The sequence below is a fragment of the Enterococcus sp. JM9B genome, from assembly GCF_009933265.1.
Classification (GTDB): Bacteria; Bacillota; Bacilli; order Lactobacillales; family Enterococcaceae; genus Enterococcus_C; species Enterococcus_C songbeiensis.
The window spans coordinates 1-57,671 of sequence record NZ_MAEK01000013.1 but is presented as its reverse complement, the minus strand read 5'-3'; the positions used below and the strand labels follow the sequence as shown (position 1 = coordinate 57,671).

Sequence of the window (57,671 nt, the reverse complement as noted above, 5' to 3'; positions counted from 1 at the left end):
ACAACAGAAATATCTGAAGCGTCATCAAATGTGCAACTGATTGACCCTAGTGAGAAGGAAATTGAAGATGCGAAAGATTCTGCGAAAAAGGTATATGAAGAAACCGGGATTCCGCAAACCGTTACGGCAGTGGGGGCGGAGAATATATCTGGAAATGTGACAATAACAAAAGATGTGGTTCCAAACTATTTTACATTTAAAGGAAAGGCTGGTGACAAGGTTACATGGGAACCACTATATAATTCTGAGACTGGTTTAATCACATTAACCTCAGATGACACAAAGCAAATTGTTAATAGCGATGGCAATATTCCATGGTTGCAGGCCGGCTATATGCAATTAAATAACCGCATAGATATGGGGAACAATTTTGAATTAACAGGGAATATCACTTTATATGGTAGTAACGCAACTGGACAATCTGATGGAATCGGTTTTGCTTTTTACTCAGCGGATGAAACCGGACTAGGACAAACAGGTGGCGGGCTGGGAATTAGTGGGTTGAAAAATGGTTTTGGATTTAAGTTCGATACGTATAGAAATTCTGATTATGATGATCCAAATTTTAAACAATTTGGTGCTTTTGTACACAATGTAGAATCAAATAATTGGAAGGTTTCCACAGACGTAGATTCAGCAAAGGATTTAGGAGCGTTAACAAAAGGTGCGAGTATACCGTTCAGCATATCTTATAATGGGACTACACATATAATGAATGCCACTTATGGACCAGAAAGTTCTAAAAAAGAATGGTCAAAGGATTTAACTGCATGGATTGGTAACCAAGCAGCAATGAACTTCATGATTACTGCTTCAACCGGACAAAACAATAATACACAGTCGATTCAATTTGAAACGTTCAACTACGTTCAAGCATATTCAGCAAATATCAGCTATATCGATAGTAATAATTCCGAAACTGAGCTGAAGAATTTAACAGCAAATACGACAAATAAAATTAATTCAACAGAGGATTTAACAAAAAATGAAATAGTTATCCAAACATTGGCAGAGTACAATGCAAAAAACAACACTTCTTATAAAATAGCGCCAGCGAAGGTTTTAAGTAATGGAACTACACAACCAACTGAATTTAAATACACTGAAGATGGGTTGTCAGTTATCGTTTATGTAGCTAGAACACAGAAAATTAAAGTAGAACATCGAGACTATTTTAAAACAGAGATTCTATCTCTCTCTGAAGTAGAACTTACAGAAGGCGATGATACAGTTGATTTGACAGATGATCCGGTAAGTATTGATGGATACACTTTTAATTCTTTAGACAAAGCAAATGAGGCTGCCACAAAAGTTAGCTTTAATCCCGGCATATCTACTTATATCTTGTACTACAAAAAAAAAGTAAAGGTAACTGTTTCAGCAACCAAGGTCTATAACGGACTGGATAATGATGGCAAGAGTATTGCCGATGGTGACGATGCCGATGATGAGACAAAGGATTACGAACATTTAGTATTTAAAGATGAAAATGGTAATTCTCTTTCATTAAATGGCATTAAAGACGTATATTCGTCGAATAACTCATTTAATTATGTAAGCCCAAATGCTTTAGATGATGATGAAGTCTTAAATGGAGCAATCAAGGAATTGGACACAACTCAATTAGCTAATCTAACCAATTTAAATCCTGGTTACAGCTTTTCAACTGGTTCATTTTCGGCTGGAGATTATACAATCACCCCTGCATCAGTCACGGTTGAACTTTCTGGTGAAAGAACAAAACCACAGGACGGAAAACCAATCGATTCTGTACCCGAGGTAACCTTCGGAGGGGGGGCAGGGAATACAGCGGTACCCATTGTTACATGGAATTTTGAAGACTTTAAATATCTGACCTCAGATAATACCCCACTTTCTTACACAGAGGCAGTGGGGGTCGGCGAGTACAAAGTGACATTTAGCGATAGTGGACAAACAAAACTTGAAAGTTTGAAGAATTTTGTGATTACTGAATCGGTTTCCACAGCTATCTATACGATTACTCCACCGCCTGTCCCCCTTCCTTCAACTGGTGGAATCGGAATACTGCCGTTCATTCTTACCGGACTAACTTTTGTCGGAATTGGTGGCCTGTACCTCAGTTACCGAAACCGGGGAGGTGAGGCGTGATGAAGAATTTTTACAAAAGGATTATGTTGGGAGCGACACTGTTGCTACTACCCTCAGGTTTGCAAGCGTTCTCTCAATCAGCTTCCGCCAGTGAATCGCAAATCACCTTTACGCTACACAAATTATTGTTTGAAAATGGTGAATTACCAGATAAGCTACCAAATGATGGCACGAATAAACCGTCGATGTTGCAAGAAGCGCAGGGGTTAAATGATGTTACATTTGCCTTGTACGATGTATCCGAGGAGTTTTACGACTTGAGGGCATCTGGAAAGAGTATTGAAGAAGGGCAACAACAACTAGCGCAAACCGCTGATTCCGGCAAATTAATAGAAGAAAAAGTTACAGCTACGCAAAATGGCGAAGACGGGATTGCGGTATTTACAGCAGCGGCAAAAGAAGTACAAGGTCGGGATGCCGTTTATCGATTTGTTGAAACGAATGCACCTAGTAATGTGGATAAAAAATCTGATCCCTTGGTCGTCGTCTTGCCTGTTTATTCAACAGACAATCAGGTCTTGACGAACATTCATCTGTACCCCAAAAATGAACAGGTTGCTTACGAGTCACCACCATTGGAAAAAGAAATTGTTGGAAATCATACAAATTTTGAATATGGGGATTCGATTCCCTTTAACGTTTCAACTAAAATTCCAGCAAGTATCGCGAGTTTTGATAGCTATACTATCAAAGATACCGCGGACAGCCAGTTATGGTTGGATGCTAAAAGTTTAAAAGTAACTCTTGATGGAAAAGTTACTGACGTCTTTCAAGTGAAAACGACTGAACATGGGTTTCGTTTGACTTCATCTCCGAAAATATTAGCCAACTATAGCAATCAGAAAGTCGTCATCAGCTACCAAATGACGCTCAAAGGAAATTCAGACGAGCTATCCTTTGATAACACGGTGGAGCTAAATCTTGGCAAAAATTCGTCGATGAATGGGAGTGCGCAAATCAGCGCACAAACAGGTGGCAAACAATTTATCAAAGTTGATCGAAAACAAGGAACGACTTTAGCAAATGCACACTTTGTCATTCGAAATGAAGCTGGAAAGTATCTTGCACAAACGACTGGAGAGAATCATTGGGTAGACAAGAAAACCGAAGACGTAACTGTTTTGACTTCTGATAAAGAGGGCTTGTTTGCAATCAAGGGATTAGCATTCGGTGAGTATGAACTGATTGAAATCAAAGCACCCGATGGATACATTATAAACAAAGGACCGGTATCTTTTATGGTTGAAAAAAATAGTTTTGATTTAGAAAATCCGCTTCCTTTAGAAATAGTGAACGAGCAGGAAAATACCGGAAAAACACCAGACAGCTCGGACGGATCGGGCGTAACAACGAAACCAGTGACACCAGGAAAAACAGATAAACCGGGAATCACGAAATATTTCCCTAAAACAAGTGAAGAAGTGGTTCGCATCTTTTCAATTATCGGGTTTCTACTGGTCCTTCTAGCAGGGGCAGTTTGGATTTATAAAAAAAAACAACAGAAAAAGGACATATAGGAGGAAAATAAAATGAAAAATCTTAAGACAAAAATTTGGGCATTATTGGGTACGCTTGTAATGTTGTTGCCATTTGCTCTAGGATTAGGAGCAGCAAAAGTAGAGGCGGCTGTACCAGAAAGCGTAACAGTCAACTTGCATAAATTAAAATTTATGACGCTTCCGCCATCACAAACAAATACAGGGTTTAAAATGACTTATCCAGGTAGCCAACCATTGGAAGGTGCAGAATTTACTGTATATGATGTGTCAGTATTTTATTATGACAAAATAGAAAGTGGAGTAGCTGTCACAGATATTTTAGACACATTGGATGATTTTACGAATGAGAAAGTAGTTGAATTTGGTCTAACGCCAACAGTTGGATCAACAAATACAGGAGCAGACGGTATTGCGAAATTTACATTACCAAGTAAAACTACAGTGAAAGAAGGTTCAACTGAAAAAATAAAAGACGCAGTTTATCTTTTTGTTGAATCTGCAAAAGAAGGGTTTGAAGTTTCTCCAAGTATTGTTATGGGCTTACCATTCTATAGTACTGCTGATGGGAACGATCCGAATACAGCACTTTCAACGATCGAACTATATGCGAAAAATAAAATCACTGAAAGCACCATCAATATTCAAAAAACTGGTAACTTCTCAGATGCAACGGCTTTAGAAGGTGCCAAATTCCAAATTAAAAATTCAGACGGTCAGTTTGTTACCGAAACCGATGTGGATACAGGAGTAGCAATTTATGGTGAAGAAGAAGCAAGTGCTAAAATCTTCACAACGAATGATGCTGGTGCAATCAGTGTCAGTGGATTGTTAGATGACACATATACATTAGTTGAAACTGCGGCACCTACTGATTATCAATTGACAAATACTAAAACAGAATTTGTAGTTAAAAATGGTAAATTAGCAGAAACGACAGGAATTTTCAATGATGTTGATGAAACAGATCTTGGTAATCCTGCCGGTGTGTTAAATCACGAAAATAAACCTACCGTAAATACAGTGACAGTTGAAAACGTTCAAAACTATGGGGATTATCACTTTGTAAAACAAGATTTAAATACTGAAGCACCACTTTCTGGGGCAGAATTTAATATTGCTAAGGAAAAAGATAAGGATGATTATTTGTGGGTGAAAGAAAGTCCAGCAACTGGTGAATATCAATATGCGTGGAAATCTGAATTGACAGATACAACCGGTTGGGAAATCAAAAAATTGACTTCCGGAGATACCGGCGAGTTCGATATTACTAGATTGAAATATGGTACGTATTACTTGCATGAAACAGTAGCACCTTCTGGCTATGCATTACCAGGAAGTGACTTTGAATTTACAGTTGCGAAAGATACCGCAGCAGCAACCGATGATGTCATTGAAAACCAACCAAAAGGAATCCTTCCTTCAACTGGTGGTATGGGAATCATTGCCTTTGTCGTAGCTGGTATCGCGCTTATCGGCGGAGCTATGATTTACTTCAATAAACGTCGTCAAGAAACAGAAGCTTAATTGTTTATTATAGCAACAAATGTAAACATAAATCATAACTAATCTCATGAAGCTGGGTTGATTCCCAGCTTCGTACATACTAGAAAAACGGGTGGTTTCCATGAAAAAGCGCAAATTTAGAATACTTGATATCATTATGATTCTTATCTTAGTCGGTGGAATTGGAATTTTTGCGTATCCTTTTGTGGAAGATTCACTCAACGACTTTCTCGCCCAACAATTAATCACTCATTATCAAAAGGAAGCAAATGAAAAAAACAGTGCCGAGATCAAAGCTCGACAAAAGAAGATGGAAACAGAAAATAAAAAAATTGCAGAAAAACACGCACTTCCCGGATTGACTGCTTTTAATAATGCTGTGGATGCGGAGGCCTTGAAGGATCTCCCCAGCAATTCTTTTTACATGGAGCATATGCTTGGGGTGGTAGAGATTCCCAAAATCAATGTTAGTCTGCCCATTTTTGATCAAACAACAGATGTATTCTTACAAAAAGGAACCTCGCTTTTAGAAGGCAGCTCTTATCCTACTGGCGGCAAAAGTACCCACGCTGTTCTGTCAGGTCATCGAGGTTTGCCAGAAGCTAAATTATTTACTGATTTGCCAGAATTAAAGGTGAAGGATCAATTTTTCATTGAGATCAACGACCAGACCTTGGCTTATGAAATTGAAAAAATACAAGTGATTTTACCAACTGAAATCAAACCGTTACAAATCCAAGATGGACGAGATTTGGTCACACTGCTAACCTGTACGCCCTATATGGTCAATACCCATCGCTTGTTGGTAACAGGTCACCGCATTCCATATAGCGAAAATGAAGCGGTAAAGAGTATCAAAGCTATCGATAAATGGAAAAAATTGAAATTTATTTTGTGGCTGGTAGGAAGTTTTGCAGCATTACTAGCTTTGATAGGCTTGATTGCTCATTATCTCCGCTTATTGGCAATCGGCAAACGCAGATATCCAGTTTCTTTTTATATATTTGATGAAGAAAATCAACCGCTCTCAGGCATTGTTTTCTCCTTGAAAACAAAAAACGGCAAACGTCCGGTCTTTCGGAAAAAAGTATCGATTGAAATGATTTCTGACGAGAATGGGTTGGTTGTCTTTCCTGATTTAACGGGTGGAAAATATCGCCTACAAAGTAAGGGCATCGACCTGAAAATACGTGTGAAGAAAGTCAAAGCAAGTCGATTTTATATGAAATTAAAAAAAGGCAAATACATTCTAAAATGGGAACAAGACAGGTATCAGTTGAGGAAGGAAAAATAAAAAAAGGAGGAATTGGTGTGGCAATGAGATTGGAAAAGAGAAATTATGTCATTCATTTTCCGTATAAAGACCATGCAAAACCGGAATTAAGTCAGACAATCAAGCGGATTGCCGATGTCATTTTTTTAAGAGATTCGGCGTGGCTGTATATTTCTAATGAGCCAAGACAGGTGCAGTTGAAAGTCATTGTTCAAAAAGTAGGCGCTGCACGAAAATTGACCGATATTATTAAAGAGTACGGGCTATCTGCGGAACAAAAAAGTGAAGATATCGAAAAAATGATTGAAGAAGGAAATAGAAAAAAGGGGCATCAAGTAGTGGAACTTCGGCGAGGCATGACGGCTGATTATATTCATTATCTGCTGAATGCAAATTGCTTCTTTCCGGCAAAATAGAAAATGGGTTGTTTTATTTTGACACGAATAGAGCGTCAACTGCGAAGTTGCTACGGTCTATTTTTTTTGCTTTTAATCGAGTTAAGATGTTAGCAATTTTCAAATAAAAATAAAAAATCACTCCATTATTCATAATTATTTGTAGAGAAATGTGAAAACTGCTTTTGAGTAAAGCAATAAAGCGAGAATACTAGACAAGTACTAATTTTATATATAAAATAATATACGCAAGATGCGTATGGTTGGGAGAAAAAATGGGAGAACAAATAATTTTTCACTACTCAAATGCATTTATGAAAGAATGGAAAAAACTTGGTTTGACAGAGGTAGATCAGGAGTATATGGAGAAATTACTACAAAATTTTTTACTGAACGTGAAAACCACGTTGGTAAAAGTTTTCTGGGTGACCTCATTCAAGGAACCGGCGGAGCAATTAAATGGCGTTTTTCTCCTGAAAAAGTTCCTCATGGAAAGAGTGGCTCTGCAAGGATTATTTATCTAATTCTCGTAGAAAATCAGTATTTCTTTTTGGATGTTTTCAGTAAATCTAAACAGGAGAATTTGAGTGATTCTGAGAAAAAAGAAATAAAAAAATTGATACACCGACTAAAATATAATCAGAAAAAGGAATGAGAAAATGAGTGAGACATTGAAGAAATCTATTGAAGAATTTACTGCTTTTGCAAATGGTGATAGGACCAATATTGAAGTAAGAACCTATGATGTGACAAAAGCACCAAACTTTAATGGAGCTGAGATTAAAGCTGTACGAAAAAAATTGAATCTTTCACGAGCTGTTTTTGCAGATATTTTAGATGTTTCGCCTAGAACAGTAGAACGATGGGAGGTAGATGGAGCGAAGCCGAGTGGAAGCGCAAACCGACTCATTCAATTATTGGACAAGAAACCAGCCATCATTGTTCAAATCATTAAAGAAGTGAGTGCCAATGAAAATTAAATTTAGTTAGCAATGAAAAATCGCTATTCGGTATTTCTCCACGATAGTAAGGGCAAGACTTGTCAAAAGTTAGAGCGATTTATTTTTTTGCTCTTTTTTGAACTTCAACCAAGCTAAGATGGAGTCGCTGGCTTTCGCCGTTGCGGCCACAATACCCGCGACTACTCCAATAATAGCAATGATTTTATCCACAGAGAACAAAATCAGGCAGCACCTTTCTTTAGACTTTGAATCACAAGTGAAATTGCTCATAGGCACCACATCCTTCAAATGGAGTTGCTAGCCGCCATAAATTTTCTCCAAGAATCGTTTACCATACGTTAATTTCATTAGAAATGGGAACAGAGGACTTTCCAAGCTTTCGTGTCACATTATTTTTCGACCTATGGCATAATAAAAGGGTAATAACAGAGCATAATCGTAGGAGGAATCCATGAAAAAAATTGTTATTTTCGGAGGCATCATCATTTTATTATTGGTGGCTGGTTTTTTCTTGTTCCAGTCTTTTAGCCAAGAAAACAAAGAACAAGAAGAAGCATCCTCCACAAAAGTATCGGAAGCTACAACTACTGCAATATCAACCACAGAACCCGAAAAAATTCGAACAGAAAAATTGCTGGAATCCATGAGTCTGGAAGAAAAAGTTGGGCAACTGTTTTTTGTTCGGGTGCCAGAAAGCAATCAAGTGGAAGACATTCAATCCTATCATTTAGGTGGCTATGTTTTGTTTGGTCGGGATACCGAAAATGAAACGGCAGATAGTTTGAAGCAAAAAATCCAAAGTTATCAAGAAGCAAGTGAAATTCCGCTGTTGATTGGTGCAGACGAAGAGGGCGGCACTGTGACACGAATCAGCCGCAACAGCAATTTAGTGGCTTCGCCTTTTCTTTCTCCACAGGAATTGTATGCACAGGGTGGCTGGGATGCCATCACTCAAGATGTTCAGGATAAAGCGGCAATTTTTAAAAATTACGGTATCCAAACTGGGTTGTTTCCGGTAGCCGATGTTTCTACCGATCCGCAATCGTTCATCTATGATCGAACGATTGGCATGGATGCGGAAGGAACCAGTCACTATGTGGAAACAGCTGTAACAGCGATGAAAGCGGCGGGCATTGGTTCAACCATGAAGCATTTTCCTGGCTATGGCGACAATCGGGATTCCCATGTGGAAATTGTGACCGACCAACGACCATTAGAAGACTTGCGAAAAAATGATTTTCTGCCCTTTCAAGCGGGCATCAAAGCCGGAGCGGACAGCGTGCTGGTATCTCATAATATTATAGCCAGTATCGATCCGGATCACCCTGCTTCTATTTCAAAAGAGGTTCATAAGCTGTTGCGGCAGGAATTGAATTTTCAAGGAGTCGTCATGACAGATGACATGGATATGGCGGGCTTGGCGAATTTCATTTCTCAAGAAGAAGCCGGATTGGCAGCATTGCAGGCGGGAAATGATTTGGTGATGTCCTCCACATATGCGCAACAAATTCCGGTTATTATCCAAGCTGTAAAAGACGGAACCTATTCAGAAAGTGCATTGGATCAATCTGTGATGCGGGTTTTGAAGTGGAAGGAATCGCTAGGCTTACTTTCAGAATCCAGCAAATAAAAAAACGAACATCTTGTGAGAGCAATCTCCAGATGTTCGTTTTGCTTTTTAAGCTTCAAATTGAGCGTGATACAACTGGGCATAGTAGCCATTTTGTGCAAGCAGAGTTTCGTGGGTTCCTTGTTCGACAATTTGTCCGGCATCCATCACTAAAATATGGTCTGCGGCTTGGATTGTTGCCAAACGGTGAGCGATGACAAAGCTGGTTCGTCCTTCCATCATAGCCAGAAAAGCCTGCTGGATTTTACGTTCTGTCAAGGTATCAACAGAACTTGTTGCTTCATCAAGAATCAACATTGAGGGCTTACTAATCATGGTTCGGGCAATCGTCAATAATTGTCGTTGCCCATCAGAAATTTTGATGCCGGATGCTCCAATCAACGTATCCAACTGGTTAGGAAGGCGTTCCACAAATTCCAGCATATAGGTTTGCTTCAAGGCAGAAAAAATTTCCTCATCGGTAGCTTGTTCGTTACCGTAGCGTAGATTTTCCCGCAATGTACTATCAAATAACCAAGTATCTTGCAATACCATACCAAAACTTTTGCGGAGGGTATTGCGTTTGAGTTGGCGAATGTCGATGCCGTCAATCGTGATTTTTCCGCTATCTACCTCATAAAAACGCATCAGCAGATTGACCAGTGTTGATTTTCCAGCCCCGGTTTTTCCCACGATGGCAACTGTTTCGCCGGGATTTGCAGAAAAAGTAAAATTCTCAATCAACGGCGTCTGCGGATCATAGGCAAAGGAAACTTCTTGGAAAGCAACCGCCCCTTCGATTTTCGCTAAGGAAACTGCATCGGGAGCATCTGGTATCTCCGGCAATTGATCGATTAATTGAAAGGCTCGAGACAAGCCCGCCATTGCTGTTTGAATCTGGGTGGTGATGCCGGAAATCTCGATAAAAGGCTTGGTAAATTGGCTGGCATAAATCGTAAAGCTGGAAATAATTCCTACCGTAATTTGGGCATCTCCCGCCAAAAGCAGCCAACCGCCAACAAAACCAACTGCTAAATAGGCAAGGTGATCGACAAAACGGGAGATAGGATTCGTCAAAGAAGAGGAGAACTGAGCTTTTTGTCCACGAAGATTCAACTCTTGGTTGATTGCTTCAAATTGCGTCTGATTGACTGCTTCTCGTTGAAAAGCTTTGACAATTTTTTGGTTGCCAATCATTTCAGTAACAAAACTCGAAATATCACCAACGATTGCCTGTTGTTTGGCAAAGTTCGTTTGAGAACTGCGAGCCACCCAAAAGTTAACGAGAAAAATAATCGGTGTGGCTAGTAAAACTACCAATGTTAAGGAAAAACTCAACCGCAGCATGACGACAAAAGCTACCAACACGACCGTTAAACCGGAAAATAATTGGTTAAAAATCGCAGCCACCGCAATCGAAATCGCATCCATGTCATTGGTGAAGCGACTGATGATATCACCATGAGGCGTTTGGTCATAAAAACGCAGGGGCAATCGGTTCAACTGTGCAAAGGCATCTTTTCGCAATTCCGTCACAGAAAGATACGCCACTCGGTTGCCTAATCGTTGAATGAACCATTGACTGACCACTGTAAGAAGCACCACACTGGCGAATAAAAAGAGAATATGGGAAAACGCCGCAAAATCGACAGCATTTTTGCCAATCAAGACATCAACCGCCTGTCCGATTTGAAAAGTCATATAAACACTGGTTCCACCGGCAACGATTCCCAGCAGTACAGCAAGGAACAGCTCCAAGGGATAGCGCAGCAGATAGGGAAGAAACCGCCGCAAAACTGCCGTATTAAAGGTTTTATTCATTTTCTGATTCCTCCTGTGAGGCAACAATTTCTTGGTATTCCCGCGAACCTTTGAGTAATTCATGGTGGGTTCCTTTTGCCGCAAGAGTTCCTTGATCAAAAACGAGAATTTGATCTGCTGATTGAATGGAACGAATGCGTTGGGAAATAATAAACAGCGTGCTGGCAGTTTCTTCCTTCAAAGCTTGCCGCAAATTCCGATCTGTTTGATAATCCAAAGCACTCAAGGAGTCGTCCAAAATCAAAATCTCCGGTTTTGCAATCAAAGCACGGGCGATGGTCAAGCGTTGTTTTTGTCCGCCGGAAAAGTTTTTCCCGCCTTCGAAAATCTTGGTGTCTAACTGGCTAGGCAATGCTGCAACAAATTCTTTGCATTGCGCAATTCTCAGCGCCTCCCAACAGTCCTCGTCTGTGGCGTCTTTTTTCCCCCATTGCAAATTTTCACGAATCGTTCCGGTGAAAAGCACGGCAGTTTGAGGAACGAGAGCGATTTTTTTTCGCAATGCATCAAGCTGCCACTTGCGAACATCAAGTCCTCCCACTGTTACTGATCCAGCAGACACGTCATAAAATCGGGGAATCAACTGAGTGACAGCAGATTTTCCCCCGCCGGTTGGTCCGGTGATGCCGATGACCGAACCAGCAGGAGCAGTGAAGGAAACATTCTGCAACGCTAAACCAAAGGTAGGAGCAAACCGAAAATCAACGTGCTGAAAGATGATAGAGGCCGGTTCCTCACTGATTGTACCTGTTTGTGCATTGATTGTCGGTTCAACATCCAAAACTTCATTGATCCGTTGGGCCGAAGCTGCAGCACGGGTAAAAATAATCACCAGATTTGAGACAACGATCAGCGCCAACAACATTTGATTCATATAATTGACCAGAGCCAAAATTTCTCCTTGTGCCAAATGACCAAGATTGACTTTGATCCCCCCCAGATAAAACACCAGCAAAATGCCGAGATTCATAATCAAGGTGGTAGCAGGCGTCAACAAAGCGGACAAATTCGTTACCTTGACGGAAATGTCCGCCAATTCATCGGAGGCTTCTGCAAAACGAGTCGTTTCTTTTTTTGTTTGAACAAAGGCGCGAATCACACGGATCCCACTAAGATTTTGCGTAATCCATTCGTTTAGACGGTCTAATTTTTTTTGTACCTGCTGATATAAAGGCACGGTTTTGCGAATGATCCAAAACAAAACGAGACAAAATAAGGGCAGAACCAATAAAAAAATCAACCCGATTTGCCAATCAATGGTGAAGGCCATAATGACTGCCCCCACGCTTAGAAAAGGTGCTCGAACGACTAAACGAATCAGCATAGCCAACGCCAATTGCATTTGGTTGATATCGTTGGTCATTCGAGTGATCAGCGTGTCGGTGCCGAATTTGTTCAGCTCTGCATGGGAAAGAGTATTGATTTTCTTCATTAATTGATTTCGCAGTTCCGTCCCAAAGCCTTGAGAGGCAATCGAAGAATAATATTGACAAATCACCGCACAAATCAAGCCGACAAGGGACATCACAATCATCCAGCCGGTCATTGACCAAACTGCTCGTGGATCGTTTGCCCGAATCCCATGATCCACTAAACGGGCCATCAGTAGGGGCAAAATCAATTCAAAGACGGCCTCTAAGAATTTAAAAAAAGGACCAAGCACGATTTGCTTGCGATAATTTTTTGCGTAGGTAAGTAATTGAAGCATTTTTTCACCTTTACTTTCTCAAAAAGTTATCTTTATTTTAGCATGTAGAAAATAAAAAAAGGATTTTTCTCGAAAAAAAAGACAGAGGAACGGTTGTCCTTTTTTGATGTAGCAGGTTCCTCCGCTTCTATTCTACAATAGTCCAACCACATACGGTATAATAGAAGAAAACTCAGAAAGGAGAGCACAATGGAAGAATTTATTCGTGTAGTGCTTTTATTTTTTTGTTACTCATTTATTGGTTGGTTGTGGGAAACAGTCTACTGTTCGATCAAAGCAAAACGGTTCGTGTATCGTGGATTTTTGGTGGGACCCATCACACCAATCTACGGGTTTGGCATTTTAGCTGTTTTATACTTTTTACAACCGTTTCATGATAATTTGTTCCTATTATATATCTTTGCGACGGTACTGGTGACGGTATTAGAATATGTGACCAGCTTTGGATTGGAAAAATTGTTTCATGCTTCTTGGTGGGATTATCGCGATGTTCCTTTGAATCTCAACGGACGCGTGGCATTGCCGGTTTCACTGTTTTGGGGAATCGGGTGCGTGGTGATTGTCAAATTTGTTCATCCGCAAGTTGCGCAAATGGAAAGCTGGTTAGCCGCCCATTTTGGTTTTTATCTCCCGGTGATTTTGATTGCCATCATTATGTTTGATCTGGGCTATACGTTGGCGAACCTTGCTGCCTTCCAAGCGGCTACGAAGAAACTGAATGCGGCAGTCGAGCAGCGAAAGACTGAGTTGAGAGAAAGTTTCGACCAACAAAAGCAGGAAGTTCAACAGCGTTTTGAATGGCTGAATTACTTCAAGGACCATCCTGAATTAAAAGAAGCTTTGCCAAAATTGAATTTTAATCAACGAAGACTCTTAAAAAACTTTTCGCAGTTAAAAATCGAAAATGTGAAAAGTCTGGAAGATATTCGTCAATTAGTCGAAAATCTTCGAAAAAAATAGACCCAATATTACAAAATGATGACAAAGGCAAAGTGGAGAAAACAGGTTCATTCTCCACTTTTTTGCGTTTTTCTGAAAAAATTCACGAAATACTCCCCACTTTCAGGTGAAAATGTAACAAATTGTAAAAGAAATGAAACAATAATCGCCAACAAAATTTGTATAATAAGTAGCATTGAGGATAGAAACGAAAGGTGTTGGATTCAGTGAAAGCAAAGAAACTAATGACAGTCTTCACTGCTGTATTAGTAGCAAATTTTGTCGTCCCAGTATTTGCTAGTGCAGAATCTCTTGATTCGTTAAATGAAAAAGAAAGCGCGATTACACAGCAAAGTGATAAAATCAGCGCAGAAGTCCAATTGGCGTTAAATGATGTGAACGATAAATATGCGGAAGTCGAAGCGACGAAAACCAAAATCGCTAAAAACGAAGCAGCATTGACAGATGCCCAAGAGGAAATCAAGGTAACAGAACAAAACATTGAAAAGCGCAAAACTGCGGCTGCCCAACGATTGAAGGATATTCAAGTCAACGGGGGTGCCGAACGGGATTGGACCGCATTATTGGATTCGTCCAATCTACAAGAATTGATTAACCGTGCCTATGCAATGAGTGTTCTGCAAAATGCGGAAAAAGAGAAGATTACCAGTTTAACTTCTGAAAAAGAAAAACTTGAAACGTTAAAAGACAAGGTGGAAAACACCCAAGAAACGTTGAAAGAAAATGAGGCCAGTTTAGAAGCAGATGCAAAAGAATTAGATGATAAAATCGCAAATTTACAAGAACAATTGGCAGAAAATAAAAATATCCTGCAAGAAATCGCCAACAGCAAAGAAGCAGAAGAGTCTCGCTTAGCGGCTGAAAAAGCGGCTGCCGAAAAAGCAGCAGCAGAAAAGGCAGAGCAGGAGAAAGCGGCAGCTGAGAAAGCAGCGGCAGAAAAGACAGCACAGAAGGAAAGCAGCGCAAGTTCAACTAGTGAACCAAGCAGCAGCTCAACCAGTGCCAGCTCAGAAACAAGCACTAGTGAAACCGAAGAGAGTTCATCGAATAATAATTCAAGTAACAATACCGGAAGTACAACTGGTGGTAAGACTATGATGATGGAATCAACGGCCTATTCTTACGCAGAAGCTGGCGCCAGCTATTTTACTGCCAGCGGAACAGATTTGCGGAAAAATCCGCAAGCTGTCGCAGTCGATCCAAGTGTGATCCCGCTAGGAACCGTTGTGGAAGTTCAAGGATACGGAGTTGCCTTAGCGCTCGACACAGGTGGTGCCATCAAAGGAAATATTATTGACGTGCATTTTCCGACCGTTGACCAATGTACAAGCTGGGGACGTCGTCAAGTGAAGGTCACAATTCGCGGATAATCAAGTGAAATTAAGGAAAGCAGTCTATGCCTCGCACGGACTGCTTTTTTCGTGGGAAAACAAAAATGAGAAAAATCTTATTTAAATCTCATTAAAGCTATTTGAATTGGAGAAAACGACTACAAACGTACAATTTCATTAAAATTTTTATGGAAAGTGCAGGTTTTTACAGAAATGCTTGCTAAAACACATGGAAATTCTTTTGTAGCACTTTTTTTTCGCAGCATTCTTGCTTATAATATAAACTAGTGACTTTGCACACAGTAATTTAGGAAATAATAAAATTTAACGAATAGTGAAAATAATTATTTACAAGGAGTGTGTTAGATGAAAAAGCCATTACTGAAGACCGTTGCGGTCGCAGCTGTTGGAGCGAGTGCGCTAGCGGTTTGTTTTTTTGGGTACCGAGTAAACGCTGGCAAGCAATATGATCAAATGGTCACATATGCTCAAACAGCAGTGAAAAAAGAAAGCAGTAAGTTAACAGAAATTGATGGAGAAATCAAAGACTTATACAGCGACAAAAACTTAGTCTTTTTGCGCAATGGCCTAAAGGATACGGATGTCTCAGTAGTTGCAGCAAATCTGGACGCAGTAAAAGTTTCCGCAGACGAGTTTGGTATTGAAGAAAAGGATATGCCTACAGGGGCAAAAGCAATTGGCGAACAAAAAGAAAATTTAGAAACACAGCTTGACGATGCTGACATAAAATTTAATATCCAAGAAGAAGTCAATCTGCTCTTTACGAAAGGAGTCAGCAATTGGCAAACGGTAAAAAATGACGTCATTATAAAAGATACGCTAAAAGATACTGATGTTGGTGAGATTCGTGAACAATTAAAATTGGTAGAAGGTAACCAGTGGAATGAATTAGTGACGAAATATCTTGATTTTGCTTCTGCACAAATCACACGCAGCAAGAATATCAGAGAATCAATCGCTAAAATGGTGAAAGATGGGAATGTTACAGAGGCTGCCACTTATGATAGTTATCTAAATTTGGTGAATAGTATTGCGCAAGTCCGAAATGAAAAGCTAAAAGCTGACTATCAAAAATCCGCAGACATCATCAATAGCCAATTAGGACTAGGGCTTAGCTCCGAGGCTGAATCTTCTGAAAGTGATATAGACTATGGACAAACGGAGGAAAATATAGAAACCGTTGATACAACTGGAGAAAATTATTAATAAATTTTGATGAGATTGGAGCAATCGCATGTCAAAGGGTAAAAAAATCATATTAGGTGTTTTAGGCGTTATCGTTGCATTGACATTGGTAATCGTCGGCATCGGGGCAAAGGTCTATTTTGATCTTAGTGATTCGGTTCAAAAAACCTATGAATCGGTGGAGCGGCAGACCCAAGATGGGGGAAAAACAGAAACTGCTAATTTGAATCAAAAAGAACCATTTTCAGTTCTGTTATTGGGAATTGATACCGGTGATCTAGGACGTACAGAAGTTGGTCGTTCCGATACTATGATGGTAGCAGCGGTCAATCCAACGAATGAGAAGACCACAATCGTCAGCATTGCACGAGATACCTATGTTAAAATCGTCGGTCATGGCACTGAAGACAAAATCAACCATGCGTATGCCTTTGGTGGTGCCGGGATGTCGATGGATACCGTTGAGAATTATTTGGACATTCCCGTCAATCATTATGTAGCAATCAATATGAAAGGGTTGAAGGAACTTGTTGATGCGGTAGGTGGCGTTGAAGTAGCCAATGAGCAAAAATTCACGCAAGGTGAGTACACCTTTGACTATGGAAAAATTACGCTGGACGGAGACCAAGCTCTTTCCTATTCTCGAATGCGGAAGGAAGATCCAAGGGGAGATTATGGTCGGCAAGAAAGACAACGCCAAATCGTGGCAGGAGTCGCAAAAAAAATCTTATCACTTGATGGTGTGACCAAGTATCAGGAAGTACTTAATGCAATGGAAGACAACGTAAAAACGGATATGAGCTTTGATGACATGAAAAAAATTGCTCTTGATTACCGTAGTGCCTTTGGAACAATTGAGCAAGATCAGATGCAAGGAGAAGGCTTTATGCAAGATGGTATCTCTTATCAACAGGTCAGTGAAGACGAATTAACCCGGGTTCAAACCAAATTGCAAACGCAATTAGGCACTAATAACTAGAGAAAGTGGAGAAAAAATGGAAGAGACAATTAGTTTAAAAGAAATTTTTGGAATTTTAAAGAAACACATCGCCGCAATTATCATTAGTATGTTTGCCGGATTGGCGCTTGCCGGGGCAGTTACTTTCTTTGTCATTACACCTAAATACAGTTCCCAAGCTCAATTGATTGTTACTTTGCCCAAAAATGATACAACCAATGTCAATGATGTCAATACGAATCTACAAATGATTAATACTTACAAAGATTTAATTGTTAGCGATTTGGTAATGAGTCAAGTAAAAGACACGTTGGAATCAGAATACGATCTGAACCTGTCTACGGGGGAAATTAAAGGAGCAATTGAAGTTACTCAGTCCCAAAATTCACAAATGTTCTCCATCAAAGCAACGAGTACGAAAGCAGTTGATGCTGAACATATCGCCAATACGACGGCGCAAGTCTTTCAAGAAAGTGCCAAAGACACGATGACTACCTCGATTGATAAAATTTCTATTATCTCGAAAGCAACTGCAAGATTATCTCCAGTTTCACCAAACAACAAATTGAACCTAGCAATTGGTATTGTATTAGGATTAATGGTCGGTGTGGGGATGGCTTTCTTATTAGAGTTACTGGATCGGACAGTGAAGGACGACAAATTCGTTACGGATACACTAGGGTTCACTATTCTAGGGACAGTTCCTCAAATGACCCAAAAGGAAATTTCGGCAACAACTCTGCAAACAAACTCAGTTTTATCAGATAATAAGAAAAAGGACGAAGATACGTCAACATCACGTCGCAGTCGATCTCGGGTATAGGAGGATAAAAAAGATGACAAAAAAACAAAATGAACGTAAAGGTAAAGAAAGTAATGCAGTAAGCCTAATTACTTTAGTTGATAAGTCTTCACCCGTCTCAGAACAATATCGGGCAGTTCGAACCAATATTCAATTTGCTTCTTCAACAGATAAGCAAATCCAAACCATCGTAGTAACTTCCTCTGGTCCGGGTGAAGGAAAATCAACCACTTCTGCTAATCTGGCTGTTGTTTTTGCTAATGCGGGACAAAAAGTGTTGTTAATCGATGCTGATTTGCGAAAAGCTACAGTGCATAAAACCTTCCGATTAAGTAACGAAATTGGATTAAGCACTGTATTAAGTACTACTCAAAATATTGTTGATGCAGCACAACCGACAACAGTTGACAATCTATGCGTGTTAACCAGTGGACCAAAACCGCCAAATCCTTCTGAATTGTTGGGATCTGTCCGGATGGATCAGGTATTGGCAGAAGTACGTAACCATTATGATATTCTTATTTTTGATATGCCGCCGGTCGTTACAGTAACAGATGCCCAAATCATGGCATCAAAAGTAGATGGTACGATCTTAGTTGTGCGGGAAAATGTATCATTGAAAGAATCACTTGTAAAAGCACGGAATTTGCTGGAAATGGTCCAAGCAAGGGTACTTGGCGTGGTCTATAATGGTGCAGAAAATATGAAAGATCAAGGCTATTACTATTACGGAAATTAAGTAAAGGAGACGGTGGAATGATTGATTTGCATTGCCATATCTTACCGGGAATTGATGATGGTGCCCAAACAATGGATGATAGCATTGCCATGGCAGAAAAAGCAATCAGCCAGGGAATCACACATATTTTATGTACGCCCCATCATAATAATGGAAAATACACCAATCCCAAGCAATCTGTCATTCCCCGCGTTCTCCGTTTGCAAGAAGAATTAGACCGCCGTCAACTGCCGTTGACGGTATTAGAAGGACAAGAAGTTCGTATCACTGGTGATTTGCTTGAGGATATAAGACGCGGTGAAATCCTGTTTACTGATTTAGATGATACTTATATCCTGATTGAATTTCCAACGTTGGATATTCCTGCTTACGCAGAACAAATTCTCTTTGAACTGCGAGGTTTGGGGAAGATACCAGTTATCGTCCACCCAGAGCGAAACGCAAAATTTCGGGAAGAACCAAATCGTTTGGTACCGTTTCTAGATATGGGGGTATTGGCACAATTGACAGCTCCCAGTTATGTGGGAACCTTTGGCAAGTCGATCCAAAAGACCGCAAAAGAAATGGTGAAGCACAATTTGGTTCAAATGGTGGCTTCAGACGCTCATGGAGTTAATAAGCGCAATTTCTATATGAAGGAAGCCTACGAACAAATCGCCAAAGATTTTGGACAAGAGAAAGTCACGGCGATGCAACAAGTAGCGAAGGATCTACTGAATGGGGATCCAATTACTTTTGCTGCCTATTCAGAAGTGAAAAAGAAGAAATTTGGATTGTTTTAGGGGATGATGGGGTTGTTCGAGTTAACAAGGAGAAGGAAAGTAATTATTTTAGTGATCGTAGATAGCTTATTGATCGCTTTTGCAAATATCGCGACGTATTATTTCATGCGGCCGTTTTTGCCGGTGTCGGTAGATTTTATTCAAAAAACGATTCTTATATCGATAGGATTGTATTGGCTGTATGGCTACATATTTAAAGTGTTCACTCGTATCAATCGTTACACAAATTTGCGGGAAATGATTGCTATTTTTGCTGCGACAACCTGTCAGCTTGTGACAATCATGGCGTTTCTGTTTGTATCCGGAAATCGATATAGCCGTAGAGTAGAGGTCTTTGCCTATATCTTGTCTACCTTTTTGATTGTAGCCAGCCGGTTAGCGTGGCGTTTGTTCGTAGAGCATCGAAATATGAATGGTGTCAGTGGTGTTGAAGCTAAACGAACATTAATTATCGGTGCAGGTGAAGGCGGACGAATTCTTTACAACAGTCTGCTAGGTTCAAAAACCGCCGGCGAAATCGATGTGATTGGATTTGTAGATGATGATCCCAATAAAGTAAAAACGTATCTTAGCGGAGTCAAAGTGCTGGGGAAAATCAAAGATCTACCGGATTTGATTCAAGCCCATGATATTAACATGGTGACAATCGCCATCCCATCCATGTCACGAAAAAAACTACGAGAAATTTTTAATACTCTTGAAAATTTAAAAGTAAAAGTAAATGCGATGCCATCTATGGAAGAGATGGCATCTGGTAAAATCAGCATGTCTCGTCTAAAAACCATTGATGTCGTAGATTTATTAGGACGAGAGGAAGTTGCCTTAGATATTGATTCTATCAAAGATCAGTTGACGGATAAAGTGATTTTAGTCACAGGAGCTGGTGGTTCGATTGGTTCTGAAATTTGTCGTCAAGTCATCCAATTTAATCCAAAGCAATTATTATTGCTAGGTCATGGAGAAAACTCCATTTACCTAATTGATCGTGAATTGAAAACAAATTATACTGATAAGCTAACCGAAATCGTGCCAATCATTGCTGACGTCCAAGACAGAGAGAAGATTTTCGAAGTTATGGCACACTATCAGCCAGATATCGTCTATCATGCTGCAGCCCATAAACATGTGCCGATGATGGAGTACAACCCGCGAGAAGCGGTAAAAAACAATGTGTATGGTACAAAAAATGTGGCAGAAGCCGCAAAAGCTACTAACGTCAAAAATTTCGTGATGATCTCTACCGATAAAGCCAATAATCCGCCAAACGTCATGGGTTCTACTAAGCGAATTGCAGAAATGATCGTGACGGGATTAAATGAAACAGGAAAAACTAAATTTTCTGCTGTCCGTTTTGGAAATGTCTTAGGTTCACGAGGCAGTGTAATTCCAGTTTTTCGGGAACAAATCGCCAAAGGTGGACCCATTACAGTGACAGATTTTCGCATGACTCGTTACTTTATGACAATCCCCGAAGCTAGCCGATTGGTAATTCAATCGGGTGCCCTTGCAAAAGGAGGCGAAATCTTCGTATTGGATATGAGCGAACCGGTCAAAATTTTGGATCTTGCCAAAAATATGGTTCGTCTCAGCGGCTATTCCGAAGATGAAATTGAAATCGTCGAAACCGGTATTCGTCCCGGAGAAAAATTGTATGAAGAATTATTGTTGGACAAAGAACGTAACGATGAAGAAGTTTATGAAAAAATCTTTGTTGGAAATATCAAGGGGTATTCCATCCAGAAAGTGATGGATTTTGTCGATCATCTACCAAAGGATGATCATGAATTAGCCAAAGAAGTCGTTCGTTTTGCGAATGCTTCGAATAAATAGGAGTTGGAAACGTGTATAGGAACGGACTTAAACGAGGCATTGATTTCTTGCTTTCATTGATTGGCATCATTGTTTTGTCGCCAATTTTTCTGCTTTTGTTTTTAGCAATCAAGCTAGATTCAAAAGGTCCAATCATTTTTAAACAAAAGCGGGTAGGAAAGAACAAACGCTACTTTAATATTTATAAATTCCGGACGATGCGGGTAGATACGCCTAAAGAAATGCCGACCCATCTGTTGGAAAATCCAGACTATTTTATTACAAAAGTCGGAAAATTCTTGCGGAAAACCAGCTTGGATGAATTACCTCAATTGTGGAACATTCTAAAAGGGGATATGGCAATCATTGGACCTCGTCCTTGCTTATGGAATCAGTATGATTTGATTGAAGCAAGAGACCTTTACGGCGCAAATGACATCCGCCCTGGATTAACCGGACTCGCGCAAATCAGTGGACGTGATGAATTGGAAATTCCTGTAAAAGCAAGGCTAGATGGGACTTATACAAAGGAAATGTCCTTTGCTTTAGATGTCAAATGTTTCTTTGGCACGATTGGCGCCGTCTTTAAAAGTGATGGTGTGGTAGAAGGCGGAACAGGTTCGTTGAAGGATAAAGGAGAGAAAGAATGAAGCGGATTTTGATTACTGGCGCCAATAGTTATATTGGCACTTCTTTTGAAACCTATATGCAACAATTCGGGGATGACTATCAGATTGACACGATTGATTTAAAGGATGGTTCGTGGAAAGAAAAGGATTTTTCGGGGTACGATTCAATTATTCATCTAGCAGCTATTGTGCATGTAAAAGAGAAAAATGAAGAATTATATTATCAAGTCAATCGTGATTTAGCAGTTGAAACAGCGAAAAAAGCAAAAGACGAAGGGGTTAGTCAGTTTATTTTCTTTAGCTCCATGTCAATCTTTGGTGTAGATACGGGAGTTATATCAAAAGAAACGATGCCACAGCCAAAAACACCTTATGGAAAATCGAAGTTAGCGGCAGAAAAATTACTCGGTGAACTTGATTCACCTAAGTTTAAAGTTTGTATTTTACGACCACCGATGATTTATGGACCGAATACAGTGGGAAATTATCCACGTTTAGCTAGACTGGCAAAAAAAAGTCCAATCTTCCCAAAAGTTAAAAATCAAAGAAGTATGCTTTATATCAATAATCTAGCTCTATTTCTTAAATTGATGGTTGATTCCCAGCTATCGGGAACATTTCATCCTCAAAATAAAGAATACGTTAATACATCTGATATGGTAGAAAAAATTGCTGAAATCAATAATAAAAAAATCAGGATCATTCCAGGACTTGATGGTTTAATTCAATTTTTATCGAAGCAAATTAATGTATTTAATAAAGTTTTTGGTACGCTAGTTTATGATAGAGAAATGAAAGGCTATCCTGGAAGTATCATTCAAAAATTTCAATTATCTTATCAGGACAAAAATTTTGAGAAAAGTATCAAGGCTACTGAAGCAAGTGAGAAGATAATCAACTAGAAGAATGAGGAGAAACAATGAAAATCTTATATTGTATTACTAGGTCTAAATGGGGAGGAGCCCAAAATCATCTATACGAATTAATTCGTGCACAAGCTTTAAAGGGTTCTGATGTAATTCTTGTAGTTGGTGACGAGGGTGATTTGACAAAAAAAATTCATGAAAATAAAATTCCATGTAGAATTATCTTAATGTCAAGTTTAGTTCGTGAAATCTCTATTAGTAAAGATTTAAGATCAATTAGAAAATTCCGAAAATTAGTAAAAAAAGAAAACCCAGCAATCGTTCATCTCCATTCATCAAAAGCTGGAGCTGTGGGTAGAGTAGCATGTATCAATTTAAATGTGAAAGTTATATTTACTGCTCATGGATGGTCATTTACAGATGGTGTTTCTAAAAAAAAAGCAAGAGTTTTTGTTGGTATTGAAAGATTCCTAAGCGGGTTTACAGATAAAGTAATTTGTGTATCGAAATTTGATTACGATATTGCAAATCGTAAGAATATCTTTAAAAATACAACGGGAATAGCCATTTATAATGGTGTACCCGACGAGTATCCAAACCTCTCTCTTGAACGAGATAGGAACGAACCGATTAATTTTGTTATGATTGCGAGATTCTCAGACGTTCAGAAAAGGCAAGATCTTTTAATTGACGCTGCTAAGTTACTCTCAGAAAAGGGAATCACTAATTATCGTATAACATTTATTGGTGATGGGGAGAGACTATTAGAAGCAAAAAATAAGGTACACGCTTATCAGTTAGAGGATAAAATAGATTTTCTAGGTTTTAAAGAAACTCCTATGGATTATTTAGATCACAATTCTGTGTTAACACTTATATCTGACTATGAGGGCCTTCCAATTAGTATTATTGAAGGAATGTGTATGGGCCGTCCAATTCTTGCAACTGATGTTGGAGGAGTTAATGAATTAATTACTCATGGGGAAAACGGTTATTTAACTTCGGTGAAGCCTGAAGATATAAAGCTATTTATGCATAAAATAAGTCAATTAACAACAGATGAGTTTCAGCAATTATCAGTAAATTCCAGAAAATTATATGAGAAAAGTTTTACTATTGATGATTTCATTTCGAGTACTTTTCGGTGTTACACAGACGTACTATAACACGTAAAAATAATTAGTTAGGTCTTTATAACTTTATAGGTATATCTAAAGTTATTAGTATAATTATAATGATATGCTTATTTTTTTAAAATCAAAATTTTGAGATATCGGTTAAAGAGTGTTACTAAGTATAAGAATTTATTACGTTAGATGGATATATGGAGGTAAGGCGTGAAGAATATATACCTGAGATTGGTATGGGTTATGATGGCAATAAGCGGAATAGTTTTTTTTGAACCAGCTCCAATGGACTTTCTTTTTATTATAGTCTTGGTAATTGGATTAGGCCTAAAATTATTAAGATTACCTCGGTACAATGATATTATTTTTGGGAGTATCTATGTTTTAATAATAGCAAATATAATTTCATTTTTCTTTGTCTCTTCTACTACCGTGGCACTAAGATATTTCTTAATAACAATATATTTGATTTTATCTTTTTTATTTTTCATTGCATTTAGTTTTACATACAAAGAGAAGGGGTTAAAAATATTATTTAGCGGATATATCTTTTCTGCAACTGTTTCTGCCTGCGTTGGAATTCTAAGTTATTTATCAATAATTCCAACGTTTAATCAAATAGTTAAATTTGGTAGAGTAACTGGTTTTTTTAAAGATCCTAATGTATTCGGACCATTCATGGTACCAATAATATTATATTCTTTTTCACAAATTTTAGCTCCAGAAAGAAAGATTCGATGGTATTTTATTTTTTCTGTTTGTACAATTGCTAACATCCTAAGTTATTCCAGAGCTGCATGGATAAACCTTGTTTTGAGTTTATCTGTATTCTTATTTCTAAAGTATTTTAAAAATCCCAATATCAGACAAATTTTTAAATTAATTCCTATATTAGCAGTATTTATAATAGGAATATATAAATTCATTACAATTCCAGAAGTAGCATCCATGCTAGAAACAAGATTTGCAATCCATGCATATGACACTGATAGATTCAATACACAAGATAGAGCTTTAATTGATATTGCAAAATTTCCATTTGGAATTGGACCTGGTCAAACTGAATTATCATTGAATTATGCAACTCATAATGGATATTTACGTGTGTGGTTAGAAAATGGACACGCAGGATTCCTGAGCTTTATACTAATAATTTTTATTTCACTTTTTACTAGTCTTAGAAGATCTCTCATTAAAAATGAGAATGAACTACATATAATAGCTTTTAGCAGTTTATGTGGGATCCTTGTAAATGGATTTGTAATTGACATAATTCATTGGAGACACCTTTGGTTTTTACTTGCATTGCCATTAATGGTAATGATTGCTGATAGTGGATATGATGAGAAAATTTAAATGTCTTTTAAGATTATTTAGAATCCTTGGGAAGGGAAACAGCATTATATATTTTAGTCAGGAAATCTATGAAGAACAAGTATAAAATAATATGAAATCAATAAGCAAGGACAATAATATGAAAAAAATAGTATTTATAATCCTTAATGGAGAAGAATATGGCGGTTCAGAGAAAAATGTTTCTGATATAATAAATAATTTAGATAGAGAATACGAGATAACTTTGATCTGTTCAATTGGTAATAAAATTGTTGAAAAGATTAATAAAAAAGAAAATATTAATCTTTTTTCTATGAAAAGAGGGATTATTTCTTTGGTACAGATATATGATGTCTTAAGGAATATATCACCTGACATAGTTCATCTACATGCTGCTCGAGCAATATTTATGGGTAGATTAGTGACTAATCTGGTTAATTTTATTGAAAGAAAGAATATACAAATTGTTACCACGGTTCATGGATTATATTTTTCGCCTAAAAAAGATAATCTCATTGTAAGATGTTTGTTCGGTTTCTTCTCTAGCTCGGATGCCTGTACAGTAGCAGTTTCAAAAAAAGATGGTGAATTATTAAAAAATAAATTTAACTATAAGAAAAAAATAGAAATTATTTACAATGGAATTGACCTTGATAGATTTAAAATTAAAGTTAATAAAAAGAAAATTACATCAAATCTAGGTTTCATTGGAAGACTTTCTCAGCAAAAGAATCCTGAAATTATGATTCAATTGGCTCAGAAAGTCAAAAAAAATTACGACATCCTAATTTATGGTGAAGGTCCGTTAGCTGGCACATTGAGATCTGAGGCGAAAGAGAAACAATTACCAAATATCTCATTTATGGGTTTTAGTGAGGATGTGGTCAAAGCTTTTTCGACAATTGATATTTTAGTTTCACCTTCTTTGTTTGAAGGACTGCCATATACATATATAGAGTCTCTTGCAATGGGGGTTCCCGTTATTTGTACCGATGTTGGTGGCGTTAGTGAAGTTATAGATAATTCTGTCAATGGGATATTAGTTAACTCAGATAAAGAACTAGTTTCTCAAATTATTAATGGAATTGAAGAAATCATGGGTAATTATTCTTTTTATTCAGAGAACGCATCACTCAAAGCTGAGAAATTTTCTATATTGGAGATGGTTGATCAATATAAAAAAGTGTATGAATCTGTGGGGGAGAAAATATGAGAATTTTTATATTAATGTATAATTTTCCACCAATTGGTGCAGGAAGAGGAATCGCTTGGGCAAACTTTTCTGAGCAGTTATCAAAAAAACACGATGTAACAGTTTTTACGATAGATCCTAGTAAAACTGATCCGATATATAACTCAGAAAAGCTTGATATGATATCGAATGAATATCGAGTAGTTAGAAGTTATGGTGGAAGATTTTATGAAAAATTATATCCATCAAAGGAAAAGCGAAGTGAGACAAATAAAGAAAAAAGTACCGCTCCTCAAAATAAAATTAAACTATTGGCTAAATCTATCTACAAAAAAAAAATAAAATCTTTCTTTTTTCCAGATAGAATGATTTTCTGGAATCAATATTTAAAAAAATCTGTACTTGAAATATCAGGGAAAAATGGCAATCCAGATGTTATTATTTCAGTTGGATTTCCATTTTCTACACACTTACTTGCGAAAAAATTGAAAAAGTATTTTAATTGTAAACTTATTTTTGATTACGGCGATCCGTGGTCCTTTAATCCTTCAAATGAAACTGTTCCAAAAAGAAGAAGAATACTTGATAGGTATGTGGAAAAAAGAACACTTAAACATGCAGATTTTGTCACAGTAACAACTTCAGCTACATTAGATGAGTATGTTAGGCAGTTTCCTTTTATAAAGAATAAGATCGCAATTATTAGTCAAGGTGTAGATACAAAAATTTACGAACGAGAAAGAAAGTGTACAAATAATTCTAAGCATAATATAAACTTTTTTTACTCAGGAATTTTTTATGAAGATATTCGTAATCCAGAAAGTTTTTTTAATGCATTAGAAAAAATTAACTCTAGGCAATTAAATAATAGAAATATCGTCATCACCATAGCCGGAAAAATGGAGCAGTATGTACTTGAAAGAATCCAGACATTTGATAATAAAAATATTACTTTTAATATGTTAGGGAATATCGGATTTAATGAGGTAGTTGATAACCAGATAAATACGGATGCCTTATTATTTTTTGGAAATCTTGGGAGTGTTCAGGTTCCGGGAAAACTATTTGAATACTTGGCGACAGATCGACCAATCTTTGCTATTTGTGATGAAAAGGATTACTCAAAAGAAGTAATTAATTCTTATGATAGAGGTAGGGTATCGACCTATGATGAAAATGAAATAATTCGAAATTTAATCACTTTTATTCAGGACTATTCAGATGGGAATTTTGAACATATAGAGAGAGTTAAAGATTATGATTGGGCGATCATTGGAGAGAAGTACTTGAAAATAATAGATCAGATGCAGGAGGAATATTTGTGAGAGTAGTTATTTGTAATGGTTGGTCAGATCTGAATTCCGGTGATAGTGCAATAATTATGGGAATCATAAAAAGATTCAATATTGAGCATGAATCACTAGAAATAAAAATACTTTCAGAATTATCAAACGAGAATTTTTATTATGATAAAAGTATTGAGAAAATTATTGAGGAATTTCCTAATATTTCTATTGAAACAATTCCGTCTCCATTTTATAAAGTGTATGATGGAAATTTATTTTCAAAGGTTCGAGAATTATTCAGTGTAGTATTAGTTTATATCTCATTTTTTATGGGAATCAAAAATAAGAGTTTTTCAACAATTGAAGATAGTGATGTCGTTATTTCAAAGGGAGGACACTTTCTCTTTGACAGGCAAGGTGTGCATGGCTTTTTTCACCTTCTTAAATGCTTATATCCATTGAAGATAGCAAAAAAATTAAATAAACCTTACTCAATCTTAGCCCAATCCATGGGACCATTTTATAATAGTGATTTCTTTAGTAAGAAGAAATTAGAGTTCACATTGAATGTTTTGAACTCGGCTAAAGGAATTTCTTTTCGTGAGGAGATTTCTTTGGAAAAGATGATAAAATTGGGACTTAGTGAAAGTAATGTTAATTTGACAAGTGATTATGCATTTTTACTTAATGAGAATAAAAAAATAAAATTTGAGAACAAAGATCCGTATGTTGTGATTACTTTACGACAACATAATTTTCCTCAAAAAAATGGAGAATTAAGATATTTAGAAACGATAAAAGAATGTTGTGATAAATTACACAATAAATATGGAGTAACTATCTTGGTAATCCCACATGTTAAGGGTCCTAACTCTTTTGAAAACGACAATATCATTACAAAAAAGTTTGAAGATATGACAAAAGGGATTAATTATTATAATTATGACTACACTTATTATTCTGCAACTGAATTGATAAAGCTATACTCTGAGGCTGAAATATTGATAGGAACAAGATTTCATTCAGTAATTTTTGCATTAATAAGTAATGTTCCTGCTTTCGCAATTTCTTATTCTGGTTATAAAGCTAACATTGTAAAGCAATTTAAATTAGATAAATTTATGATAGACATAGAGGAACTAGCAGTTGAACACAACGAAAAATTTATTGAGCTAGTGGAAGAACTATTTGAGTCTAAAAATGAAGCGAAAGAATTAATTAAGAGCCAAATGGTATGTGTAAAAAAAGCCATTTTAAACGATGAGGCCTTTCTTAAGGTTTAGGTGAGAAAATGAAGTCATCAAAAATAAGTCTTGCAAAGAATCTATTATATTCAGTTTCTGCAAATTTTATAACGATGTTTATTTCTGTAGTTGCTATCCTCTTCTTCCCAAAAATTCTGGGAGTAGAGGGCTATGGATACTACCAATTATATTTATTTTATATTTCATTTGCTGGATTATTTCATTTTGGATTAGTTGATGGAATAGCATTAAAATATGCAGGTATTGAGTACAAGGATTTACACGGAGAACGATTGGGAATTCAATTTTGGTTTCTTTTTATTATAGAGATTATAATTCTGATTCTTGTTAGCATCTGGATTGGTATTTTTGATGAATCTATCACAGATAAGACATTGATAATAATTTACTCTGTAATAAGTATCTTACTAACTAATATGAGATCATTAATTTTATCAATTCTACAATCTGCAAACAGAATACTTGAATATTCAAGGCTAACAAGAGTTGACAGAATTCTGTTCATTTTCCCGGCAATGTTATATTTAGTTTTTACGGGGAATAATTTTTCTGTTCTATTGATAATAGATTTAGTGTGCCGAGGTATTGCTTTAGTGGTTGGAATGGGAATGACCTTTGATATTTTATTTAGAAATTATATTCCTAATCTAAAAGATGTAATAGCAACAAAAAAATTAGTGTTTTCAGGAATAAATCTGACCCTTTCATTTATTGCCAGCCAACTTATTATTGGAGTAATTAGGTTTGGCGTTGAAAGAAAGTGGTCCATAGTGGAATTTGGGAAAATCTCTTTAACGTTAAGTTTATCAAATATGTTTATAACATTCATTAATGCAATAGGAGCTACACTATTCCCCTACCTCCGTAGAATTGAAAATAGAAACTTATCGATGATTTATTCTAATATTCGTATTAGCCTTATGACTATTTCATTTGGTTTGTTGCTATTGTACTATCCCTTTTCCTTTGTATTAATAAGGTGGTTGCCAGCATATGAGGAGAGTATACATTATATGGGAATTCTATTCCCCATTTTTATTTATGAATCAAAAACCTCACTTTTGACCAATACTTTTTTGAAAACAATAAGAGGAGAAAAACGCATTTTTGTCGCAAATATTTTAACGTTATTCTTGAGTTTGATTCTAACTGGTATTTCTATCTTTATTTTGGAAAGTTTGACGTATGCTGTATTTTCAATTTTAGTATTGTTAGTTTTTCGTTCTGATTTATCAGAATATTTCTTAGAGCAAAAGATAAAGATCACAAATAAAAATAGAAGAATTTTTGAGTTCACAATTACAATGGTATTTGTTTTGTTAAATATCTTTGATGGGAGAATTTTCTCATTTTTTGTTTATCTCATTTTTTATGGAATTTTTTTATTTATCAATAGTAAGGAGATAAGGAGTATCATTATTTTAATGAAGAGAAGAGGACAAGTATGAGGATCAAAATAATGACCGTATTCGGTACTCGACCTGAAGCAATCAAAATGGCTCCATTAGTGAAAGCTATTGAAGCAGATGAACGTTTTGAGTCAATCGTGACTGTTACAGCACAACACAGACAAATGTTAGATCAAGTTCTGGAAGTATTTCAAGTTACTCCAGATTATGATTTAAACATTATGAAGGATGGACAAACGTTAACGGATATCACTAGTCGTGTAATCAAAGAGCTGGATAGTGTACTTGTAGAAGCAAAACCGGATATTATTTTAGTCCATGGTGATACAACAACAACTTTTGCAGCATCTATCGCAGGCTTCTATCGTCAAATTAAGATTGGTCACGTTGAAGCAGGATTACGTACCTGGAACAAATATTCGCCTTTTCCTGAAGAGATGAATCGGCAAGTGACAGATGTATTAGCGGATATTTACTTTGCGCCAACTACACAAAGTAAACAAAATCTGTTGGTAGAAAATCATGAGGAAAGCAGGATTTTTATCACTGGGAACACAGCTATTGATGCTATGAAGTATACAGTACGAGAAGATTATAAAAATGAACTTCTTGATGAACTTAGTGATAAAAAAATTATTCTAGTGACAATGCACCGACGGGAAAATCTTGGTAAACCTATGGAAAACGTATTTCATGCAATCAATCGATTAATTGAAAAGTATGAAGATATTGCGGTTGTTTTTCCAATCCATAAAAATCCTAAAGTTCGTGAGCTGGCAAGAAATACACTGATTAAATCTGATCGAATCAAATTGATTGAACCATTAGATGTAGTTGATTTTCAAAATATTGCCAATAAAAGTCATTTGATTATGTCTGATTCTGGTGGAGTTCAAGAAGAAGCACCGTCTCTTGGTGTACCTGTACTAGTTCTTCGCGATACAACTGAAAGACCAGAAGGCATTGAAGCTGGAACGTTGAAATTGGTTGGTACTGATGAAGCAACTGTTTTTGAAGAAACTTCATTCCTTCTTGATAGTGAGGAGCACTACCATGCAATGGCAAAAGCTTCAAATCCGTATGGAGATGGAGAATCAAGTCAACGTATTTTGGATGCTATTGCATTTGAATTTGATGAAAGCAATGAAGTTGCAAGACCTGTAGATTTTGAATAAAAAATGCTCTACTACATGAGTTGACTTACTCTTATCGGAAAATTCTATCTTTTTTAACTTTTTCCCTTTGTTCGCTTGACAGATAGGAATCGTTTTCATTAGAATAGACTCAGATAGTTTAAATCGAATAAAAAAAGGCACCTTGCAGTTTAGTTAAAACACAGCTACTAAACCACAAGGCCTTGAAGAATCAGTTGGCGCTGATCAATCAAGTTGCCATAGTTAGTGCAAGCACTAACCTTGTTAATTGTACCTAATTTTTTGCTGGATTTCTACCGGTTTATCGCACTTTTTTGATAAAATTAGGAGAATTTTAAGGGAAGTTGTTGCTCGTTTATTTGCTATGTCAGAGGTATTGGACAGTCGTCTAGTACCTCTTTTTTTATGTTGATTTTTGCTATCAGAAAGGGTGGGAATATGGTGGTAGTTCAAGTGTTGTCGCATAATGCGGTAATCGCAAAAGAAATTGAGCGGAAAGGAGAATGGGTGCTGGTGCAACGAGGCATCGGTTTTGGGAAGCAACGTGGGGATACTATTAATGCAACGCAAGCACAACAATATCGAAAAATTGAATAAAAATTGTTGGAGAGTAACTGGTAAGCAGGCTTAATCCATTTCACGAGTGGTGGGATGTATTGAGTCTGTTTTTTGTTTGGAGAGGTAAAAATCGTTTGGATTTACGTAGCAATCAATGTCAATATTTTTATAAAGGAGCAGATTATGGAGAAGAATTTAGAACGTGACTATCAGAAAAAGCTAATGAGTCGGTCAGAGAAAAATATTTTAGCGATGTCTATGAGTGGATTGGGATTACAGAGCATGAGTACGATGTTGCTTTCTTATGTACTGGCAACTATGATTACAGACTTTGGTATAAGTGGAACAGCTGGGGGATTCATTTCAACTATTACGAATATCGGCATGCTTGCTGGTGGACTGATTTTTGGGACTTTAGCTGATAGAAAAGGCCGAGCAAAAGTGTTTGTACTTACAGTAGCAATTTTCGCTATTGCGACCGGCGGGATGGCCTTTGCTAATAATATTGTAATTGTGTATGTTTTGCGTTTCTTTGTCGGTGTTGGTGGGGGTGGAGAATACGGAGTTATTATGTCGATGATGGCCGATACCTTTTCTTCTGAAAGAAGAGGACGAGTAAATTCTTTTGTCACAATTGCGGGACAAGTTGGAAGTATTATTGCAGCAATCGCAGCAGCATTGATTATTCCAGTATTTGGTTGGAGAGCATTATTTATATTTGGTGCATTGCCAATTTTCTTAGCAATTTTTGCTTACTTCAAACTAGATGATCCTGAAGAATGGAAAGCGACTAATGTGAATGATTCAAGACCATCGATTATTGAGTTGTTTCAAAAAGGTCGCGCGATGACGACGATTCGTTTATCAATAATGGCTATTGCACAAGTTGCAGGCTATTTCGGATTAATGAATTGGTTGCCGTCTATCTTGCAAAAAAAATTAGGATTGACTGTATCTGGTTCGTCTTATTGGATGATTGCTACAATTATTGGAATGTCGATTGGGATGGTTTTTTTCGGGCAGATTATGGATAAAATTGGAGCTAAGACTGCATATTCTCTATTCCTTATATCTTCTGCACTTGCTGTTTTTATCTATTCGTATGCGGATAGTCCATTGCTTATCTTGGTTGGTGGAGCGATTGTTGGTTTTTTTGCCAACGGGATGAACGCTGGGTATGGTGCAATTGTTGGAAATCTCTATCCTTCAAGAATTAGAGCAACAGCAAATAATATTATTTTCAATTTTGGTCGAGCAGTAGGAGGTTTTTCTTCTGTATTTATCGGATTCTTTTTGGATAACTATTCTTTAACAGTAGCAATGGCTTTTCTGTCAGTTCTTTATTTAATTTCATTAAGTTGCGTACTAATGCTTAAGACAAAATAAAAAGGGGAATTCATATGAGTATACACTTAAAAGGATTAAAAAAAGGAATGCTAGGAGAAGTTACACTTATCGTAGGTGATCCAAATAGAGTTAAACTGATTTCTGAGAGTTGGGTGAAATGTGAAAAAGTGGTGGATACAAGGGAATTCATTGTTGTTATCGGGGAGTGGCATAATCATAAAGTCTCAATTTGCTCAACAGGTATTGGTATTGGTTCGACCGAAATTGCGGTCACAGAATTGATTGAAAATGGTTCGAAAATGATTATTAGATGTGGCGGGTGTGGTGCATGGGCCGAGGGAATTGAGCCAGGGGATATTATACTAAATACGAGCATGGCAAGAAGCACTGGGATAATGAGTGCATATGTTTCAGAGAATTATCCAGCTAGTGCTGATCCGTTACTACTTACGAAAATATATCAGAAAATGAAAAATGAAAATATGAATGTCCACGTGGGTATAGGACTAACATCGGAAACGTATTACAACGGTCAAGGAAGAGGGCCTGCGATAACTGATTCACTTCCGATTAATCAAGGATATATGGATTATTGGGTTAATCGAGGAATTAAGAATTGTGAGATGGAAACTGCAGCCCTATACATTTTGGGTAATATTTACAATGTTCCCGTAGCAAATAGTCTAGTTGTTCATATAAGTAGAAAAAAAGATAAATGGACAGATGAAGAAAAGTATAAAAAGCTTCATAGAAAAGCTGCAGAAATTGTACTATCAGGGGCATTAAATTTGAAAGGATAAGATGAATGGGAGAAGCAATGATTACTATCTCTGACTTAAAAAAAAGCTATTTTACTAGTGCTGCTCAAAAAGTGATTGCTTTAGATAATATCAATTTGATAATAGAGAAGGGAGAGTTTGTTTCGTTTATTGGACCAAGTGGCTGTGGGAAATCTACACTCTTGCGAATCATCTCTGGATTGGAAAATTTTCAAGAAGGTAAGATGAACTTTATAGGGAATAATAAAGGATTTGTATTTCAAGATTCTGCGTTGCTTCCTTGGAAAACTGTCTATCAAAATATTATTTTTCCTCTCGAAATAAAGCAGCAAATGACCGAGATATATCTTGATAATGTAGAGGCGTTAATTGATTTAGTTGGTCTAGATACGTTTAGAAATGCTCTCCCAAAAGAATTATCTGGAGGTATGAAGCAACGTGTCTCCATAGCGAGATCACTCTCATATAATCCAGATGTATTGATGATGGATGAGCCTTTTGGAGCATTAGATGCGATGACAAGGGATAGTTTAAATATTGAGTTGCGAAAAATATGGCATCAATCAAATAAAACGATTTTATTCGTTACACATGATATTGAAGAAGCTGTTTTCCTGTCTACGAAAGTTGTTGTATTGAGTTCTCGTCCGGGAACAATAAAAGAGATTGTTTCGATTGATTTAGATACCAATCGAGATTTGAGTATACGATCTTCAGAGAAGTTTAATAGATTCATTAGCTATTTGAGAGAGGTGTTAGAACAATGAATAAGCGCAATCGTACTTTGGATTTCGTCATATCTATTTTTTTCTTTTGCGCAATTTGGCATTTGTACATTGTGAAAGCAGAAATCCCTCGTTTCTTGCTACCGACACCTTCCGTGGTTGTTGAAGAATTTTTCAACCAAATACTATTAAAAGAGATTTGGTATCATCTTGCAATTACCGGTATTGAAACATTGCTGGGATTTTTGATTGCAATAGTCATAGGAATGCTGATTGGGTATTTTATTCATAAAAATGAAACAATCAGAATTAGTGTATTGCCTTTTCTAATTTTCTTCCAAGCAGCACCCAAAATTGCGCTTGTTCCGCTTTTCATCATTTGGTTTGGTCTAGGTTATCTCTCCAAAATCATCCTCGTCTTCTCCATGGCTTTCTTTCCAATAGTTGCTGGAATGATGGATGGATTGAATGCTGTACCAAGAGATATTTCTGATTATTTATCATTGTTGGATGCAACAAGAAAACAGAGATTGTTCAAGATAGAGCTGATTTATGCCTTACCTACTCTTTTTGCCTCTGCTAAAGTTGGTATTGTACAGGCATTAATCGGAGCCATCGTTGCAGAATGGATGTCGGGTCAAAGTGGTTTAGGATATTTACAAACTTTTGCAACGGCAACATTTAATACACCACTACTAATGACTACAATTATTCTCACAGTCATTGTGGGACTACTCTTTTATGGAGCCATAGATTGGATACAAAATAGATTGTTGTCTTGGAAGGAGCCGGCTTAAATATGAGAAAATCAGTCCTTTTAATCATGATTATAATAGTTGCCTTATCTTCTTCATGTGCATTGCAAAATAAAACGGTAGATAGTGATTCTGGAAAACTGACAAAAATATCTATTCAACTAGATGGTTCCGCTACACCATATTATGTTCCACTTTATATAGCTAAATCAAAGGGCTGGTTTGCTGAAGAAGGATTGGATGTAGAATTCTATTATTCATCAGCTGTTGAGATCATAAAAAATGTTGCAATGAATAATGTGCAATTTGGATTTCCCAATTCTGACCCAGTAATTATTGGGAGAGGAAATGAAGTGCCTGTAAAGATAATTCACTCCACTTATCAACAAGGTCTAGGAGCCATTATGTTTAAAAAACGTGCAGAAATTAGATCACCAAAAGATTTAAAAGGAAAAACTATCGCAATTACTAGTTTTGGCAGTCCTAACTTTATTCAACTTCAAATGATTTTGAAACAATATGGAATGACGGTTGACGATGTACACATTAAAATTATTGGAACGGGGGCAATAGTAAATGCTCTTGTCACTGATCAGGTAGATGGCATCTGTTTTTCGATGCTTCGAAAATATGATTTGAAAGAACAGGGTATAGATGTTTTAGAATTTCGCTTAAATGATTATATACCTATATCTGGCAATGTTCTGATTACTTCTGAGAAATTTCTTAAAGAAAATAGAGCTATTTGTCAGTCAATGAACAGGGTAATAGATAGGTCACTGAACTTTCTGATTTATCAGGATGGATTGTTAGAGAGCGTTAATACTGCAATCAATGATTTTACTCCAGCTGCTAAACAAAGCGAAGACCTAGTTATGAAGGTCATAAAAAACGAATTTATTTCCCATTTATGGCAGAGCGATAATACTGCTAAATATGGATTTGGTTATTCAGATTTAGAAAAATATAATAGCTACATTCGAATCTTAGACGAATACGGATTGATTGAAGAATCGTATTCTGCAGAGAAACTGATTGTTAATTTCTGTGAGGAGAAGAAATAATTATGAAAAAGATACTTTATCCTACTTTCTTGGGAATAGTTATCCTATTAATTTGGCAATTAGCAGTCATAGTATTGAAGATATCTGAAGCGATTCTTCCCATGCCTATAAATTTGGCAAAATACTTCTATGAGTATCTAATTACTGGTGATTTATTGGCCAATGTGGGAACAACTGTATTGGAAATAATTGTGGGAACCATTCTTGGCATTTTGGTTGGTGGAATTCTTGGATATCTTTTAGGAAAACTGAAAATCATCAATCGGTTGTTTATGCCTATATTGGTAATAGTACAGGTAGCACCTAAAATCTCTTTGGCTCCTTTATTTATCTTGTGGTTCGGATTGGGAATCAGTTCTAAAGTAGCATTGGTTATACTAGTGGTATCATTTCCTATACTTGTGAACGTTCAAATGATGCTAAAGGAGATGAATAGTGCTTATCTTGATCTTTTGAAAGTATTCGGTGCTACAAAAGGGCAACAGTTTAAGACATTGGAATTTCCATTTATATTAACTTCGATAATGTCTGGAGTAAAAATCGCAGTGACACAAGCCATGACTGGTGCTGTAATTGGCGAGATGATGGGAGCTAAATCTGGACTTGGGTATTTACTAGTTTATGGAAATGAAATGTATGATATAAATATTATTTTGAGTTCTGTTATTTTACTTTCTATAATCGGGCTGATTTTATTTTCACTCGCTCAACAAGTCGAAAAGAGGATGTTATTCTGGAAGTGACAATAATTAAGAAAATTGATTAAAAAGATAGAAAAAGATTATGAAATCAGATAAGCACAGCAATACCAAAAAATCGAATCATTGATGGAGAGTAACTGGTGGACAGGTTTGATTAACTTTACAAGTATAGAGTGGATCAGGTCTGTTTTCTTTTGCGAGTACGGATGATATGAAAATATTTTGATATTTTTTTAGACTATTTCATTTTTTTTGAAAATTTCCAAGTTTTTTGCGTATTTAATTTCAGGAAGAAAAAAATAGAGAGAAAATAACTTAAGAAAGAAGCTGAAAAAAGAGAATGAAAGAAACGGTAGAAGATCAACTTGAGAAGATTGCATATGAAATAAGCTATATTGCAAAGAATGCGCGCAGACAGTTTTTTACAGGAGCAAGGCAATTTTCACAGCGGAAATTTGAGGTGGCAATTGAATTCATCGAAAGTGGACAAAGGTATCTAGATCAAGCATGTTTTTTGCGAAAGAAACTGGGTTTGATTGAGGGGAGGAAGGGAGATGAGCTGAGGACCCTACTCGAAATTTCTGCGATGTGGGATTTAGACTCTGCATTGGCCTGTAGTGTGATGAGTCAATATATGATTGCGACGATACAACGAAGAGATACAGTTGACCAGTTGTTAGATGAGAGACAAAAATTTTCACAAGTCGTCCAGTGAGAAACTTCACCATTATAGGAATGTTGTTGTGTTCCCTATCACTCAGGAGCGTAAGAAAAGTGAAGATGGCACGCTATGGTATATACAATCGAAAGGAGTCTTTGGTATGGAAACGTTGCCGGTAAAAAAATGGGGAAACAGCAATGGAATCCGCCTATCCAAACACATTATGAATTTCTTAGGCATGGAAACGGATGATGAGATTATAATTGAAACAGAAGTAATCAATGGAAGAAAAAGAGTTATTTTAGAACAAGTGATCCCTTCAGAATTCACAATTGAAGAATTGTTTAAAGATTTTCACAGCGAACCGTTCCATACAGAGCTGCAAGATTTAGGGGAAGCTGTAGGGAATGAGAAATGGTAAGAAGACCTCGACAAGGAGACATTCTGTTGTTAAATACGGCTCCGAGAGCTGGTCATGAACAAACAGGAAAAAGACCATATATTGTTTTAAGTAATGATGTGATTGCGAATAATTCTAATGTAGTCATTGTAGCACCTATTCGTACAACTAATAGAAATTATCCACTATATATTAAAATAAATGAAGCGAACAACATGAAAACGAAAGATAAAGTAATGCTGGATCAACTAACAACGATTGATTACGAAGCCAGAAATTGCCAATTTTTGGAAGCAGCAGACGAACTGCTTCTAGATGAATTATTGCTTAAGGTTAAGGCTGTTTTTCAGAAGAATATAAAAAATCAGTGAAAAAATTTGATAAAAAGTGAATTGAAATAAGAAATTTCAATAAATCTCAAATTTGAGTTTTATTGAAACTTTTCAATTATGAAATAATAAAATATTCGTATAGTTGGTACTTTTTTATAGATTTAATCGAATAATTCGTTTAAAATAATACTTGAGATGAGGAGGTAGAGAGGGATGAGCATTTCAATTATTGATATTGAGATAGACGGAGTTCATATCTTCAAAGATGAAAAATTTTATATCAATTTCAGAAATGAGAGTAGGGTTTTTGAGGAAGAAAAAGAGAATCATGTCGTCAGCAAATTAATGGGAAATAATTACAGAAATAATGTTGTTGCACTTGCTGGAATCAATGCAAGTGGTAAAACTTCATCACTTTACCTAATCAATTTTATCATGATGGTATTTATTATGGGTGAGGGATTAAATTTTGATAAACGGATTGCAGCGCTTTTAAATAAGGAAGTTACAATCAAAGCCCATTTTATAAGTAAGAAAAAAATTTATTATTTAAAGGCAAGTATTACTAAAGAGGCAACAGTTAGTGGTCAAGTTTTAAATTTTAAAGAGGAAGAAGTATATTCAAAAGTAGTCAATAGTCAAGTGACGAATAAGATGTTCCTAGATCATTCTGATTTTTCCGAAGAATTGGTTCGAAGTGAGCTGCTATCCTCTAAGAGTGGAGCTTTTCTTAAGGAGGAGGATTCTGTTTTGCCTTCTTTTGCGCAGGTAGATGGATTAGATGTTCCTCGAAACTATGTTTTAGATACGTTTTCTTCTACAGATATGAATTTTATTTATGCTTTTTCAAAGTATGATGCAAGTATTATTCAATATTTAGACGATAGTATTGAACACTTGGAAATAGAATTTAATATAGAAGAGAAACAGGCGTATTTTAGTTTGAAATTCTATAATAGTGAGCCTATAAGAGGAACGCTTCTAAATTTAAGGGATTATTTGTCCTCTGGAACAATTAAAGGATTGAGTATTTTTTCTTACATTAAAGCCATCCTAAAGAATGGCGGCTACTTATTAGTAGATGAACTGGAGATCCACTTTAATAAGACAATTGTTGAAAATATTCTTTCCTTCTTTCAAAGTAAGGCAAATAAGAATGGCGCAACATTGGTTTTTTCCACTCATTATAGTGAATTATTAGATAAAATTGAAAGAAAAGAAACTGTAAAAATACTAAGAAAAAAAGAGCGAAAAATTCAAATAGACAATTTAGCAGAATTATCAGAAGCGGAGAAAAAAAATAGAACAGATGTCAAAAATAGCGATTTAATACTAAGTGGTATTTTTGGTACAGCTCCTTCTTATGAAAAATATTGGAAAGTCTATAAAAATTTACTTGAATTGACAGAAGGTGATTCGAGTGAAAAGTGAGGAGCTTAATTTTGATGATTGTAAGCTAGTGGTTATCTGTGAAGGGAATAGTGAGAAAACATATGTAGATTTTATGTTGGATAACGAAATGCTGGTTTTTTCAAGAGAGAATTTACTTACAGAAGAACCTTTGGGTAATAAGTATCGCAAAGGCGAAACATTTACAAAAGACTTTCTAACAATGACTTTTGAAAAGCCATTAATTATCTTATTGATTCAAGATGATGCTACAAAATTTAAAGTAAAGAAACCATATGATGAAAAAATAGGGGAAATACACTATGTGGTGACTGCTCCGGAAATAGAGATGCTAATGATTATTCATAAAAGATTACAAGATCGATATAAAAAACAAAAAAAGAAGCCCTCAATATTTTTAGCCGAGCATGAAAAAAAGTCGACCGCAAAAATTAAATCAAGTACCTTCATTCGCAGTGTTTTTACTCAAGAAACACTTATCGCAGCCTTAATTGAATATAACCGAATAACAAAAAATGATGAAAATCTAAGGCTAATTGATTTAGTAAAAAGTGAACTGAAATAAAAGGTCTCAACAAAAAATAGATGAAGAAAAGTCTCAACGAAGCTCAAATTGAGTTTTGTCGGGATTTTTTTATTTTCTCAAATAAAAAAAGTAAACTATAGATATTCTGCGTATTTCTTATTAGAAAGGGGGACATGAGGAAAGTAAAGCAGAAGAAGTGGTTAGAATTACGATTTAAAAAGAAAATAGTTTTCTATGATTTTCCAAAATCGTGCGTACTTACTCTTGGATTAGTGAAAATAGAAAATCTGGAGGAAGAAAATGCCGTTACAAGAAGAAAAAATGTACGCAACTTTAATTATCAGCCATGCAGAAATGGCGATGGATTATTTTTCACAAGGCTCAGATAAATTTAAACGAGCAGAGTTCGGTAATGCGTTGCGCTTACTTAAAAAAGGGCAAGTCTGCTTGAATGTCGCCTGCAACTTAGAAATGAGCTTATTCTATCTAGAAAAAGAAAAGGTAACTCCTATTGCTATGGTCATTGAGGCAAAGGAGTATCTCACCACGGTCATTCACTGGGGGAAATTTTTTGCGGCGATGCAAAAAACATTAGAAAGAGAAATTTAACAGAGTATGCTCTATTTTACATATCTCTTTTGCACCACAAAAAAGGATGAATTGAGGAAAAGGATGTCGACAGAAAAAATCAAAGCATTAGCATTTCAAATTAGTTATGTTTCCGATGATGCCAGTGAGGAATTTCGCAAAGGAATCGAAAGCTTACGGCAAAAGAATTTGGAGAAAATGATTCAGCACATTAAACAAGGACAGGAACACTTGGCTCTGGCGCGAACTTTACAGACAAAGCTCCTGCAAGAAGATATCGATCGTTTGCCGTATGCTATCAATGAACTTCATGTTGTGGATAATTTTTGTGAAGCAAGTGTACTGGGGCGATGCGGACAGTACTTGCTGGAAGTGATGGAAAAACAGCGAATGAGAGAGGTTCGGAGGATGAAACGAAGACAACGATTAAAATAAAGAGTATGTTTTTATTTAAATCAAATGGCAATGGGATGAAAAAACTATCAGTGAAGGTCATTTTTTCAATTAAATTCATTTACTTTTGCCGATTTTACTGATTAACTTGAAAAAAATTTCTATCCTATTGAAAAAAACTATCATTTATTTTGAGCTATTAATCAAAATAAGCGATAGTTTTTTTGTTTAGTGACGAAAAATAACGGGAAATAGGAGAAAGTCAAAAATTATCCTTAACACGTCAAAAGTTGACGTTTTACTTACAGAAAAAGAAGGTATAATTCAATTATAGAAGGAAACAATGTAAATAGGTCTAGTTTTGCTACCTAATTAATTGAATTAGTGAGTTATTGAACAATCGAAATGCACCAGAGAAAAAAGAGGTGATCAACTTTTGTGGTAAGAAAAAAGATAGAAAAAACGCAGAAGGGACGACGAAAGGTCTATACGATCTTTGGGAGTGTCATCTTTCTTGGCGTTCTTTTACTTATAGTACCGATTTTTTATGATCTGGTCACTCAGAATCACCGTAAAAGCGTAGTTACGACTTATGAAGAGAAAATACCTGAAGAAAAGAATACTACACTCGAGTTAATCAAAAAATACAACGAGATGATCTATCACCAGCAAAAAGGAAAAGCCTCGGAAGAAGTCAACATTACTGACATTCAAAAAGATTTAAAAAAGCCCATCGGTTATATCAATATTCCCAGTATCAACCTAACCAACATGCTGATTTATTTTGGTGATTCTGAATGGACGTTAAACCAAGGGATTGGAACCTTACCTTGGACGACATTGCCCATTGGAGGAAAAAATACACTTAGCGGCATTACCGGACACTCGGGATTAGCCAATCAGATTTTATTTGATAATATTCGCTACTTGAAAAAAGGTGATGTCTTTTATTTGAATACGTTTGGTCAAAATTTAGCGTATGAAGTGTACGATCAAAAAACTGTGGATCCTAATGATAAAGCCGCGATAGAAGCCTTTTACATTCAGGATAATAAAGACATCGTAGCGCTAATGACTTGTACACCATTATTTATCAATAGTCATCGTTTGATTGTTTATGGCAAACGAGTTCCTATAAAAGCTGCAAAAGAGGTCCAAACCGCTCATCGAACCGTTTGGACGCTAGACACGATCCGAATCGCAGTATTGCTGCTATTCCTAGTACTCCTTCTTTTCTGGCTAATTTATCGTCACTTTAGGAATAAGCAGGAACGCAAATAAAAAAATTAGAACATGGAAACGAGGAAGAGGATGAATAAACGAATCATCTGACAAGGCTATTTCACAACATCTGATTGAAAACGTAATCACTGAGAAAAATAAATTACTAAATGCTGTGACAAGAAAGGAAGGATTTTGCATGAAGTACATACGATTGTTTAGTATGCTGATTATCAGCATTGTTGGGCTTATGCTAGGACAAATGGCCTATGCTGCGAATGGGATGAACAGTCCGTCAGTTACCATAGTGAAGCGTGAAACTGCAAGTTCTTCCACCGTGTCGCAAGCAACAAAACCTGTAGCAAATGCACATTATCGACTGACCCGTATTTTACCTATCAACGGTGAAAAAATTGTGCCGACCGATTCTGCGACTTACACGATTGCTTCTAAGGAACAAGCTTTTTCCATCGAATTGATTACTGATACGAATGGACAAGCGATGTATGCTGATACAGCAACCTTGGTGGAAGGTTATTACCTACTGGAGGAATTAGCCGGCAGTGGTAACAACAAACCTGCTGATCCAATTGTTTTTCAATTGCCTTATACCGATGCAACAGGAAAGGTCACCGATGATTTTACTTATGAACCTAAGTCTGGACTGATAGAAAATAATGTTTCAGGATCAAATCACGAAACTACTGGTCAAAAGAATACCACAACAATTATGCAAACAAGTGGTGATGTTTGGAAGATTTCTTTAACAAAGGCGTTACTTGGTACAAGTATTTTTCTAAGCACTGTTATCGGCGGAACTGTTTTAATTCGTAAACGTTGGGAGGAGAAAATATGAATAAATCATTTTTGACTCATTGCTTCTCCAAGATTTTATTGCAAACAAAGAAGGGTCTTTCTAAAAATGGAAGTCATCGCTTGCTGAAATTGGTTGTCATCAGTGTGCTAAGTACCCAATTGTTTGTTCCAATTTACCCCGTTATTGCTGAAACGACGCAGTCCACTATGGCGACGACAGAGAAGACCCAAGCGGAGTCATCCACTGAAACCTCACAGACAACAGCAAGCAGTGAACCAGAAGAAACTTCAGAATCTGCAACTGACAGTAGTATAATGACCAGCACCACTGATTCGATTCAAGCAACAACTGCAAGTGGAGTTGAGTCTTCAGAAACCTCAGAATCTAACGAAGACACGATTAATCTTGTGCAACTTCAAACAGATTTGCTTAATCGTATTGCGGCATTTGGTGATGTTACAGGAACCACAGTAACGGTAGATAACCAAACAATTACGATTGATTTATCGACCACACTAAGTGAACAGGCTGATGAAATTAAAAAGGCGATTACGCCGCTGATTCCTGAAGGGTATTCAGCAAAAATTATGGCAAAATCTGCGGCTACTACGGTAGGTTTTTGGACAAAGGGAGCCGATGTGGATAGTGCGCATAATACTGGGACTTATGGGGACGCAGGTTTAGAGAAGTATGTATATACAGCAGAACCGTTTCAAGATACCGTTACTAATACGACAGTCGACACAGTGGCGAAAACGGAGGTTTTAAAAAAAGGGATTTTTGGGACAGTGAAATGGTACATCAGCACGGATGGTGTTTTGCATCTAGGATCGGGTACAACTGGTGTGGTCAATTGGAGTGCCTTTCCTAATAATACCACTAGTTCACCAACGGATAGTCTTTCACCTTGGTATCAGTATAAAAATGAATTTACATTTACTTCTATTAGTGTTGACGGTGCAATTACATTGAACGCTGCTTCAATCTACTTATTTGCTCAACTAGACAACATTACAAAAATTTCTGGTGCAGATAAATTGAACTTTGCTGCTGTTACCGATGTTACCGGTATGTTCCAAAATACTTCTAGTTTAACAGAAATGTCTGATACCGGCGGATGGAAGCTAACTGCGGCAAAATCGGCCTCGTCAATGTTTGCGAATTCTGGAATCAAAATATTAGATGCAACGAACTGGGGATTAGGATTGGTAACTTCATTTGCTTCTATGTTCAATGGAGCTAAAAACTTAACTACAATCGTTGGAACCAATAATTGGAATACAGAAAGTGTTGGCAACATGATTTATATGTTTATCGGTGCAACAAGTCTTCAATCACTAGAAGTTTCAGATTGGAACACGAGTAAAGTTTCGAAGATGCAAGAGATGTTCAGTGGTGCGACAAGTCTAAAAACATTAGATGTTTCTAAATGGGATACAAGCAAAGTTATCACATTGCAGAGCATGTTTAATAATGCTACGAATCTCCAAATGCTAGATGTTTCAAATTGGGACACAAGTAGCCTAGTAAACATGCAAGAGATGGTCCGCGGTGCATCTGCACTAACAGAATTTGATGTAAGCAAGTGGAAGACACCGGTTCTTACTAGTATGAATGCTTCTTTTAGGGGAGCAGCATCCATTACCAAATTAGATTTTAGTAACATGGACACTAGTAAGGTTACTACTATGGCAAATGCTTTGACTGATATGAAAGCATTGCGACAAATTACTTTTGGCTCGAAGTTTACTACATCCAGTTTAACCGCACCTGTAGATAAAAATCTAATTTTGCCTAATTCTACTGCAACGAGTGAACTGAAATGGCAAAACGTCGGGACTGGTTCAATTAGTGCACCCGCAGGCTCTGAGAGAATTTATAGATATTCTACTAGTGGAGTACCTGACACTTATGTTTTGACTGCTACTGACTATATCATTGATGTAGAGCTCAAAGACCAAACGGGAACCGAATTGAAGGTACCTCATGTTAAGGTTGCGCTTTATAAAGCAGGTGATAGCACAGCACTAGCTACCGCTGAAACAGATTCTAACGGTACTGCCAAATTTGCTCCACAACCGGCTGGTGCTTATATTGTTAAGCAGATTACAGAGTTAGCCAGTTATACCAAATCAGATGACAAATCGTTTATACTGTCAAGTGACACTACTACGATCACCTTAATTAATAGTTTCAAACCAACTTTACCTCTAACCGGTTCGACAGATCGCTTATGGCTAGGGACGCTCGCTGGTTTAATGATTATTATTGGCGGAAGTGCCATAGTGATTTATGAGAAATGGTAAGTATTCCTCTATTCTATCAACCGAAAAAATAAGATTTAGCGGATACAAATGGCAAAATTTTAAGCGAGGCAAAACAAAAAGCACAGTGTAAGAGATGGAGGTAAAACTCCCCTTCTCACAGACATTGTGCTTTTTTGACTAGACATGGAAATTAAGAACTCGTAATTAATAAAACAAGTAAAAATTACTTTCTCCTCGGTAGCATAAATTGCATCATCTCGATTTGATCATCGATGCGTTTTTCGGTAATCGTTCCGGTAATTGCCAGGACACCCAATCCTTCGATAAGAAGCATGAAGGTTTCAGCCAATTCCTCTAATTTTTGATTTTCCAGAATTCCTTGCTCAACACCCAGTTTTAGAATTTCATAGATTGTTTGTTGGCTAGAGTTGATTTGTGCTTGTTGGAAAGCATGATCTTTTTCAGAGCTGTGGGTATAATAATATTCATAGGTTGCCCGCAGCAAACTGTTTCCGACATGATTTAACAAGCGATCTTTGTGTTCGGCAAAATAATCATCCAGCAATTTTTCAAAAGGTTGATTTTCTTTGATTGCTGATCGGATGCCGTCAAATTTTCGAGTGTTACGTTCCTTGAGCACCGAGGTGAAAATCGTATCGACCGAATCAAAGTACAGATAAATGCCGCCGCGACTGATTCCACATTCGTCAATGATGTCCTTCATGGTCACATCAATCAGCCCTTTTCTGCTGAAAACGGCACGAGCACCTTCTAAAATTGCTTCGCGCTTCATTTTTTTCCGCGTTTCATTGGAAATGCTAGCCAAATTGCTCACCTCTTTCAAAAAAATAATGACACCCGTGTCACTTTAGTATATAATCACTTTAATGACGTTGGTGTCATTAATAGTGAAAGAAGGATAACTGCCATTATCGAGTCCGATTTTTTAAGCAATTATAATGAATCATCTATTCTATTATACATGAATCGGAGAATTTAGCTAAGCGCAGATAATTTGTTGCTCGACTAGCGACTTGGGAAGCTGAATAAGCAGGCAGTTGTCAAAAATGGGAGAGAAAAATCGTGAAAAATAATCTTCGAACGAAAAAATTAGTGTATACCTCAATTCTACTTGCCATTCAGTTTTTATTGTATGCCACACCATTAGGCTTTTTGCAGATCGGTCCGTTTGCGATCACTACCATGCACATTCCGGTCATTGTTGGTTCCATTCTTTTAGGATACAAAAGAGGGGCTTTTCTTGGATTGGCTTTCGGCTTACTAAGTCTTTATCGGGCAACGATTGTTATTAGTCCGACAAGTTTTGTTTTCTCGCCTTTTGTGCCGGCTCCGGGAAGTGAGCAGGGAAATTTATTAGCGATCGTTGTGGCGATCTTGCCACGTATTTTGGTAGGTGTCACACCCGCTTTGGTCCTTGCACTATTTAGCAGAAAAAATATCTCCCATAACATCAGCTATGGGATCGCTGGCTTGATTGGTTCATTGACCAACACAGTCCTGGTTCTTGGACTCATGGGCTTGATTTTTGGCCACGACTTAGGCTATCAATCACTAACCGCTGTTTTAGCCATGATTGGTGCGGTTATTACGTCAAATGGATTAGTTGAAATGATTGTTGCAGCCTTAGTGACAATTTCCTTGGCAAATGTATTTGATATAGTTGGAAAGCGCCTGTTTCATTCGACAAGATAAAAACAATCAGCCACGTCGCATCGTTGCAGCGTGGCTGATTATTTTTCTTGTGTGCGTACGACGTAGAATCCGATACCGAGGTGAAGGAGGCAGGCAACGAAAAAGAGAACACCAAACCAACGGGACAAACCGTCTGAGATCAATTCTAAGTAGGAAAGAGGCAAAAGGCCGATACCAAGAAGAAAGTTATAGTTTTTCAGCAGATTTTTGATCATTGTCTTTTTCTCCTTTTAAAAAAAGTGCAAGGTTATTCGATCGCAGCGAATAAAAACCTTACACTTAGTATACTGGAAGTGCCATTGAAAAAGGAAACTATTTTAGGAGAGTAAATTATTCTTTTTCCCAGAAATCAGTGATGGCACCTTTAGATGAACTGGAAACAATATGAGCATATTTTCCAAGAACACCGCGGGAATGTAGCGGTGGAATCACGAGAGCTGCTTGGCGTTTGGCAAGTTCAGCTTCGGAAACCTTCATCGTGATCTCTTTGGTGTCTTGATCGACGACTACTAAGTCGCCGGTTTGCAGCAACGCAATCGGTCCGCCATCTTGGGCTTCTGGAGCAATATGTCCTACCACCAGTCCATAGGTTCCTCCTGAGAAACGTCCATCTGTCAATAGCGCAACCGTTTCACCTTGCCCTTTCCCAACAATCATGCTGGATAGAGAGAGCATTTCCGGCATGCCGGGACCACCTTTAGGACCTACGTAACGAACGACCACCACGTCACCATCGACAATTTCATCCGTCAATACCGCATTAATGGCTTCGTCTTCTGTATTAAAGACTTTTGCCGGACCTTCATGACGGCGAACCTTCACACCGGAAACCTTGGCAACTGCGCCTTCTGGAGCTAAATTTCCGTGCAAAATAATCAATGGACCATCTTTTCGTTTTGGATTTTCTAGCGGCATAATGACTTTTTGTCCTTCTTTCAATGAAGGAACATCGGCTAAGTTTTCAGCCAAAGTTTTACCAGTTACGGTCAAGCAATCTCCGTGGAGGTAGCCATTCTCATAAAGGTATTTCATAACAGCAGGAACGCCGCCGACTTCGTACAAATCTTGGAAAACGTATTGTCCGCTTGGTTTCAAATCTGCCAAATGTGGTACTTTTTCTTGGAAATCGTTGAAATCATCCAAAGTCAATTCTACATTTGCAGCATGGGCCATCGCCATCAAATGGAGGATCGCATTGGTAGAACCTCCTAGAGCCATAACTACGGTGATTGCATTTTCAAAGGCTTTACGGGTCATGATGTCTTTTGGATAGATGCCTTTTTTCAACAGCTCCATCACGGCTTCTCCAGCTTCTTCAACATCCCGCAGTTTTGCTTCGGTAGTGGCTGGGTGCGAAGAGGACCCGGGTAAGCTCATGCCCATTGCTTCAATGGCGGATGCCATCGTGTTGGCAGTGTACATTCCGCCGCATCCTCCAGGACCAGGACAGGCATTGCATTCAATTTTCCGCACTTCTTCTTCGGTCATATCGTTATGGTTCCATTTCCCGATTGCTTCGAAAACAGAAACCAAATCAATGTCTTTTCCATCTAATTTCCCCGGTGCAATAGTTCCACCGTAAACAAAAATCGAAGGAATATCAGTATTAGCGATAGCAATCATACAGCCGGGCATATTTTTGTCACAGCCGCCAATTGCAACAAAGGCATCACAATTGTGTCCGCTGATGGCAGCTTCGACTGAATCAGCAATGATATCCCGTGAAGGTAAAGAAAAGCGCATGCCGGGGGTTCCCATGGCGATACCGTCTGAAACGGTGATAGTGCCAAATTGAACGGGCCAACCGCCTGCTGTCTTAATGCCTTTTTTAGCGATTTTTCCTAAGTCTTCCAAGTGAATATTACAAGGAGTATTTTCGGCCCAAGTGCTGATTACGCCAATAATCGGCTGCTTGAATTCTTCGTCCCCCATACCTGTTGCCCGCAACAATGCACGGTTAGGAGATTTAACCATACTATCATAAATTTTGCTTCTAATTCTAATATCTTTCTTTGGCTGATTGTCAGTCATTTTGGAACACTCCTTTCAAACCAGTTGTTGTCTCTTGAATAATAAATCTATTTATTCTAATTGTATTTTAACACAACGCTTGAAATTTTCTAGATTTAAATGAAAAAAAGTTCATAATTCCCCTTGAAAAAAGGCCTGCTTTATGAAAAAATACACATAAACTATTTTTGGTAGTTGGAAAAGAGGCAAAAGTATGAGAGATGACATCCAAGTGAATGATCTGGCAGCCACGGTGAGTGAGCAGCTAATCGAGAAACTTCAAACCATATATGATCCGGAAATCGGGTTGGACATTTATAATTTAGGGTTGGTTTATGAAATCAATTTGGAGGAAAATGGGCATTGTCATGTAGTTCTTACCTACACTTCGATGGGCTGTGGCTGTATGGCGACCGTTCCGAGTGAAATTGGGGCTGCATTAACTGAAATTGATGGAATCGAAAAAGTCACTGTTGAAACTGTGTGGTCACCAGCGTGGAAAGTGACTCGTATCAGTCGATTTGGACGAATTTCACTCGGAATTAGTCCGAGGTAAGGAAGCAAGATAGTAAAGTCTAAGCAAAAGGGCAAGATAGACTCGTGATGAGACCTATCTTGCCTTTTTGTCGTACAGAAAGAATAATTTACTGTTTTGCTTGGAGTGTTTTCTCAAATAACTCTAAAAGCTTTCCGTAAGAAAACGCACCGTGTTGCAAGGAGAAAAAGGGCGTCTTGGAGGTGAAAATTTGTATACTGGGCGTTGTATTGCTGATTATTAAATCATATTTATTTTGATTGTAGTCACTAAATAATTCATACTTCACAAAAGGAAATTTGGTGCAAAAGTCGATGATTTCTTGGATTAAGAAATGGTTTGGATCGTTTTGAATACCGATGGATACATAATCTGCCTTATTTTCTCGTTTTACATAGGGCAAAATCAACAGAGTGCAGTGATCTGCTAGTTCAGGTAAACAACTTTTCAGCCAAAGGAATTCTTCTTGCTTAGCCATCCGGTTTAGGAGTTTAAGAAATTTTCTATTAATTTTGTGATAAAACTTGTCACTTACCAAAAGAGAGCTTGTGTGATTCTGAAAAAATGAGAAGGTTGGTGATTTTTTTCGCAAGTTTAATCGAGCGAATAAGTTGTTGAAATTCAGATTGAGTAAATAAGTTGCTTCTTGCCCCAAAGTCTTATCTAGCACTGTTTCAATGTACGTTTGGAGGTAACCTGGAAGAGTATCTACGAGATTCAGCTGGTGCAAATTTTTTTCGACGATGGAAATTCTGGGATCGTCTTTCGTGAGATATAACGGCAAATAGAGGAGCTGAAAGTAAAAAAAAGAAATTTCTGCTTGAGTGTTCTCCTTAAGGGCGAAGTGGTCAAAAAAACTCTGGATTGTTGGATGGACTTGTGGGAAGTAATAATCAGAAAAATCAGTGGTTTCTACTGTGTAACCTTGTTCTAGACGTAGCTGTGAGATTGCTAACAACAGATGAATTTGTATCTGACAGAGTTTTATATCCCAAGTTTCCTGCCAGTCTTCAAATTTTGCAAAAGAAGCCTGAATATATTCTAATTCCAGAATATCATTTCCAGAGGTAGCTAATCAGGAGAGATGAAAGTAAAAGGTACGAATAAAGGATTCTGATCCACTAAGGGTCATCCCTGTAAGATTTAAATTAACGTTTTGCGAAGAAAGGTATTCTTTTACCATACGCATTTTTCGATGAATGGTTGCACGACTAAGGTAATGTGACTCACAAAAATCTACTAGTTGATCTTCCGGGTTGATTAAAATGTTCAATAGAAACTGGTAGGCAATACTTTTATTCAATAAATAGGTTCGATAGCTACCGGAATCAAAAAGCTGTGAATCAAAAATAATTTTTCCGGATTCTGAAAATAGTGACCGGTTGTAAAGAGTCAGCATGTCTTGGTTAATGGTATCGAGTAAAGACTGAATTTTGGTATAAGAGAAGTCGCAATCCGCTAACAAAGAATTAGCGAAGAAGGTGGTTTCTTTTTTTTCCATGCAAGTAAACAGATGAAGCTTATCTTTTGCGGTGTCATCCAATAATAGTTGAACAATCATATCGTTCCTCCTCAGATCTGTTACTTTGTTAGCTTCATTCTAAAGTATCTTTCAAAATAAAACAAATAATTTAAGAGAAAATTCTCATTTATAGAAAGGTTATCAGTAGATAATTGAGATTTTTTCTTAAATTTCCCAAAAATAATAATAATAATGCCGATGTATACGGTTTTTTTGAGAATAAAATAATTAATTCTCAAATTTAATTAAATTATTATTTGGGTTTGAGTTTGATTAAAAAACAGAAATAAAATAACATTAATCTAAAGACAGAAACTGGAGGTGGGAAATGGAAAAGATTGATTTATACAGTTGGATGAAGCAGGGAACAAGATGGTTTTGGTTGATATGCGGCTTTATGATTATTGGAGGAGTGGGGGCAAGTTGGGTTACGGGCAATTTTATTCCCAAGGTGTATCAGTCATCCGTTCAGGTTATTGTACCTATCAGTCAAGCAGATGATCGCAATATTAGTAATGAAATCTCTACAAATTTGATGCAGATACCGACTTATAGCGAGTTATTGAAAAGTTCACTGGTTATTACTGAATTAACCGATCAGCTTACTTTAAAAACAGAATTCAACTACTCGGAAACAAATCTTCGCTCTCAGATTAGTATCAAACAAGCAAAGGAATCTCAGATTTTTGAAATCGTAGCGGAAGGTAAATCGGCAGCAGATGCAGCAATTATTGCCAACAGAGTCTTCTATATTTTTAAAAATCAGGTGCAAGAACTATTGTCTGTCGATGAGGTCATTGCAGTAACGTCTGCAATACCGGATGAGAAACCAGTATATCCCAATACAATCAAGAACATTCTTTTTGGTGCTTTAGGCGGGTTTATGTTAGCACTCAGCTTTATCGTTATTTATGGGTATTTTGACCAAGTATCTACAAGTAAACAAAATCTTGATTATTTACAACTAACTGATTTAGGTCAAATGCCAAATTTAAAACAATCAGAGAGTACGGTATTGTCGAAAAAAATGAACCATTCAATCTCATTGAAGGAGAAAAATAATGTTTGCAAAACGAGAGAACAATGAAGTTTTAAAAGTCGCTGATTTGGATACACCTTCTTCTGTCGCAGATCTAATTCGAGGAATCCGCAATCGTTTGGAATTTGAAATTAAACAACACAAGTTAAGTTTTTTAGCAGTTACATCGCTAGAAGAGAATTCTGGAACTTCTACGATTACCTTTAATTTAGCAAACTCTTTTACAGCAATTGGCAAACGGGTATTAATTATTGATGGAAACTCTAGCAACTCTTTTTTAAGCAGACTACTAGCAGCAGATTTTGATTGCGGAATAACGAATATTTTCAACCAGGTTTCATTGGATTTCCCTATTCTTACTTTAGGAAAAAGTATTGATTTTTTACCTATGGGAACACGCACTGAGGTTTTGGGTGATTTTCTCATATCTCCTGAGAGCCAAAAAGTTTTTCACGAGCTTAAGCAACGATATGACTTGATTCTTGTGGATACATCACCCTTGGAAAAATCAAGTGTTAGTCAGCTTTTTTCAACTTTAACGGATGGAATTGTTGTGGTTATCAATCAGAAGAAATTCAAATTGAGACAGTGGGAAGAATTTAAAAAAAATAGAGAAAAGTTGTCCGTTAATATTATTGGAATGATCAAAAATTTTGTATGAAAAGAGGGATATAAATGCTTAATGAAAGGACTTTAAAAAATATTATTTACGATATCCTTAGCATTCTCATTGCCCATGGTTTTACATTTATGTACTTGAACTTATTAGTAAACATTGATTCACTTCATTTTTTTAGTGGATTGCTTGTATTCATTTTGGGTTATTTGAGTATGGGCTATTATCAAAAATCTTTTCAAAAAGTAGGATACCATCTCTCTTTTCAAGATATTTTTCAAATAACAAGTTCTGTTCTTGTAGCGACAATTGTGAAAGCTGGGTATTTGGTTATCATTTCAGCTAATCGTTATTTCATTAGTTTAGCTTTGGTAGTTAGTTTTTCATTATTATGTATCGGTGGCATTCGTTTAATTAGAGAAAAAATCTGGGCACATTATCAATTTAGAGATGTTTCTATGGAAGGCAGTTCACGCGTCCTAGTGATTGGTGCGGGAGCTGCGGCGACATGGCTATTACGAGAACTGACAAATCCCAAAAATAAGCACAAATTTCAACTTTGTGGTTTGGTGGATGATGACCAATCATTAGTTGGTGGGAAGTTGTTGGGTATTCCGATAATAGGCACAACACAGGAGCTTGTCCCTATTATTCAAAAACAAGCAGTTGACCGAGTTGTCTTGGCAATACCATCCTTAGCCTCGGCGGATTATCAACTATTAGTAGAAAAAATTGGGCATCTTGTTCCGATATCAACAATTCCGTCAATTGAAGAATTGGCAGAAGGCAAAATCTCTATTACCAAATTTCGATCGGTTCCGATTCAAGAGTTATTGCATCGCCGTGAGGTACAACTGGACACATCTGCGACAGCGGAACTTATTTCAGGAGCTACAGTTTTAGTCACTGGTGCTGGAGGATCAATTGGGTCGGAAATCTGTCGGAAATTAGTGGCCTTTCATCCTAAAAAGCTTGTTTTATTGGGACATGGGGAAAACTCAATTTATCAAATTCAACATGAATTGACTGCAATCGATTCGACAATTGAACTTGTCCCAATTATTGCAGACATACAAGATCGAAAACGGTTGGCCGAAGTAATGAAAATATACCAACCTAAAGTTGTTTATCATGCGGCAGCTCACAAGCATGTTCCTTTGATGGAGGTCAATCCCAAAGAAGCGATAAAAAATAATATTTATGGAACGAAAAATGTTGCAGAGACAGCAAAAGATGCGGGTGTTGAGCGATTTGTCATGATTTCTACAGACAAGGCAGTAAATCCTACGAATATTATGGGCGCTTCAAAACGAATAGCCGAGATGTTGGTTATGGGGATGAACGAGGATGGGAAAACAAAATTTTGTGCCGTTCGTTTTGGAAATGTCTTAGGAAGTCGAGGCAGTGTTGTGCCTCTGTTTACAAAACAAATCAAGATTGGTGGCCCTGTTACGGTCACTGATTTTCGGATGACGCGCTATTTTATGACGATTCCCGAAGCGAGCCAATTGGTGATTCATGCTGGAACGATGGCGCAAGGGGGAGAAATCTTTATTCTTGATATGGGTCAACCAATAAAAATACATGATTTAGCTAAAAGAATGATTGAATTGAGCGGATTTACGACGAACGAGATTCCAATTGTCGAGACAGGCGCACGTCCGGGGGAAAAATTGTACGAAGAACTGTTAGTAGAAAAGGAAAGAGTAACTCGTCAGATTCATGAAAAAATTTTTTTAGGAAAGGTTGCCGGTTACAAAACAGAACGAATCAGAAGTTTTTTGCACTCTATCACAGAAGATGATAATGAACGTATGAAACAACGGTTGATTGAATTTGCAACAAATTCAAGTATGGAGTTGGAAGGAGGTAACGATACATGAGAGCAGAACCGATTTTACTTGCATCGCCCCATCTAAGTCGAAAAGGGTGGGAAAGATTTCATATAAAAGAAGCGTTGGATAAAAATTGGATAGCACCAGTTGGAGAAAATATCGATCGGTTCGAAGCAGAGCTTTGTGCTCAAATCGGTAGTCCAAATGGGGTAGCTGTTTCATCAGGAACAGCAGCGATTCATTTAGGATTAAAGGCGTTAGGCGTTGGAGCAGGGGATAAGGTGATTTGTTCCACCTTCACATTTGCAGCAAGTTGTAATCCAATCTGCTACGAAAATGCAGAACCTATTTTTGTCGATAGCGAACGAGATACCTGGAATATGGATCCCAAAGCGTTAGAAGAAGCACTAAGTAAAAATCCTCGGGTAAAAGCTGTTATTTTAGTCCATTTATATGGAATTCCTGCAAAAATTGTTGAAATTAAAGAAATTTGTCAACGTTATCAAGTGCCTTTATTAGAAGATGCTGCGGAATCTTTAGGCAGCACGTATCACAATCAAATGACTGGAACCTTTGGCCAAATTGGAATCTATTCTTTTAACGGCAATAAAATAATTACGACTTCTGGTGGGGGCATGTTGGTAACGAATAATCATGACTATGCAAAGAAAGCCAAATTTTGGGCCACTCAATCAAGAGAACAAGAATTGCACTATGAGCATAAAGAATTAGGCTATAACTATCGTATGAGTAATATTTCAGCTGGGATTGGCAGGGGACAGTTAAGGATTTTACAAGATCGGGTGGAAAAGAAACGATATATTCATCAAAAATATCAAGAGTTGCTTAGTGATATTCCTGAAATCGGCTGGTTAACTGAGCCAAAGGGGACCTACAGCAATTATTGGCTGACTTGCGGTATTTTTGATGGAATTGATCAGCAACTTGTTATTCAATCATTAGCAGAGCATCAAATTGAATCCCGACCTTTATGGAAACCGATGCATTTACAGCCTTTTTTCAAAAAATACGGCTACCATGGGGAACATGTCAGTGATGGACTCTTTGCAACCGGTATGTGTTTTCCCTCTGATACAAAAATGGGGGATAAGGACCTTGACCGGGTGACCGATGTTATTCGCCGAAAAGTACGACAGCTAAGGAAATGAGAAAATGAAAGTTGTAATAATAGTGTGCAGAAGGGATAGGTAAAATAAGTGGAACAGATTATTTTTACATCAATTGTCATAGGTTGTTTCTTTTGTTTAATGGAAATTGAAAGTAGGACCCAGGTGCTTGCTTTAGAACAGAATACTTCCCGTGTTGTTCCCTGGCAATTAATCTTTTTCTGTCTCGGAGGAGTCCTATTGATTTTCTCTGCAGGATTTCGGATAGGATTTATCGACACTCCAGCCTATCGAATGATGTTTGATCAAATTGATATAAGTTTAGCAGAATTGACGGAGTTTGGCTGGGAATACTCGAAAGAATATGGATTTACTTTCTTTATGTATGCCTTGCGATTAATCAGTAAAAATTCACAAATACTGATTTTTATATGCTCTATGCTCATCATTTCCTTTAATTTTTATTTGATCAAAAAGTATACGATTGATCTTTCTTTTTCCCTTTTGCTTTTCTTTTTTACAGAATACTTAGATTCAATGAATATTATGCGACAAGTTTTAGTCATTGCGCTCAGTCTGTTGATGATTCCGTGGATGCGAAAAGGATATTTCTTTTATTATCTATTAGGTATTCTACTACTCTCAACGATTCATGTTTCTGTATTACTGTGGCTCCCGTTCTATTTCATTTTTCGAAAGCCTGTTTTTCACCCAACAGTGATAATATCGTCAATTGTTATATTACTCTTACTTTTTTTCCCTTATTTAACTGGAATTGTGACAAGCACTTTGTTTGGGGAAAATTCGAATTATCACGAATATTTTCAAAGTACACTCTACGATTACGGCGTGGGTATCCCTCGATTAATGATTCAGTTAGCACCTGGGTTCTTACTGCTCTTTTACGAACTGAGGAAACGGTATAAAAAGTAACAACGAATAGAAACTTTATTAGATTATAACTAAAACTTGAAAGTTGG

General features: G+C 37.1%; 57 protein-coding genes (1 of these 57 running past the window's edge). 49 read left to right on the top strand and 8 right to left on the bottom strand.

The annotated features are described in order from the left end of the window. From BAU16_RS04195 to BAU16_RS04165, 7 genes are all read left to right on the top strand, one after another. On the top strand, nt 1–2,130 hold the 3' portion of the coding sequence (locus BAU16_RS04195; RefSeq protein WP_161526534.1) for a lectin-like domain-containing protein. 300 nt of this gene lie to the left of the window's left edge; the window shows 2,130 of its 2,430 coding nt (coding positions 301–2,430); its start codon lies off the left edge, out of view; it ends in the stop codon at nt 2,128–2,130. Next, nucleotides 2,130–3,647: a SpaH/EbpB family LPXTG-anchored major pilin gene (locus BAU16_RS04190; RefSeq protein ID WP_161526568.1), complete on the top strand. Its 1,518-nt coding sequence runs from the start codon at nt 2,130–2,132 to the stop codon at nt 3,645–3,647. The genes BAU16_RS04195 and BAU16_RS04190 overlap by 1 nt, the downstream gene beginning before the upstream one ends. A gap of 12 nt (nt 3,648–3,659) precedes the next feature. Beyond that, complete coding sequence (locus BAU16_RS04185; RefSeq protein WP_161526533.1) at nt 3,660–5,153, top strand: SpaA isopeptide-forming pilin-related protein; 1,494 nt, start codon at nt 3,660–3,662, stop codon at nt 5,151–5,153. 100 nt (nt 5,154–5,253) lie between these two features. After that, nucleotides 5,254–6,426, top strand: a complete 1,173-nt coding sequence (locus BAU16_RS04180; protein WP_161526532.1) for a class C sortase — start codon at nt 5,254–5,256, stop codon at nt 6,424–6,426. Nucleotides 6,427–6,443: 17 nt separating this feature from the next. Beyond that, nucleotides 6,444–6,821 (top strand): hypothetical protein, encoded by a 378-nt coding sequence (locus BAU16_RS04175; RefSeq protein ID WP_137604700.1) that lies wholly within the window; start codon nt 6,444–6,446, stop codon nt 6,819–6,821. 301 nt (nt 6,822–7,122) lie between these two features. After that, nucleotides 7,123–7,455: a type II toxin-antitoxin system RelE/ParE family toxin gene (locus BAU16_RS04170; RefSeq protein ID WP_237579206.1), complete on the top strand. Its 333-nt coding sequence runs from the start codon at nt 7,123–7,125 to the stop codon at nt 7,453–7,455. A gap of 4 nt (nt 7,456–7,459) precedes the next feature. Then, the gene (locus BAU16_RS04165) at nt 7,460–7,780 is read left to right on the top strand and encodes a helix-turn-helix domain-containing protein (protein WP_161526531.1); all 321 of its coding nucleotides are present in this window, start codon (nt 7,460–7,462) and stop codon (nt 7,778–7,780) included. A 69-nt stretch (nt 7,781–7,849) separates the two neighbouring features. Here the strand turns inward: BAU16_RS04165 and BAU16_RS04160 are convergent, their stop codons facing one another. Beyond that, entirely contained in the window at nt 7,850–8,032 is a 183-nt protein-coding gene (locus BAU16_RS04160) for a hypothetical protein (protein WP_161526530.1), read from the bottom strand. Between the two features lie 181 nt (nt 8,033–8,213). Between BAU16_RS04160 and BAU16_RS04155 the strand changes: the two genes are divergently transcribed. Beyond that, nucleotides 8,214–9,392: a glycoside hydrolase family 3 protein gene (locus BAU16_RS04155; protein WP_161526529.1), complete on the top strand. Its 1,179-nt coding sequence runs from the start codon at nt 8,214–8,216 to the stop codon at nt 9,390–9,392. Between the two features lie 48 nt (nt 9,393–9,440). On the opposite strand, the gene BAU16_RS04150 is transcribed toward BAU16_RS04155, so the two are convergent. Both BAU16_RS04150 and BAU16_RS04145 read right to left on the bottom strand, forming a co-directional pair. Beyond that, nucleotides 9,441–11,192, bottom strand: coding sequence for an ABC transporter ATP-binding protein (locus BAU16_RS04150; protein ID WP_161526528.1), 1,752 nt, complete (start codon nt 11,190–11,192; stop codon nt 9,441–9,443). Beyond that, nucleotides 11,185–12,900, bottom strand: a complete 1,716-nt coding sequence (locus BAU16_RS04145) for an ABC transporter ATP-binding protein (protein ID WP_161526527.1) — start codon at nt 12,898–12,900, stop codon at nt 11,185–11,187. Before BAU16_RS04145 ends, BAU16_RS04150 begins: the two co-directional genes overlap by 8 nt. 189 nt (nt 12,901–13,089) lie before the next feature. On the opposite strand from BAU16_RS04145, the gene BAU16_RS04140 reads away from it, so the two are divergent. The 34 genes from BAU16_RS04140 (at nt 13,090) to BAU16_RS03975 (ending at nt 46,333) form a co-directional block, all read left to right on the top strand. Further along, on the top strand, nt 13,090–13,860 hold the full coding sequence (locus BAU16_RS04140) for a putative ABC transporter permease (RefSeq protein WP_048604268.1): 771 nt from the start codon (nt 13,090–13,092) through the stop codon (nt 13,858–13,860). Nucleotides 13,861–14,066: 206 nt separating this feature from the next. Then, complete coding sequence (locus BAU16_RS04135) at nt 14,067–15,230, top strand: 3D domain-containing protein (protein ID WP_161526526.1); 1,164 nt, start codon at nt 14,067–14,069, stop codon at nt 15,228–15,230. A gap of 327 nt (nt 15,231–15,557) precedes the next feature. Beyond that, on the top strand, nt 15,558–16,418 hold the full coding sequence (locus BAU16_RS04130; protein WP_161526525.1) for a hypothetical protein: 861 nt from the start codon (nt 15,558–15,560) through the stop codon (nt 16,416–16,418). 28 nt (nt 16,419–16,446) lie between these two features. Continuing rightward, the gene (locus tag BAU16_RS04125; RefSeq protein WP_137604693.1) at nt 16,447–17,376 is read left to right on the top strand and encodes an LCP family glycopolymer transferase; all 930 of its coding nucleotides are present in this window, start codon (nt 16,447–16,449) and stop codon (nt 17,374–17,376) included. Between the two features lie 16 nt (nt 17,377–17,392). Beyond that, the gene (locus tag BAU16_RS04120; RefSeq protein ID WP_137604692.1) at nt 17,393–18,178 is read left to right on the top strand and encodes a YveK family protein; all 786 of its coding nucleotides are present in this window, start codon (nt 17,393–17,395) and stop codon (nt 18,176–18,178) included. A gap of 13 nt (nt 18,179–18,191) precedes the next feature. Then, nucleotides 18,192–18,896, top strand: a complete 705-nt coding sequence (locus tag BAU16_RS04115) for a CpsD/CapB family tyrosine-protein kinase (protein WP_161526524.1) — start codon at nt 18,192–18,194, stop codon at nt 18,894–18,896. A 17-nt stretch (nt 18,897–18,913) separates the two neighbouring features. Continuing rightward, nucleotides 18,914–19,678 carry a tyrosine-protein phosphatase gene (locus BAU16_RS04110; protein WP_161526523.1) on the top strand — a complete coding sequence of 255 codons (765 nt, stop codon included), beginning with the start codon at nt 18,914–18,916 and terminating at the stop codon, nt 19,676–19,678. A gap of 12 nt (nt 19,679–19,690) precedes the next feature. Further along, entirely contained in the window at nt 19,691–21,508 is a 1,818-nt protein-coding gene (locus BAU16_RS04105) for a polysaccharide biosynthesis protein (protein ID WP_161526522.1), read from the top strand. Nucleotides 21,509–21,519: 11 nt separating this feature from the next. Continuing rightward, nucleotides 21,520–22,137 (top strand): sugar transferase, encoded by a 618-nt coding sequence (locus tag BAU16_RS04100; protein WP_161526521.1) that lies wholly within the window; start codon nt 21,520–21,522, stop codon nt 22,135–22,137. Beyond that, complete coding sequence (locus BAU16_RS04095; protein WP_161526520.1) at nt 22,134–23,018, top strand: NAD-dependent epimerase/dehydratase family protein; 885 nt, start codon at nt 22,134–22,136, stop codon at nt 23,016–23,018. Before BAU16_RS04100 ends, BAU16_RS04095 begins: the two co-directional genes overlap by 4 nt. Before the next feature lie 17 nt (nt 23,019–23,035). Continuing rightward, nucleotides 23,036–24,148, top strand: a complete 1,113-nt coding sequence (locus tag BAU16_RS04090; RefSeq protein WP_161526519.1) for a glycosyltransferase family 4 protein — start codon at nt 23,036–23,038, stop codon at nt 24,146–24,148. A gap of 171 nt (nt 24,149–24,319) precedes the next feature. After that, on the top strand, nt 24,320–25,465 hold the full coding sequence (locus BAU16_RS04085; RefSeq protein WP_161526518.1) for an O-antigen ligase family protein: 1,146 nt from the start codon (nt 24,320–24,322) through the stop codon (nt 25,463–25,465). Nucleotides 25,466–25,583: 118 nt separating this feature from the next. Further along, a complete protein-coding gene (locus BAU16_RS04080; RefSeq protein ID WP_161526517.1) occupies nt 25,584–26,657 on the top strand; it encodes a glycosyltransferase in 1,074 nt (357 codons plus the stop codon). Then, entirely contained in the window at nt 26,654–27,961 is a 1,308-nt protein-coding gene (locus BAU16_RS04075; protein WP_161526516.1) for a glycosyltransferase, read from the top strand. The genes BAU16_RS04080 and BAU16_RS04075 overlap by 4 nt, the downstream gene beginning before the upstream one ends. After that, on the top strand, nt 27,958–29,205 hold the full coding sequence (locus tag BAU16_RS04070) for a polysaccharide pyruvyl transferase family protein (RefSeq protein ID WP_161526515.1): 1,248 nt from the start codon (nt 27,958–27,960) through the stop codon (nt 29,203–29,205). Before BAU16_RS04075 ends, BAU16_RS04070 begins: the two co-directional genes overlap by 4 nt. Before the next feature lie 8 nt (nt 29,206–29,213). Continuing rightward, nucleotides 29,214–30,635: a hypothetical protein gene (locus BAU16_RS04065; protein ID WP_161526514.1), complete on the top strand. Its 1,422-nt coding sequence runs from the start codon at nt 29,214–29,216 to the stop codon at nt 30,633–30,635. Next, nucleotides 30,632–31,771: a non-hydrolyzing UDP-N-acetylglucosamine 2-epimerase gene (gene wecB, locus BAU16_RS04060; RefSeq protein ID WP_161526513.1), complete on the top strand. Its 1,140-nt coding sequence runs from the start codon at nt 30,632–30,634 to the stop codon at nt 31,769–31,771. The genes BAU16_RS04065 and wecB overlap by 4 nt, the downstream gene beginning before the upstream one ends. A 417-nt stretch (nt 31,772–32,188) precedes the next feature. Further along, entirely contained in the window at nt 32,189–32,347 is a 159-nt protein-coding gene (locus tag BAU16_RS04055; protein WP_161526512.1) for a CAT RNA binding domain-containing protein, read from the top strand. A 183-nt stretch (nt 32,348–32,530) separates the two neighbouring features. After that, complete coding sequence (locus BAU16_RS04050; protein WP_161526567.1) at nt 32,531–33,694, top strand: MFS transporter; 1,164 nt, start codon at nt 32,531–32,533, stop codon at nt 33,692–33,694. A gap of 14 nt (nt 33,695–33,708) precedes the next feature. Continuing rightward, the gene (locus BAU16_RS04045; RefSeq protein WP_161526511.1) at nt 33,709–34,455 is read left to right on the top strand and encodes a nucleoside phosphorylase; all 747 of its coding nucleotides are present in this window, start codon (nt 33,709–33,711) and stop codon (nt 34,453–34,455) included. A 5-nt stretch (nt 34,456–34,460) separates the two neighbouring features. Then, nucleotides 34,461–35,201 carry an ABC transporter ATP-binding protein gene (locus tag BAU16_RS04040; RefSeq protein ID WP_161526510.1) on the top strand — a complete coding sequence of 247 codons (741 nt, stop codon included), beginning with the start codon at nt 34,461–34,463 and terminating at the stop codon, nt 35,199–35,201. Further along, on the top strand, nt 35,198–35,956 hold the full coding sequence (locus BAU16_RS04035; RefSeq protein WP_161526509.1) for an ABC transporter permease: 759 nt from the start codon (nt 35,198–35,200) through the stop codon (nt 35,954–35,956). The genes BAU16_RS04040 and BAU16_RS04035 overlap by 4 nt, the downstream gene beginning before the upstream one ends. 2 nt (nt 35,957–35,958) lie before the next feature. Next, complete coding sequence (locus BAU16_RS04030) at nt 35,959–36,978, top strand: ABC transporter substrate-binding protein (protein ID WP_161526508.1); 1,020 nt, start codon at nt 35,959–35,961, stop codon at nt 36,976–36,978. 2 nt (nt 36,979–36,980) lie between these two features. Further along, nucleotides 36,981–37,721, top strand: coding sequence for an ABC transporter permease (locus tag BAU16_RS04025; protein WP_161526507.1), 741 nt, complete (start codon nt 36,981–36,983; stop codon nt 37,719–37,721). Between the two features lie 298 nt (nt 37,722–38,019). Beyond that, nucleotides 38,020–38,394 carry a hypothetical protein gene (locus BAU16_RS04020; RefSeq protein WP_161526506.1) on the top strand — a complete coding sequence of 125 codons (375 nt, stop codon included), beginning with the start codon at nt 38,020–38,022 and terminating at the stop codon, nt 38,392–38,394. Nucleotides 38,395–38,500: 106 nt separating this feature from the next. Continuing rightward, the gene (locus BAU16_RS04015; protein ID WP_161526505.1) at nt 38,501–38,761 is read left to right on the top strand and encodes an AbrB/MazE/SpoVT family DNA-binding domain-containing protein; all 261 of its coding nucleotides are present in this window, start codon (nt 38,501–38,503) and stop codon (nt 38,759–38,761) included. Further along, nucleotides 38,755–39,111, top strand: a complete 357-nt coding sequence (locus BAU16_RS04010; protein WP_161526504.1) for a type II toxin-antitoxin system PemK/MazF family toxin — start codon at nt 38,755–38,757, stop codon at nt 39,109–39,111. The genes BAU16_RS04015 and BAU16_RS04010 overlap by 7 nt, the downstream gene beginning before the upstream one ends. 174 nt (nt 39,112–39,285) lie before the next feature. Next, complete coding sequence (locus BAU16_RS04005; RefSeq protein ID WP_161526503.1) at nt 39,286–40,503, top strand: AAA family ATPase; 1,218 nt, start codon at nt 39,286–39,288, stop codon at nt 40,501–40,503. Further along, nucleotides 40,493–41,047, top strand: coding sequence for a hypothetical protein (locus BAU16_RS04000; RefSeq protein WP_161526502.1), 555 nt, complete (start codon nt 40,493–40,495; stop codon nt 41,045–41,047). Before BAU16_RS04005 ends, BAU16_RS04000 begins: the two co-directional genes overlap by 11 nt. Before the next feature lie 261 nt (nt 41,048–41,308). After that, nucleotides 41,309–41,617 carry a hypothetical protein gene (locus BAU16_RS03995; protein WP_161526501.1) on the top strand — a complete coding sequence of 103 codons (309 nt, stop codon included), beginning with the start codon at nt 41,309–41,311 and terminating at the stop codon, nt 41,615–41,617. Between the two features lie 63 nt (nt 41,618–41,680). Then, complete coding sequence (locus BAU16_RS03990) at nt 41,681–42,031, top strand: PTS lactose/cellobiose transporter subunit IIA (RefSeq protein WP_161526500.1); 351 nt, start codon at nt 41,681–41,683, stop codon at nt 42,029–42,031. 396 nt (nt 42,032–42,427) lie between these two features. After that, nucleotides 42,428–43,270, top strand: coding sequence for a class C sortase (locus BAU16_RS03985; RefSeq protein WP_161526499.1), 843 nt, complete (start codon nt 42,428–42,430; stop codon nt 43,268–43,270). Nucleotides 43,271–43,409: 139 nt separating this feature from the next. Further along, entirely contained in the window at nt 43,410–44,066 is a 657-nt protein-coding gene (locus BAU16_RS03980; RefSeq protein WP_161526498.1) for a hypothetical protein, read from the top strand. Between the two features lie 80 nt (nt 44,067–44,146). Further along, nucleotides 44,147–46,333 carry a BspA family leucine-rich repeat surface protein gene (locus BAU16_RS03975; protein WP_161526497.1) on the top strand — a complete coding sequence of 729 codons (2,187 nt, stop codon included), beginning with the start codon at nt 44,147–44,149 and terminating at the stop codon, nt 46,331–46,333. A 184-nt stretch (nt 46,334–46,517) separates the two neighbouring features. Here the strand turns inward: BAU16_RS03975 and BAU16_RS03970 are convergent, their stop codons facing one another. Next, entirely contained in the window at nt 46,518–47,087 is a 570-nt protein-coding gene (locus BAU16_RS03970; protein ID WP_171000757.1) for a TetR/AcrR family transcriptional regulator, read from the bottom strand. A gap of 290 nt (nt 47,088–47,377) precedes the next feature. On the opposite strand from BAU16_RS03970, the gene BAU16_RS03965 reads away from it, so the two are divergent. Continuing rightward, entirely contained in the window at nt 47,378–48,007 is a 630-nt protein-coding gene (locus tag BAU16_RS03965; protein WP_237579205.1) for an ECF transporter S component, read from the top strand. A gap of 38 nt (nt 48,008–48,045) precedes the next feature. On the opposite strand, the gene BAU16_RS03960 is transcribed toward BAU16_RS03965, so the two are convergent. Then, nucleotides 48,046–48,222: a hypothetical protein gene (locus tag BAU16_RS03960; RefSeq protein ID WP_156171207.1), complete on the bottom strand. Its 177-nt coding sequence runs from the start codon at nt 48,220–48,222 to the stop codon at nt 48,046–48,048. Nucleotides 48,223–48,337: 115 nt separating this feature from the next. Beyond that, nucleotides 48,338–50,038 carry a dihydroxy-acid dehydratase gene (ilvD, locus tag BAU16_RS03955; RefSeq protein WP_137604662.1) on the bottom strand — a complete coding sequence of 567 codons (1,701 nt, stop codon included), beginning with the start codon at nt 50,036–50,038 and terminating at the stop codon, nt 48,338–48,340. Between the two features lie 193 nt (nt 50,039–50,231). Here ilvD and BAU16_RS03950 point away from each other — a divergent pair, with 193 nt between their 5' ends. Continuing rightward, on the top strand, nt 50,232–50,573 hold the full coding sequence (locus tag BAU16_RS03950) for a metal-sulfur cluster assembly factor (RefSeq protein ID WP_048604237.1): 342 nt from the start codon (nt 50,232–50,234) through the stop codon (nt 50,571–50,573). Nucleotides 50,574–50,661: 88 nt separating this feature from the next. On the opposite strand, the gene BAU16_RS03945 is transcribed toward BAU16_RS03950, so the two are convergent. Both BAU16_RS03945 and BAU16_RS03940 read right to left on the bottom strand, forming a co-directional pair. Beyond that, nucleotides 50,662–51,510: a hypothetical protein gene (locus BAU16_RS03945; protein ID WP_161526496.1), complete on the bottom strand. Its 849-nt coding sequence runs from the start codon at nt 51,508–51,510 to the stop codon at nt 50,662–50,664. A 117-nt stretch (nt 51,511–51,627) separates the two neighbouring features. Next, entirely contained in the window at nt 51,628–52,113 is a 486-nt protein-coding gene (locus BAU16_RS03940; RefSeq protein ID WP_161526495.1) for a helix-turn-helix domain-containing protein, read from the bottom strand. A 289-nt stretch (nt 52,114–52,402) separates the two neighbouring features. Between BAU16_RS03940 and BAU16_RS03935 the strand changes: the two genes are divergently transcribed. The 5 genes from BAU16_RS03935 (at nt 52,403) to BAU16_RS03915 (ending at nt 57,624) form a co-directional block, all read left to right on the top strand. Then, nucleotides 52,403–53,161: a YveK family protein gene (locus BAU16_RS03935; protein ID WP_161526494.1), complete on the top strand. Its 759-nt coding sequence runs from the start codon at nt 52,403–52,405 to the stop codon at nt 53,159–53,161. Further along, on the top strand, nt 53,136–53,774 hold the full coding sequence (locus BAU16_RS03930; protein ID WP_161526493.1) for an AAA family ATPase: 639 nt from the start codon (nt 53,136–53,138) through the stop codon (nt 53,772–53,774). Before BAU16_RS03935 ends, BAU16_RS03930 begins: the two co-directional genes overlap by 26 nt. 14 nt (nt 53,775–53,788) lie before the next feature. Further along, nucleotides 53,789–55,612 (top strand): polysaccharide biosynthesis protein, encoded by a 1,824-nt coding sequence (locus BAU16_RS03925; RefSeq protein ID WP_161526492.1) that lies wholly within the window; start codon nt 53,789–53,791, stop codon nt 55,610–55,612. Beyond that, the gene (locus tag BAU16_RS03920; RefSeq protein WP_161526491.1) at nt 55,609–56,733 is read left to right on the top strand and encodes a DegT/DnrJ/EryC1/StrS family aminotransferase; all 1,125 of its coding nucleotides are present in this window, start codon (nt 55,609–55,611) and stop codon (nt 56,731–56,733) included. Before BAU16_RS03925 ends, BAU16_RS03920 begins: the two co-directional genes overlap by 4 nt. Nucleotides 56,734–56,832: 99 nt before the next feature. Further along, nucleotides 56,833–57,624, top strand: a complete 792-nt coding sequence (locus BAU16_RS03915; protein ID WP_272927841.1) for an EpsG family protein — start codon at nt 56,833–56,835, stop codon at nt 57,622–57,624. Nucleotides 57,625–57,671: the final 47 nt, after the last annotated feature.

Bases quoted from the DNA above. Each gene is read 5' to 3' on its own strand.
- BAU16_RS04190 (WP_161526568.1), top strand. From the start codon at position 2,130: ATGAAGAATTTTTACAAAAGGATTATGTTGGGAGCGACACTGTTGCTA.
- BAU16_RS04185 (WP_161526533.1), top strand. From the start codon at position 3,660: ATGAAAAATCTTAAGACAAAAATTTGGGCATTATTGGGTACGCTTGTA.
- BAU16_RS04180 (WP_161526532.1), top strand. From the start codon at position 5,254: ATGAAAAAGCGCAAATTTAGAATACTTGATATCATTATGATTCTTATC.
- BAU16_RS04170 (WP_237579206.1), top strand. From the start codon at position 7,123: ATGGAAAAAACTTGGTTTGACAGAGGTAGATCAGGAGTATATGGAGAA.
- BAU16_RS04165 (WP_161526531.1), top strand. From the start codon at position 7,460: ATGAGTGAGACATTGAAGAAATCTATTGAAGAATTTACTGCTTTTGCA.
- BAU16_RS04160 (WP_161526530.1), bottom strand. From the start codon at position 8,032: ATGAGCAATTTCACTTGTGATTCAAAGTCTAAAGAAAGGTGCTGCCTG.
- BAU16_RS04155 (WP_161526529.1), top strand. From the start codon at position 8,214: ATGAAAAAAATTGTTATTTTCGGAGGCATCATCATTTTATTATTGGTG.
- BAU16_RS04150 (WP_161526528.1), bottom strand. From the start codon at position 11,192: ATGAATAAAACCTTTAATACGGCAGTTTTGCGGCGGTTTCTTCCCTAT.
- BAU16_RS04145 (WP_161526527.1), bottom strand. From the start codon at position 12,900: ATGCTTCAATTACTTACCTACGCAAAAAATTATCGCAAGCAAATCGTG.
- BAU16_RS04140 (WP_048604268.1), top strand. From the start codon at position 13,090: ATGGAAGAATTTATTCGTGTAGTGCTTTTATTTTTTTGTTACTCATTT.
- BAU16_RS04130 (WP_161526525.1), top strand. From the start codon at position 15,558: ATGAAAAAGCCATTACTGAAGACCGTTGCGGTCGCAGCTGTTGGAGCG.
- BAU16_RS04125 (WP_137604693.1), top strand. From the start codon at position 16,447: ATGTCAAAGGGTAAAAAAATCATATTAGGTGTTTTAGGCGTTATCGTT.
- BAU16_RS04120 (WP_137604692.1), top strand. From the start codon at position 17,393: ATGGAAGAGACAATTAGTTTAAAAGAAATTTTTGGAATTTTAAAGAAA.
- BAU16_RS04115 (WP_161526524.1), top strand. From the start codon at position 18,192: ATGACAAAAAAACAAAATGAACGTAAAGGTAAAGAAAGTAATGCAGTA.
- BAU16_RS04110 (WP_161526523.1), top strand. From the start codon at position 18,914: ATGATTGATTTGCATTGCCATATCTTACCGGGAATTGATGATGGTGCC.
- BAU16_RS04095 (WP_161526520.1), top strand. From the start codon at position 22,134: ATGAAGCGGATTTTGATTACTGGCGCCAATAGTTATATTGGCACTTCT.
- BAU16_RS04090 (WP_161526519.1), top strand. From the start codon at position 23,036: ATGAAAATCTTATATTGTATTACTAGGTCTAAATGGGGAGGAGCCCAA.
- BAU16_RS04080 (WP_161526517.1), top strand. From the start codon at position 25,584: ATGAAAAAAATAGTATTTATAATCCTTAATGGAGAAGAATATGGCGGT.
- BAU16_RS04075 (WP_161526516.1), top strand. From the start codon at position 26,654: ATGAGAATTTTTATATTAATGTATAATTTTCCACCAATTGGTGCAGGA.
- BAU16_RS04065 (WP_161526514.1), top strand. From the start codon at position 29,214: ATGAAGTCATCAAAAATAAGTCTTGCAAAGAATCTATTATATTCAGTT.
- wecB (WP_161526513.1), top strand. From the start codon at position 30,632: ATGAGGATCAAAATAATGACCGTATTCGGTACTCGACCTGAAGCAATC.
- BAU16_RS04055 (WP_161526512.1), top strand. From the start codon at position 32,189: ATGGTGGTAGTTCAAGTGTTGTCGCATAATGCGGTAATCGCAAAAGAA.
- BAU16_RS04050 (WP_161526567.1), top strand. From the start codon at position 32,531: ATGAGTCGGTCAGAGAAAAATATTTTAGCGATGTCTATGAGTGGATTG.
- BAU16_RS04045 (WP_161526511.1), top strand. From the start codon at position 33,709: ATGAGTATACACTTAAAAGGATTAAAAAAAGGAATGCTAGGAGAAGTT.
- BAU16_RS04040 (WP_161526510.1), top strand. From the start codon at position 34,461: ATGGGAGAAGCAATGATTACTATCTCTGACTTAAAAAAAAGCTATTTT.
- BAU16_RS04035 (WP_161526509.1), top strand. From the start codon at position 35,198: ATGAATAAGCGCAATCGTACTTTGGATTTCGTCATATCTATTTTTTTC.
- BAU16_RS04030 (WP_161526508.1), top strand. From the start codon at position 35,959: ATGAGAAAATCAGTCCTTTTAATCATGATTATAATAGTTGCCTTATCT.
- BAU16_RS04025 (WP_161526507.1), top strand. From the start codon at position 36,981: ATGAAAAAGATACTTTATCCTACTTTCTTGGGAATAGTTATCCTATTA.
- BAU16_RS04020 (WP_161526506.1), top strand. From the start codon at position 38,020: ATGAAAGAAACGGTAGAAGATCAACTTGAGAAGATTGCATATGAAATA.
- BAU16_RS04015 (WP_161526505.1), top strand. From the start codon at position 38,501: ATGGAAACGTTGCCGGTAAAAAAATGGGGAAACAGCAATGGAATCCGC.
- BAU16_RS04010 (WP_161526504.1), top strand. From the start codon at position 38,755: ATGGTAAGAAGACCTCGACAAGGAGACATTCTGTTGTTAAATACGGCT.
- BAU16_RS04005 (WP_161526503.1), top strand. From the start codon at position 39,286: ATGAGCATTTCAATTATTGATATTGAGATAGACGGAGTTCATATCTTC.
- BAU16_RS03995 (WP_161526501.1), top strand. From the start codon at position 41,309: ATGCCGTTACAAGAAGAAAAAATGTACGCAACTTTAATTATCAGCCAT.
- BAU16_RS03990 (WP_161526500.1), top strand. From the start codon at position 41,681: ATGTCGACAGAAAAAATCAAAGCATTAGCATTTCAAATTAGTTATGTT.
- BAU16_RS03980 (WP_161526498.1), top strand. From the start codon at position 43,410: ATGAAGTACATACGATTGTTTAGTATGCTGATTATCAGCATTGTTGGG.
- BAU16_RS03970 (WP_171000757.1), bottom strand. From the start codon at position 47,087: ATGAAGCGCGAAGCAATTTTAGAAGGTGCTCGTGCCGTTTTCAGCAGA.
- BAU16_RS03960 (WP_156171207.1), bottom strand. From the start codon at position 48,222: ATGATCAAAAATCTGCTGAAAAACTATAACTTTCTTCTTGGTATCGGC.
- ilvD (WP_137604662.1), bottom strand. From the start codon at position 50,038: ATGACTGACAATCAGCCAAAGAAAGATATTAGAATTAGAAGCAAAATT.
- BAU16_RS03950 (WP_048604237.1), top strand. From the start codon at position 50,232: ATGAGAGATGACATCCAAGTGAATGATCTGGCAGCCACGGTGAGTGAG.
- BAU16_RS03940 (WP_161526495.1), bottom strand. From the start codon at position 52,113: ATGATTGTTCAACTATTATTGGATGACACCGCAAAAGATAAGCTTCAT.
- BAU16_RS03935 (WP_161526494.1), top strand. From the start codon at position 52,403: ATGGAAAAGATTGATTTATACAGTTGGATGAAGCAGGGAACAAGATGG.
- BAU16_RS03930 (WP_161526493.1), top strand. From the start codon at position 53,136: ATGTTTGCAAAACGAGAGAACAATGAAGTTTTAAAAGTCGCTGATTTG.
- BAU16_RS03925 (WP_161526492.1), top strand. From the start codon at position 53,789: ATGCTTAATGAAAGGACTTTAAAAAATATTATTTACGATATCCTTAGC.
- BAU16_RS03920 (WP_161526491.1), top strand. From the start codon at position 55,609: ATGAGAGCAGAACCGATTTTACTTGCATCGCCCCATCTAAGTCGAAAA.
- BAU16_RS03915 (WP_272927841.1), top strand. From the start codon at position 56,833: ATGGAAATTGAAAGTAGGACCCAGGTGCTTGCTTTAGAACAGAATACT.